At 43.5% G+C, this 57,671-nt stretch carries 56 protein-coding genes and 1 pseudogene (1 of these 57 running past the window's edge); 37 read left to right on the top strand and 20 right to left on the bottom strand.

What is annotated here, in order from left to right; genetic code table 11:
* Together IEY42_RS12505 and IEY42_RS12500 are read left to right on the top strand one after the other, a co-directional pair.
* Nucleotides 1-268 carry the 3' portion of a hypothetical protein gene (locus IEY42_RS12505; protein WP_188925540.1) on the top strand. It extends 104 nt beyond the left edge of the window, so the window shows 268 of its 372 coding nt (coding positions 105-372); its start codon lies off the left edge, out of view; the stop codon is at nucleotides 266-268.
* A gap of 5 nt (nucleotides 269-273) precedes the next feature.
* The gene (locus IEY42_RS12500; protein ID WP_188925539.1) at nucleotides 274-453 is read left to right on the top strand and encodes a DUF2970 domain-containing protein; all 180 of its coding nucleotides are present in this window, start codon (nucleotides 274-276) and stop codon (nucleotides 451-453) included.
* A gap of 280 nt (nucleotides 454-733) precedes the next feature.
* On the opposite strand, the gene IEY42_RS12495 is transcribed toward IEY42_RS12500, so the two are convergent.
* The 9 genes from IEY42_RS12495 to IEY42_RS12455 all read right to left on the bottom strand — a co-directional run bounded on the left by IEY42_RS12495 (nucleotide 734) and on the right by IEY42_RS12455 (nucleotide 9,845).
* On the bottom strand, nucleotides 734-1,570 hold the full coding sequence (locus tag IEY42_RS12495) for a Dam family site-specific DNA-(adenine-N6)-methyltransferase (protein WP_188925538.1): 837 nt from the start codon (nucleotides 1,568-1,570) through the stop codon (nucleotides 734-736).
* A gap of 130 nt (nucleotides 1,571-1,700) precedes the next feature.
* Nucleotides 1,701-3,095 (bottom strand): ATP-binding protein, encoded by a 1,395-nt coding sequence (locus tag IEY42_RS12490; protein WP_188925537.1) that lies wholly within the window; start codon nucleotides 3,093-3,095, stop codon nucleotides 1,701-1,703.
* Between the two features lie 18 nt (nucleotides 3,096-3,113).
* The gene (aroB, locus tag IEY42_RS12485; RefSeq protein ID WP_188925536.1) at nucleotides 3,114-4,190 is read right to left on the bottom strand and encodes a 3-dehydroquinate synthase; all 1,077 of its coding nucleotides are present in this window, start codon (nucleotides 4,188-4,190) and stop codon (nucleotides 3,114-3,116) included.
* Nucleotides 4,191-4,199: 9 nt separating this feature from the next.
* Nucleotides 4,200-4,715 (bottom strand): shikimate kinase AroK, encoded by a 516-nt coding sequence (gene aroK, locus IEY42_RS12480; protein ID WP_011635865.1) that lies wholly within the window; start codon nucleotides 4,713-4,715, stop codon nucleotides 4,200-4,202.
* 276 nt (nucleotides 4,716-4,991) lie between these two features.
* Nucleotides 4,992-7,040 (bottom strand): type IV pilus secretin PilQ, encoded by a 2,049-nt coding sequence (locus tag IEY42_RS12475; protein WP_188925535.1) that lies wholly within the window; start codon nucleotides 7,038-7,040, stop codon nucleotides 4,992-4,994.
* A 21-nt stretch (nucleotides 7,041-7,061) separates the two neighbouring features.
* Complete coding sequence (locus IEY42_RS12470; RefSeq protein ID WP_188925534.1) at nucleotides 7,062-7,580, bottom strand: pilus assembly protein PilP; 519 nt, start codon at nucleotides 7,578-7,580, stop codon at nucleotides 7,062-7,064.
* Nucleotides 7,580-8,197, bottom strand: coding sequence for a type IV pilus inner membrane component PilO (locus tag IEY42_RS12465; protein ID WP_188925533.1), 618 nt, complete (start codon nucleotides 8,195-8,197; stop codon nucleotides 7,580-7,582). Before IEY42_RS12465 ends, IEY42_RS12470 begins: the two co-directional genes overlap by 1 nt.
* Complete coding sequence (locus IEY42_RS12460) at nucleotides 8,194-8,778, bottom strand: PilN domain-containing protein (RefSeq protein WP_188925532.1); 585 nt, start codon at nucleotides 8,776-8,778, stop codon at nucleotides 8,194-8,196. Before IEY42_RS12460 ends, IEY42_RS12465 begins: the two co-directional genes overlap by 4 nt.
* On the bottom strand, nucleotides 8,766-9,845 hold the full coding sequence (locus tag IEY42_RS12455; protein ID WP_188925531.1) for a pilus assembly protein PilM: 1,080 nt from the start codon (nucleotides 9,843-9,845) through the stop codon (nucleotides 8,766-8,768). The genes IEY42_RS12460 and IEY42_RS12455 overlap by 13 nt, the downstream gene beginning before the upstream one ends.
* Before the next feature lie 185 nt (nucleotides 9,846-10,030).
* On the opposite strand from IEY42_RS12455, the gene IEY42_RS12450 reads away from it, so the two are divergent.
* A complete protein-coding gene (locus IEY42_RS12450) occupies nucleotides 10,031-12,625 on the top strand; it encodes a penicillin-binding protein 1A (RefSeq protein ID WP_188925530.1) in 2,595 nt (864 codons plus the stop codon).
* 73 nt (nucleotides 12,626-12,698) lie between these two features.
* Here IEY42_RS12450 and yjjG read toward each other — a convergent pair whose 3' ends face one another.
* From yjjG to IEY42_RS12435, 3 genes are read right to left on the bottom strand one after another with little or no spacing between them, the layout of a single operon-like run.
* Nucleotides 12,699-13,391 carry a pyrimidine 5'-nucleotidase gene (gene yjjG, locus IEY42_RS12445; RefSeq protein ID WP_188925529.1) on the bottom strand — a complete coding sequence of 231 codons (693 nt, stop codon included), beginning with the start codon at nucleotides 13,389-13,391 and terminating at the stop codon, nucleotides 12,699-12,701.
* A 41-nt stretch (nucleotides 13,392-13,432) separates the two neighbouring features.
* Nucleotides 13,433-14,500 (bottom strand): phosphotransferase enzyme family protein, encoded by a 1,068-nt coding sequence (locus IEY42_RS12440; RefSeq protein ID WP_188925528.1) that lies wholly within the window; start codon nucleotides 14,498-14,500, stop codon nucleotides 13,433-13,435.
* Nucleotides 14,501-14,524: 24 nt separating this feature from the next.
* Nucleotides 14,525-15,808, bottom strand: coding sequence for a DUF805 domain-containing protein (locus IEY42_RS12435; RefSeq protein WP_188925527.1), 1,284 nt, complete (start codon nucleotides 15,806-15,808; stop codon nucleotides 14,525-14,527).
* Between the two features lie 373 nt (nucleotides 15,809-16,181).
* Between IEY42_RS12435 and gmk the strand changes: the two genes are divergently transcribed.
* From gmk to IEY42_RS12285, 30 genes are all read left to right on the top strand, one after another.
* Nucleotides 16,182-16,805, top strand: a complete 624-nt coding sequence (gmk, locus tag IEY42_RS12430) for a guanylate kinase (RefSeq protein WP_188925526.1) — start codon at nucleotides 16,182-16,184, stop codon at nucleotides 16,803-16,805.
* A gap of 60 nt (nucleotides 16,806-16,865) precedes the next feature.
* Nucleotides 16,866-17,144, top strand: coding sequence for a DNA-directed RNA polymerase subunit omega (gene rpoZ / locus IEY42_RS12425; protein ID WP_160051914.1), 279 nt, complete (start codon nucleotides 16,866-16,868; stop codon nucleotides 17,142-17,144).
* A 13-nt stretch (nucleotides 17,145-17,157) separates the two neighbouring features.
* Nucleotides 17,158-19,266, top strand: a complete 2,109-nt coding sequence (gene spoT / locus IEY42_RS12420) for a bifunctional GTP diphosphokinase/guanosine-3',5'-bis pyrophosphate 3'-pyrophosphohydrolase (RefSeq protein ID WP_188925525.1) — start codon at nucleotides 17,158-17,160, stop codon at nucleotides 19,264-19,266.
* A 28-nt stretch (nucleotides 19,267-19,294) separates the two neighbouring features.
* Nucleotides 19,295-19,678, top strand: coding sequence for a deaminase RidA (gene ridA, locus IEY42_RS12415; protein ID WP_188925524.1), 384 nt, complete (start codon nucleotides 19,295-19,297; stop codon nucleotides 19,676-19,678).
* Nucleotides 19,679-19,923: 245 nt separating this feature from the next.
* On the top strand, nucleotides 19,924-21,579 hold the full coding sequence (locus IEY42_RS12410) for an AMP-binding protein (protein ID WP_188925523.1): 1,656 nt from the start codon (nucleotides 19,924-19,926) through the stop codon (nucleotides 21,577-21,579).
* A 141-nt stretch (nucleotides 21,580-21,720) separates the two neighbouring features.
* Nucleotides 21,721-22,650 carry a calcium/sodium antiporter gene (locus IEY42_RS12405; protein ID WP_188925522.1) on the top strand — a complete coding sequence of 310 codons (930 nt, stop codon included), beginning with the start codon at nucleotides 21,721-21,723 and terminating at the stop codon, nucleotides 22,648-22,650.
* A 196-nt stretch (nucleotides 22,651-22,846) separates the two neighbouring features.
* Nucleotides 22,847-23,527 carry a tetratricopeptide repeat protein gene (locus tag IEY42_RS12400; protein WP_188925521.1) on the top strand — a complete coding sequence of 227 codons (681 nt, stop codon included), beginning with the start codon at nucleotides 22,847-22,849 and terminating at the stop codon, nucleotides 23,525-23,527.
* A 64-nt stretch (nucleotides 23,528-23,591) separates the two neighbouring features.
* Nucleotides 23,592-24,683 carry a histidine kinase gene (locus tag IEY42_RS12395; protein WP_188925520.1) on the top strand — a complete coding sequence of 364 codons (1,092 nt, stop codon included), beginning with the start codon at nucleotides 23,592-23,594 and terminating at the stop codon, nucleotides 24,681-24,683.
* On the top strand, nucleotides 24,680-25,279 hold the full coding sequence (locus IEY42_RS12390; protein ID WP_188925519.1) for a response regulator transcription factor: 600 nt from the start codon (nucleotides 24,680-24,682) through the stop codon (nucleotides 25,277-25,279). Before IEY42_RS12395 ends, IEY42_RS12390 begins: the two co-directional genes overlap by 4 nt.
* Before the next feature lie 132 nt (nucleotides 25,280-25,411).
* Nucleotides 25,412-27,487, top strand: a complete 2,076-nt coding sequence (recG, locus tag IEY42_RS12385; RefSeq protein ID WP_188925518.1) for an ATP-dependent DNA helicase RecG — start codon at nucleotides 25,412-25,414, stop codon at nucleotides 27,485-27,487.
* A gap of 142 nt (nucleotides 27,488-27,629) precedes the next feature.
* Nucleotides 27,630-28,520 (top strand): DUF3014 domain-containing protein, encoded by an 891-nt coding sequence (locus IEY42_RS12380; protein WP_188925517.1) that lies wholly within the window; start codon nucleotides 27,630-27,632, stop codon nucleotides 28,518-28,520.
* Nucleotides 28,521-28,761: 241 nt separating this feature from the next.
* The gene (locus IEY42_RS12375; RefSeq protein ID WP_188925516.1) at nucleotides 28,762-29,511 is read left to right on the top strand and encodes a beta-ketoacyl synthase chain length factor; all 750 of its coding nucleotides are present in this window, start codon (nucleotides 28,762-28,764) and stop codon (nucleotides 29,509-29,511) included.
* Nucleotides 29,504-30,364, top strand: coding sequence for a lysophospholipid acyltransferase family protein (locus IEY42_RS12370; protein ID WP_188925515.1), 861 nt, complete (start codon nucleotides 29,504-29,506; stop codon nucleotides 30,362-30,364). The genes IEY42_RS12375 and IEY42_RS12370 overlap by 8 nt, the downstream gene beginning before the upstream one ends.
* Nucleotides 30,364-30,618, top strand: coding sequence for a phosphopantetheine-binding protein (locus tag IEY42_RS12365; RefSeq protein ID WP_160051926.1), 255 nt, complete (start codon nucleotides 30,364-30,366; stop codon nucleotides 30,616-30,618). Before IEY42_RS12370 ends, IEY42_RS12365 begins: the two co-directional genes overlap by 1 nt.
* An 8-nt stretch (nucleotides 30,619-30,626) precedes the next feature.
* Nucleotides 30,627-30,875, top strand: coding sequence for an acyl carrier protein (locus IEY42_RS12360; RefSeq protein WP_188925514.1), 249 nt, complete (start codon nucleotides 30,627-30,629; stop codon nucleotides 30,873-30,875).
* Entirely contained in the window at nucleotides 30,875-31,426 is a 552-nt protein-coding gene (locus tag IEY42_RS12355) for a COG4648 family protein (RefSeq protein WP_188925513.1), read from the top strand. The genes IEY42_RS12360 and IEY42_RS12355 overlap by 1 nt, the downstream gene beginning before the upstream one ends.
* A complete protein-coding gene (locus IEY42_RS12350; protein WP_188925512.1) occupies nucleotides 31,419-32,786 on the top strand; it encodes an AMP-binding protein in 1,368 nt (455 codons plus the stop codon). Before IEY42_RS12355 ends, IEY42_RS12350 begins: the two co-directional genes overlap by 8 nt.
* On the top strand, nucleotides 32,779-33,177 hold the full coding sequence (locus tag IEY42_RS12345; RefSeq protein ID WP_188925511.1) for an ApeI family dehydratase: 399 nt from the start codon (nucleotides 32,779-32,781) through the stop codon (nucleotides 33,175-33,177). The genes IEY42_RS12350 and IEY42_RS12345 overlap by 8 nt, the downstream gene beginning before the upstream one ends.
* Complete coding sequence (locus tag IEY42_RS12340; RefSeq protein ID WP_188925510.1) at nucleotides 33,174-34,964, top strand: glycosyltransferase family 2 protein; 1,791 nt, start codon at nucleotides 33,174-33,176, stop codon at nucleotides 34,962-34,964. The genes IEY42_RS12345 and IEY42_RS12340 overlap by 4 nt, the downstream gene beginning before the upstream one ends.
* A 4-nt stretch (nucleotides 34,965-34,968) precedes the next feature.
* Nucleotides 34,969-36,528 (top strand): HAL/PAL/TAL family ammonia-lyase, encoded by a 1,560-nt coding sequence (locus IEY42_RS12335; protein ID WP_188925509.1) that lies wholly within the window; start codon nucleotides 34,969-34,971, stop codon nucleotides 36,526-36,528.
* Nucleotides 36,529-36,960, top strand: coding sequence for an acyl-CoA thioesterase (locus IEY42_RS12330; protein WP_160051933.1), 432 nt, complete (start codon nucleotides 36,529-36,531; stop codon nucleotides 36,958-36,960).
* Entirely contained in the window at nucleotides 36,960-37,730 is a 771-nt protein-coding gene (locus IEY42_RS12325) for a LolA family protein (protein ID WP_188925508.1), read from the top strand. Before IEY42_RS12330 ends, IEY42_RS12325 begins: the two co-directional genes overlap by 1 nt.
* Nucleotides 37,730-40,129, top strand: coding sequence for an MMPL family transporter (locus IEY42_RS12320; RefSeq protein WP_188925507.1), 2,400 nt, complete (start codon nucleotides 37,730-37,732; stop codon nucleotides 40,127-40,129). Before IEY42_RS12325 ends, IEY42_RS12320 begins: the two co-directional genes overlap by 1 nt.
* On the top strand, nucleotides 40,130-41,392 hold the full coding sequence (locus IEY42_RS12315) for an NAD(P)/FAD-dependent oxidoreductase (protein ID WP_188925506.1): 1,263 nt from the start codon (nucleotides 40,130-40,132) through the stop codon (nucleotides 41,390-41,392).
* Nucleotides 41,385-41,981 (top strand): DUF3261 domain-containing protein, encoded by a 597-nt coding sequence (locus IEY42_RS12310; RefSeq protein ID WP_229780046.1) that lies wholly within the window; start codon nucleotides 41,385-41,387, stop codon nucleotides 41,979-41,981. The genes IEY42_RS12315 and IEY42_RS12310 overlap by 8 nt, the downstream gene beginning before the upstream one ends.
* Nucleotides 41,982-42,007: 26 nt before the next feature.
* Nucleotides 42,008-43,240: a beta-ketoacyl-[acyl-carrier-protein] synthase family protein gene (locus IEY42_RS12305; RefSeq protein WP_188925505.1), complete on the top strand. Its 1,233-nt coding sequence runs from the start codon at nucleotides 42,008-42,010 to the stop codon at nucleotides 43,238-43,240.
* Between the two features lie 4 nt (nucleotides 43,241-43,244).
* A complete protein-coding gene (locus IEY42_RS12300; protein ID WP_188925504.1) occupies nucleotides 43,245-43,742 on the top strand; it encodes a hotdog family protein in 498 nt (165 codons plus the stop codon).
* A gap of 29 nt (nucleotides 43,743-43,771) precedes the next feature.
* Nucleotides 43,772-44,497 (top strand): 3-ketoacyl-ACP reductase FabG2, encoded by a 726-nt coding sequence (locus IEY42_RS12295; protein ID WP_188925503.1) that lies wholly within the window; start codon nucleotides 43,772-43,774, stop codon nucleotides 44,495-44,497.
* Nucleotides 44,494-45,720 carry a beta-ketoacyl-ACP synthase gene (locus IEY42_RS12290; RefSeq protein ID WP_188925502.1) on the top strand — a complete coding sequence of 409 codons (1,227 nt, stop codon included), beginning with the start codon at nucleotides 44,494-44,496 and terminating at the stop codon, nucleotides 45,718-45,720. The genes IEY42_RS12295 and IEY42_RS12290 overlap by 4 nt, the downstream gene beginning before the upstream one ends.
* 30 nt (nucleotides 45,721-45,750) lie before the next feature.
* Complete coding sequence (locus IEY42_RS12285) at nucleotides 45,751-46,521, top strand: hypothetical protein (RefSeq protein ID WP_229780045.1); 771 nt, start codon at nucleotides 45,751-45,753, stop codon at nucleotides 46,519-46,521.
* A gap of 82 nt (nucleotides 46,522-46,603) precedes the next feature.
* Here the strand turns inward: IEY42_RS12285 and IEY42_RS12280 are convergent, their stop codons facing one another.
* The 4 genes from IEY42_RS12280 to IEY42_RS12265 all read right to left on the bottom strand — a co-directional run bounded on the left by IEY42_RS12280 (nucleotide 46,604) and on the right by IEY42_RS12265 (nucleotide 49,366).
* The gene (locus IEY42_RS12280; RefSeq protein ID WP_188925501.1) at nucleotides 46,604-47,197 is read right to left on the bottom strand and encodes an FMN-dependent NADH-azoreductase; all 594 of its coding nucleotides are present in this window, start codon (nucleotides 47,195-47,197) and stop codon (nucleotides 46,604-46,606) included.
* 136 nt (nucleotides 47,198-47,333) lie between these two features.
* Nucleotides 47,334-47,816 (bottom strand): thioesterase domain-containing protein, encoded by a 483-nt coding sequence (locus tag IEY42_RS12275; protein WP_229780044.1) that lies wholly within the window; start codon nucleotides 47,814-47,816, stop codon nucleotides 47,334-47,336.
* 22 nt (nucleotides 47,817-47,838) lie between these two features.
* A complete protein-coding gene (dtd, locus tag IEY42_RS12270) occupies nucleotides 47,839-48,276 on the bottom strand; it encodes a D-aminoacyl-tRNA deacylase (RefSeq protein ID WP_188925500.1) in 438 nt (145 codons plus the stop codon).
* Between the two features lie 85 nt (nucleotides 48,277-48,361).
* Nucleotides 48,362-49,366: a virulence factor BrkB family protein gene (locus IEY42_RS12265; RefSeq protein ID WP_229780043.1), complete on the bottom strand. Its 1,005-nt coding sequence runs from the start codon at nucleotides 49,364-49,366 to the stop codon at nucleotides 48,362-48,364.
* A gap of 105 nt (nucleotides 49,367-49,471) precedes the next feature.
* Between IEY42_RS12265 and IEY42_RS12260 the strand changes: the two genes are divergently transcribed.
* Together IEY42_RS12260 and IEY42_RS12255 are read left to right on the top strand one after the other, a co-directional pair.
* Entirely contained in the window at nucleotides 49,472-49,696 is a 225-nt protein-coding gene (locus tag IEY42_RS12260) for a hypothetical protein (RefSeq protein WP_160051946.1), read from the top strand.
* Nucleotides 49,697-49,757: 61 nt separating this feature from the next.
* A complete protein-coding gene (locus tag IEY42_RS12255) occupies nucleotides 49,758-50,405 on the top strand; it encodes a DUF2959 domain-containing protein (protein WP_188925499.1) in 648 nt (215 codons plus the stop codon).
* A gap of 78 nt (nucleotides 50,406-50,483) precedes the next feature.
* On the opposite strand, the gene IEY42_RS12250 is transcribed toward IEY42_RS12255, so the two are convergent.
* From IEY42_RS12250 to glnA, 4 genes are all read right to left on the bottom strand, one after another.
* Nucleotides 50,484-50,954 (bottom strand): Lrp/AsnC family transcriptional regulator, encoded by a 471-nt coding sequence (locus IEY42_RS12250; protein ID WP_188925498.1) that lies wholly within the window; start codon nucleotides 50,952-50,954, stop codon nucleotides 50,484-50,486.
* Between the two features lie 191 nt (nucleotides 50,955-51,145).
* Nucleotides 51,146-51,685: a type II secretion system protein gene (locus IEY42_RS22660; RefSeq protein WP_188925497.1), complete on the bottom strand. Its 540-nt coding sequence runs from the start codon at nucleotides 51,683-51,685 to the stop codon at nucleotides 51,146-51,148.
* Nucleotides 51,686-51,714: 29 nt separating this feature from the next.
* On the bottom strand, nucleotides 51,715-53,298 hold the full coding sequence (locus IEY42_RS12240; RefSeq protein WP_188925496.1) for a sensor domain-containing diguanylate cyclase: 1,584 nt from the start codon (nucleotides 53,296-53,298) through the stop codon (nucleotides 51,715-51,717).
* A gap of 202 nt (nucleotides 53,299-53,500) precedes the next feature.
* Nucleotides 53,501-54,910 (bottom strand): glutamate--ammonia ligase, encoded by a 1,410-nt coding sequence (gene glnA / locus IEY42_RS12235; protein ID WP_188925495.1) that lies wholly within the window; start codon nucleotides 54,908-54,910, stop codon nucleotides 53,501-53,503.
* A 575-nt stretch (nucleotides 54,911-55,485) separates the two neighbouring features.
* Between glnA and typA the strand changes: the two genes are divergently transcribed.
* The gene (typA, locus tag IEY42_RS12230) at nucleotides 55,486-57,297 is read left to right on the top strand and encodes a translational GTPase TypA (protein ID WP_188925494.1); all 1,812 of its coding nucleotides are present in this window, start codon (nucleotides 55,486-55,488) and stop codon (nucleotides 57,295-57,297) included.
* Nucleotides 57,298-57,492: 195 nt separating this feature from the next.
* A pseudogene (locus IEY42_RS12225) lies at nucleotides 57,493-57,609 on the top strand (pyrimidine/purine nucleoside phosphorylase); the annotation flags it as partial.
* Nucleotides 57,610-57,671: the final 62 nt, after the last annotated feature.

Genomic DNA, 57,671 nt, shown 5'->3' with positions numbered 1-57,671 from the left:
CCAAGCTATGATGGCCCATGAGGTCAAAACCGCTCAAACTAAAACGTGTGTTTGCGACAACAGCAAAAGCTATAACAACAGTTTGCCAAGTAGCCACCCATCTAACCGCTGTGCAGAGCAATCAAATAACGTCAGCTGGGGAAATTGGGTCACAGGTAATAGCCGCTCTAGCCAATTTCATTTTATCGATTTACTCGAATTGATCCACGGTCACAAAGATAAACCCTTGCAAGATATGCCCACCTCCAGTAGCGCTGAAAAGATATAGCCATCATGTCATTTTGGCGCGTATTCAGTAGCACGATTGCAGCCTTCTTTGGGGTACAAACTGAACAAAATCGTCAAAAAGATTTCCAATCTCAATCACCACTCCCTTTTATTATTATGGGCATTATTCTTGCCATTGGCTTAGTCATATCCTTAATATTAATTGTAAACCAAATACTTGGCTAGCCATAAAATCCCATCTCTTTTTTAAGCTTGATAACGTGTGAATGATTAATTGCTGAACGTAGGCGTTAAGGCCGAAGCTTTGGGTATGGTGGTAATCAATACAAAGCAGATAATGCAGTAGAGATGCACATAAACATGCTCGATGTGGCGGTAGAAGCGATAATACGTCTATGGCGGTGTTTATTTAGAATCAATTTTGTGAGCACACCAAGCAGGAAGTCCCTCATCGCTCAACCAATTTAATATCATGAGCAAAATGACGGACTCAGTTCAACGTACCTTAATCCTCATGACGATAGTGATGATCATACAAGGCCATAATCTCATCAACTTTGTTACGTGAACTGCCTTTTTGGCTGATATTACGTTGCACTGAAATTGTTGAAAAAGCAGCACCGCGATACAACTCTCGAGTAAGGGGAATATCGTGGTTACTGATCAATACCGGAATATCACGCTCGTGGGCAATATGTCTTGAATGACGCGCAAGTAGCGCTTGGTCATCGAGACTAAAACCTGGCCCGGCATAAGTGGTAAAACTGGCGGTAGTTGATAAAGGCGCATAAGGCGGATCGCAGTAAATCACATCACCATTTTTGGCTAAGCCAAACGCTTGCTCGTAACTGACACATTTAAACGTGGCTTGTTGCGCCTTGGTTGAAAAGTAACGAATTTCAGCTTCAGGAAAATATGGTTTTTTATACGATCCAAAAGGAACATTAAATCCACCTTTTCGATTGTAACGACATAAGCCATTAAAACCATGACGATTCATATATAAAAAATATACTGAACGAGTGAAAGGATCGCGTGATAAATTAAACTCTGCACGCACACGATAATACGCGTCCTTGTTGTTCATCTCATCGACAAACATTGCTTTAGCAGCCTTAATATAGACGTCTGGCTGCTGCTTGACAATTTCATAGAGATTAATCAAATCTTGATTAATATCACACAGTAAATATTGCTTATAGTCAGTATTCAGAAACACGGAACCGGCACCGACAAAAGGTTCAATAAGACGGTTTCCATCTGGGAGGTGCTTTGCTAGCTCATCAACGAGTTTATATTTTCCGCCTGCCCACTTTAGAAAGGCTCTATGCTTTTTTATCATGAATAGGAACTATGCCAGCAAAATTAAAGCTGATGATTGTACTCTGTTTAATGCGATTTATCATCGGCTAAAAAGAAATTATTGTTTTGGATATCGATATTTTTCACCTGAGCCTCACACCGCTAACAGGTTATTCTAGTCGCTTATATTCGGTTAAGTCTGCCCACTTTCTTACCCAGGGCGCAGCTAAACGGTATTCGGTTTGGATCTGCTTTGCTTTAGTAGAAGCTTCTGGTGCAGTATTAAAATCGCCTAGGAAAATCACAAACCGTTGTTGGTGACTCATCACATACACTTGCTTCTCTTGCGCTAGCTTAGTCAAAATAGGCGATAATGATGATTTATCATGGACACTAACAAGCTGTAAGGTAAAGCCCTTTATTTTAGCAGGGGTGTTATCTCTTTCAACAATTTGGCTAGGCTGAGATACCGCTTGAGCCTGCGCTTTTGGCAGCTCTCCTTGAAATGACAACCCATCTAAAGAAGAGTTAACCTCTATATCGGCATGATTATCTTCTGGCATAATTTCAGGTTCAACAGCTTCAACCTCTAAGGTTAACTCTGCTTCAACTTGTTGCTGTATAAGTGCATTAGCTTGTTCGTTTGCAGCTTTTTTTATTTGAGAAAACTGTCGCTGTTCAAAGTATCCGGCTAAATCTTGTTTAGCGTAATCTAACAAATACTGGTTTGCTTTTTGACGTTGTGCGGTTTGCTCTACCGTGAGTTCTTGTGTTGAAGCTGGCACATCAGTCAACGAGGTATATTGGTAAGCAAACCAGATAGTACTTAATACTATGGCAATGAAAAAGAAATATGTCGCGACTCTCACAGCAAAGGGCTTGCTTTGCGTTCCCTCCTCTGGTGCCTCTAACGCCAGGGTTAACAACTCGACAACCTCTTTAGGAGTGCCGTTTTGTTTTTCGAGTTGTTTATGAATGATTTCTCGAGGAATAAAAGGCGTTTTTTGACTACGTAATAGCAAGCTTTGATAAAGGCCATCACGCTCAGCACTCGGCAGCGGCTCAATATTAACCTGTAATAACAGTGCCCGAGTTTCATCAGTCAGATCGGCCATCAATGTTCGCCAGAAACTCGGCTCAACCGTCATGGTCACTGCTACAGATTTTCCTGCACATTGAATTTGACTTAATAAAATGCACTCAGCCCAGATATCTTTAGGCAAGTAATCAGCATCATCAATAATAATATGCAGCGGTTTCTTGAGGCTTGATTGAACTCGAAGGACAGTGTCCATCAAAGGACGTTCATCATCAAAAATCGGGGCAGAGATTAACTGGACTAATATTTTACGACGAATTTCAGCGCTATCTGCATGTTGCGGGCAAATAATCAATGCAGAATTGTAATCATCAAGCTCACTTGCCAGCGCAGCACTAAGCGTTGATTTACCTGCGCCTTTCTCACCACATAACACCAGCAGTTGTTCACTGTAGCTGGTAATATGTTGCAAACGCTGTACTAGCGCTTCTTGAGTGGGAAGTAACAATAGACCTGAAGTTGTCAAAACGTCACCACACTGTATTTACGCGCGACTGATAACCTGGTTAAGTAAGTCTTCACTTACCTCACTAAACACATCAGCATGGCCAATTTGGGTTGGTAACACTAAACGGATTTTACCGCCTAGTACTTTTTTATCTCGGCACATATGCTTTATAAAGCTATCAAAATCCATAGAGTCTGGCGCTGTTACCGGCAGGTCAAATGCTTGCATTAACAAGGTAATACGCTCAACACTAACCTCATCTAACAGCTTCATTTTGTATGCTGTTTGCGCCGCGAGTATGGTTCCAGCGGCAACAGCTTCACCGTGTAGCCAAACGCCATAGCCCATTTCAGCTTCAATAGCATGACCAAAAGTATGACCAAGGTTAAGCAATGCGCGTACACCTTGCTCAGTTTCATCTTGCTCAACTACATCAGCTTTGATTTGGCAGCACTTTGCAATGGCATAGGTTAGTGCATCGGTATCCAGCGCTTTTAACGCTTGTACATTTTGCTCAAGCCACTGAAAAAAATCACCATCCCAAATAACGCCATATTTGATCACTTCAGCCATCCCTGCAGCAAATTCAATTGCAGGTAGTGTCTGTAAACATAAGGTATCGATAATCACTGACTTAGGTTGGTAAAATGCACCAATCATGTTCTTACCCAGAGGATGATTCACTGCGGTTTTACCCCCTACAGATGAGTCAACTTGAGACAGTAAGGTTGTCGGCACTTGAATAAAATCAATACCTCGCTGATAACATGCTGCCGCAAAGCCAGTCATATCACCAACTACACCACCGCCAAGAGCAACCAGCACAGAATCTCGAGCGAAATTATGCTCAAGTAAACCGGTAAAGATCTTATCGAGGTGTTGTAAGTCTTTGTATTTTTCACCGTCAGGCAAAATAACTGTTTCAATAGATGTGCAGGCACTCATCGCCTGCTGTACCTGTTTTAGGTACAACGGAGCAATGGTGTCATTTGAAACAATTAAAGCTTTTTTATGCTGTAGATAGCGAGTAAAAATCTCACTGTCATTCATCAAATTCTGGCCAATGTAAATGGGGTAACTTCTATCACCTAATTGAACCTGAATCTGTTGCATGAATTCTACCTAAAAGCCTAGTTGCTCGATAATTTGGTTTGCGACGATCTTTGCGCTTTGTTCATCCGTCTTAACAATGACATCAGCAATCTCTTCATACAAAGGATTACGGATTTCAGCTAAGCTTTCAAGAACTTCGCGTGGATCGTCTACTTGTAACAACGGACGACGTTTATCACGCTGAGTACGCGCGACTTGTTTGTCGATAGTTGTTTCTAAGTAAACTACTATACCTCGAGCAGAAAGATAGTTGCGGATATCTTTACTCTGAACAGAACCACCACCTGTTGCGAGAACGATACCTTGCCTTTCTGAAAGATCACCGATGACTTGGGCTTCACGACGACGGAAGCCTTCTTCACCTTCGACATCAAACACCCAGGCAATATCTGCACCAGTACGTTGTTCAATCTCGTGATCTGAATCGTGGAAATCTAAATGCAGCATTTGTGCCAGATGGCGACCAATTGTGCTTTTACCTGCGCCCATAGGGCCTACCAGAAAAATATTACGTTTTTCAGCCATTTCGTATACGTCTGAATCTTATATGGAAGAATGCCTTATCGACTTAAACTCAAGCCGACCTATAATTTAACCTTGCTCTAATGAGACTTGACGGAGGATTATCTCAGCTTAGGGCTATCGCTTGCAAGTCATCGCAGCGATTTATACTGATTTAATTAATTCCCAACAGATTATGTCATGTATAAAGGGCTTAGAAAACTGAATAACTCGCAACAAAAAAGCCAGCTTTGCATGCTGGCTTTTTATGGTCAATTTTAACTTATGCCGTTGTCTAGATTACAGTTTTTCAGTTACGATTTTAGGTGTCACAAATATCAATAACTCTTGACGCTCATTGGTGTCAGATGTGTTTCTAAATAAGAAGCCCACTAAGGGAATATCACCCAAAACAGGCACTTTACTCACGTTGCTGATAAGGTTTTGTTGATAAATACCACCCAGCACAATCGTTTCACCATTATTCACTAATACCTGAGTACCAATACGCTGCGTATCAATCGCTACCGCTTCACCCGTGGCTGTTGCAACGGTTTTACCTTGTGAATCTTGAGTAATCTCAAGATCAAGGATAACGCGGTCATCTGGGGTAATTTGTGGTGTAACACGTAAAGATAACACCGCTTTCTTAAAGGTTACCGTTGTTGCACCGCTAGAAGCAGATTCTACATAAGGAATTTCAACACCCTGCTCAATGTATGCCGACTTCTGGTTTGAAGTGGTAATACGTGGGCTGGCAATAATCTCACCTTTGTTTTCTTGCTCTAATGCACTTAATTCAAAATCGAGCACTGTACCATCGGCTAACTTAGCAACATGGAAAGCAATACTGGTAGCAGACGTCGCTGATGCCGGTAAGTTTACATTTAAGCGGTCGTCTAGGCTTGGAATAGTACCACCGGCAATATCACTTGCACCTTCAAGCGTACCTGATGTGCCATCTGAGCCTTGTTGATCAGTAATACCCCAACGTACCCCTAAGTCTTCACTGACATCATCCTTTACTGTCACCATACGAGCTTCGATGAGTACCTGTTTGATTGGAATGTCGAGCACTTCAATTAAGCGATGTACGTTTTCTAAAATGTCAGCTGTATCTTTTACCAATAATGTATTGGTACGTTCATCAACGGCTACACTACCACGGTTTGATAATAACGTTGATTCTGGCGTTTTCAATAACTCGGCAATATCAAGAGCTTTTGCATAGTTTATTTGTAAGTATTCAGAATACAGAGGCGCTAATTCTTTTACTTCTTGTTTATTCTTAAGGTCATTACTTTCACGGATAGCCAGTTCTTCACTTGGCGCAACCATTAAAATATTACCTTCAATGCGCTTATCAAGACCTTTTGTTTGTAATATTAAGTCTAACGCTTGGTCCCAAGGTACATCGTCTAAACGTAAGGTAATATCACCTTCAACTGTGTCGCTAGTGACTAGGTTAAAATTATTATAATCTGCGATAATCTGTAAAACGGTACGCACTGAAATATTCTGGAAGTTTAAAGATAGTGAGCGACCATTATATTTTTTAGCTTCTTTAGCCACTGACACTCGTTCAACTTTATCTACACTGACTTTAAATACATCGCCGTCTTGACGATAGTTGTAATCATAGTTGCCATCGACATCAACCATAATTCTTGCTGTTAAGTCATCTTTGAAGGTTTCAAAACTATTAACTGGGGTCGCAAAGTCTTGTACGTCCATCACGTACAATAAATCATTACCAATGTCAGTATTATATAATTTGATTTCGAGCTTTGAACCAACTTGTTCAACGTTTGCAGCAACAGAGCGGTTATTTAAGTTAAATAATATCTCACCACCGCCGGTTTTATTGCGACGAAAATCGATACTTTTAATCCCATTCACAAACGGATTACTTACCTGGTCAGGGCCTGCTACATCATCGTTAATGGTTAAACGATAACTGTTACCAACAATTTTACCCTGGTATGGCTTAACCTGACTTAAGGCAACAACTATTTGCAAGTCGCCACCTTGTTGTTGAGCCGTTAATTGCTCTACGCCAACTTGATCAACAGGTATCACACCTTTATTTAGGTTTGAAATTGTATCGGCAAAGTTAAGCATAATCTCTGCAGGATCAGCAGACAAATCCACCACAGGTGATATCACTGCTGACTCAAATACAAATTCGACTTCTAGTTGGTGATCAACAATAGAATGATATTTTACATCCATAAGGCGATTAGCGGCGAATGCACTTGGCACAATAGCCACGAACAACACCGCGCTTATAAGCGCTTTACACAATGATGAGTTTGTTATTGCTTTTTTCATCGCGGCAGAAGATTCCATTATTCCCTCATCCTTCGCACTTTATTTTCCTGATAATTCTAAGTTGCTAGATCTTTCTGCCCAGCAACCTGAACCATCAGGGATTAATTCAATAATTTCGATAAATTGCGGCGTAACTTTTGCAATTCGGCCATGATAAAGCCCTAAATATTCACCCACACCTAAACGATATACATTAGCATCAGTTGATTCGACTAACGCCCAAATAGTACCATCTTCACTCAGTGTTCCGCGCATTCTTAAATTGTCGAGCGCATAAGTCTCTAGGCGACCTTTACGACGTTTTAAGTCTGGTTGTAAACAGTCCTTTGACGTATCGATTACTTCTTCTGTTAACTCCCTTGAAGGCGGAACAAAAGGGCTACGCATAAGTTCTGCTTGATATGCAAAATGTTCAAACTTAGGTGTTTCTTTTAAAGGCGGTATACGTGCGACATGTTGCGCCTTAGTAGTAGTAACAAATAGCTCTAAATCACTACGATCGCCAATACAACCTGTTAATAAAAACGACATAATCACAAAAAGAGGAAGTAATTTCATTATTTCTGCCCCTTATTTGTTTGTGGTGGTAACTCAGCACCTTCTTTAAAGCGATAAGTTTTAGCAAGAATATCCATTGATAAACCGCCAGCATCATTTCGCTTAATCACAAAATCGTGCAAGCTTACTATTCGTGGCAACTTGGCAACTCCGCTGACCATATTGCCTATTTTATGGTAATCGCCTTGAACAGCCATTTTTATTGGGAACTCGATATAAAAATCTCGTTCAATTTCATTGTCCCAATCTAGGCTATTAATACGCAGTCCAGCATCAGTTGCTACAAATGTTAAGTCATCTAACAAGCCTGGCATTTCATTTTCTGACGGTAACATTTTTAATAATTCAGCAAACTGTGCTTCCATCACCACCAATTGCTCACGGTAAAGTTTTAAGTTTGCAGCTAAGCGATATTTATTTTCAAAATCTTCACGTAATTGTATCTCTTTTTGCTGCTCAGCTTCCATGACATCAAGGGTATCTGAAATAAACAAATAATAACTTGCACCAATAACACATAAAGACAAAAATGCGGCAAACACAATTTTAACCAGCTTAGGCCAGCCACCGATATTATCAAAATCGATATCATTAAATTGGTCTAGGTCGAGATTCATTTTCTCGCTCCTTGGCTGGTATCGACAGCGGTTGATTGTGAATCATCACGAATTGTCACGCGCAATTTAAAGCTTTGTAATTGTCTTAACTCTTCATTTTGCGTCACAATAGACTGCATATTAGGATCATTTAAATAAGGTGATGTTTTCACTTTTCTCATCATATTGGCGACGTTGTTATTCGATTCGCTGCGCCCTTCAATCCACAAGATACTGCCCTTCTTCTCAATACTAGAAAGGTAAATTCCCGGAGGCACTATACGAACGAGTTCATCTAATACATGAGTAGGTAAATTACGTGATTGCTGTAAATTAAGAATGATTTCTGTGCGACGCTCAATGTCTTTTTTACGTTCAGTGATTTTTCTAATTTCAGCAATTTGCGTGTTTAGCAAAGCAATTTCTGAATCAAGATAAGCGTTACGTTGACGCTGATCGTCTGTCACTAACTCTAAAAAGCTTATGAAAAGATAAACTAATAATGAGGTCACTAAAAAAACAAGCGCAAGTATACCGATGTAGTCGCGTTTTTGTTTTTCTCTCGACTCTTCACGCCATGGTAAAAGGTTTATGTTCGCCATTGAGCGTAACTCCTCAACGCAAGACCACATGCCACCATATACTTACTCATAGTAGGTTGAAGTTGGCTTTTCATGGTGTCATCTGCGTGTAAACAGCCTTGGAAAGGATCGGCGACAATGGTGTGAGCACCTAACTCATTGGTGAGTAACTCTGCCATTCCCTCTAATTTAGCCGTGCCGCCGCAAAGCACGATGTAGTCAACTTTTTCACGACCACTTGCAGTACAGTAAATTTGAAGAGTACGCTTTATTTGTTGTAATAATTGAGTTTGAAACGGGGACAATACCTCAAACATATAATTTCGAGGCAGTTGATTAGTGACTTTAGCGCGTTCAGCTTCGTCATGAGGCATGCCGTAAAATGACAAAATAGACTGAGTAAACAACTCACCACCAAAAGCTTGCTCTCTTATAAAGGTGGTCTCACCTTTTTCGACAACAGAAAACGTAGTCATGTTCGCACCAATATCAACCATGGCAATTGATTTATCTTTAGCGCCTTCTGGTAACTGGCCATAAATCAATTCGGCTGAGCGGCCTAAGGCATACGCTTCAACATCAACGACTTTTACATCCAGTTCGACGGCATCCAACGCATCAACGCGAGAGTCAATGTTTTCACTGCGACATGCGCTGAGTAATACATCAACTTTAGTGGGGTCGGTGATATTTGGGCTGAGTCGCTCAAAATCGATGCTGACTTCATCTATTGAATAAGGAATGAGGTTGTCAGCTTCAATTTCAATCTGAGCCTCCATTTCTTCTTCGTTTAATGCCGCATCCATATAGATGACTTTGGTCATAACAGCCGAGCCGGAAACAGCAACAGCAGCAAACTTCACCGATTTAGGTAAAATACGCTTAACCTGTCGCAATGATTCCATTACAGCTTCAGAATCTCGAATATCATGATCGACTACGGCTCCCTTCTTAACAGGAACAGATGCATGATTTTGAATTTTATATCCATCAGCAGTCTTGCTCAACAGAATGGCTTTTATTTCATGAGACCCAATATCAATCCCAACCATCTGAGGTGCTTGCCGCTTCCACAGTTTAGAAAGCATAGTCCGTCATCACAATTCTATTATTATTTTATAAGAGATTAGCACATAATCAACTCGTTATAAGTATTTGTATAAAATGTTTCTGCATTTTACAAATACTATTTTAACTTAATCATGTTTTACTTCACCAAAAACTCTTCGGCTTATATACTAACGCCACTATTTTTGTTTTTTGGAATTATCGAGTGAAGTGGTTTAAACGTTTATTAATCGCCTTTTTTAGCCTATCACTTTTAGGTGTCGCCGCCATTGCAGCAGCATACTTTTATGTATTGCCAGACTTACCTGATGTTAATTCATTAAAAACGGTTCAATTACAAACCCCGCTTCGCATATACAGCCAAGACGGCAAACTTATCTCACAATTTGGTGAAAAACGTCGTATTCCTGTGGAATACGATGATGTGCCAGTGCAATTGATCAATGCCGTACTCGACACCGAAGATGCCCGCTTCTTTGAACACAGAGGCATAGACCCCATTGGTATTATTCGCGCAGCAACCATTTTGATCACCACAGGTAAAAAAAGCCAGGGGGCGAGTACCATTACTCAACAGGTTGCCCGAGGTTTCTTTTTATCAAATGAAAAGACCTATATTCGTAAAGTAAAAGAAATCTTTTTAGCATTAAAAATTGAAAAGGCACTTTCTAAAAAAGAAATCTTAGCGCTGTATTTAAACCGTTCGTTTCTAGGAAACCGTGCATATGGCGTCGGTGCAGCCGCGCAAGTGTATTACGGCAAAGAGTTAAATCAATTGTCGCTCCCAGAAATGGCAATGATTGCCGGTTTACCACAAGCGCCCTCTGCCGCTAACCCAATCCGCAACCAAGAACGCGCTATCGCCCGCCGTAACTGGGTATTAAGCCGCATGCTTGAAAAGCGTAACATTACACAAGCCGAGTACGAAGAAGCCATCAGCAGCCCTTCTACCGCCAAATATCATGGGGCGGAAATCGATTTGTACGCACCTTATATTTCTGAAATGGCGCGCGACTACATGATCCAAAAATACGGTGAAGAAGCTGCGTACACCAATGGCTTTAACGTTTACACCACCATTTCGTCTGATCTGCAGCTAATGGCTCAAGAATCTTTACGTGACAATGTATTTGCCTACGACCAGCGTCATGGTTATCGTGGCCCCGTGAAGGAGTTATGGACAGAGACGCCATTAACTCGCGATGAAATCATCAGCACGCTCAAACGTACTTCACCTATGCAAGGCATTATCCCTGCTGCGGTAATGAGCGTAAGCGAGCAACAAGCACAGGTGCTCGACGCTGAAGGCAAACTGATTACACTGGAATGGAAAGGCCTGAAGTGGGCTCGCAAATTTATTAGCGACAAACGTCAAGGCTTACCACCAAAACAAGCAAACGACATTCTCACCGCGGGACAACAAATTTGGATCCGCGATAACGGTCAATATTGGCAGTTGTCACAAATACCATTGGTATCAAGTGCAACCGTGTCACTCGAGCCCCATGATGGAGCAATCAGAACCTTAGTCGGTGGCTTTAGCTTTAGTCAAAGCCAGTTTAATCGTGTCACCCAGGCTAAGCGTCAATTAGGCTCTAACATTAAGCCATTCATTTATGCCGCAGCGCTTGAAAAAGACTACACCTTAGCGACATTAATTAACAATGCGCCAATTAATAAACCCGATACACGTCAGGGCACGGCATGGCGTCCTAAAAATTCACCTGATATTTATGGTGGGCCAACTCGTTTACGTGTTGGGTTAGCTCAATCGATTAACGTTATGTCGGTACGCGCTATGCGTCACGCTGGGTTAGATAACACGATTAAAGAACTGGTTAAATTTGGCTTTGACCCTAATGATCTACCACGCAATGAATCACTTGCATTAGGTTCGCCTTCGGTAACACCGTTACAAGTGGCCACGGCATTTAACGTCTTTGCTAATGGCGGTTATTTAGTTGAACCTTACTATATCGATCATGTCACTGACGGTTATGACAATATGATTGAACAAACTATCCCATTGATTGCTTGTGATAAGCCACAAGACACAACGCAGATGTTTAGCGATGTTGATGACCCATTTGCCGCCATGGCAGATGAACTGTCGCAACCCGTAATCGAGCAAAACGATTTTGTTGAGCCAAATGATGATGTTAAGAGCCAAGCAACACAACTTACCGCACAAGAAAATACTTGCAGCAACCCTGATGCGCGATTTGCTAAGCAGATTATTTCTAAGCAAACAGCATTCCTTATTACCGAAGCGCTCAAAAGTGTAATTTGGGGTGGTGGTGATTGGAGTAAAGGTACTGGCTGGAACGGCACAGCTTGGCGTGCAGCTAAACTCATTAAGCGCCATGATATAGCGGGTAAAACGGGTACAACAAACGAGTCTCGAGACACATGGTTTAGCGGCTTTAATCCAACACTCACCTCTACATTTTGGGTCGGCTTTGATGATCATGGTCGTCAATTAGGCCGCTCTAGCTGGATGGCAAACGGCGAACCAGACCAAATATCAGGGGCTGAAGCGGGTGCAAAAACGGCGGGGCCTGGTTGGAACGACTTTATGAATAAGGCGCTTGCTGGCTCGCCTGAACACCCCGTGATTCCACCACAAGGCATTGTATCTGCTCGGATTGATTTAGCGACAGGGAAATTAACCCGTAAGACAGATCATACGACAGCATTTGAATATTTTGTTGAAGGTACTGAACCTAAAGAATACGTCACTGAAACACAGCAAAGTGGTAATATCTTTATCGACAATGTTGCCGAAGACTTATTTCAATAAACTGATGTAAATAAAATAAAAAGCCATTCAGTCGAATGGCTTTTTTGTCCCTGCTGAGTGCGAATATGACGGGTTAGCTTAGCAGGAGTAATTGCTGTAACTCTGTTAAGTTACTGACTTGATAACTTGGTGAAATATCGTCACTCACCGCGGCCCCATGATGATTTAACCAACAGGTATCAATGCCGGCATTAATACCACCTATAATATCAGAATGAAGGTTATCGCCAACCATTAACACCTGGCGCTTTTCTGGCTCCCCCATCAAGCTAAAGGCATGATTAAAGATAGCCACATCAGGCTTTGCTTTACCAAGTTGTTCTGAAATCACGACCGGACTAAATGCATCTTGAAACCCCGTGCGACTTAAACGAATACTTTGCAGCTCAGTAAAGCCATTGGTAATGATCCCCAAGTTAACCTTACCGCTTAAAGAGTCAACGAGTTCACGTGCTCCCGGTAAAGGCTGACAAATATCGCCCATAGCGGCTAAAAACTGACTGTTTAAATGCTGAGGAGTAACAGATAGTTTATTGGCCCAATGGGTAAAACGCGTATGTTGTAAGTGAGCGGCATTGATTAAGCCATTTTGATAATCCACCCAAAGTGGTTTATTAATTTGTTGGTAAGCAGCAAAATCGTCGAGACTAAACTCCACGTTAAAACGCGAGAACATTAACTTTAAGCCAGAAAAAGCATCAAAATGAAATAATGTTTCATCGGCATCAAATAAAATCCATTTATATTTACTGACTAAATTAGACATTCCTAACAACCTTAAATGTTAAAACTAAGCACGGTTTTATATTAATCAAATAATTTGATTAATTGCGGCTCTTGTTTAAGTAAACTTTGATAAATAGTTAACTGATTTTTTGCTCGGTCTAGATTATGTAACGGGTATTTAATTGCAAAATAACCATCACCCTTTAAATAATCAGTTAAAAAACGCACCCCAAGCATTAACGTCATGGCTTTTATACCTAACCATAAACTTTGCTTTTCAAGTGGCGTAATTACTCCCTCAAGGGCATCAACATACGCTATCGTCGCCGTTGAAATGATTTCTGGGCGAGCATACACCTCAGCTAAATGTGTTGAATCTTCGGGCTCTGGCGAACAAAAAGCCCGGACCATATCACCAAAGTCATACATCAAATAACCCGCCATACAGGTATCTAAATCAATAATCGCCATGCTGGACATATCGCGTTTATCAAACAGCATATTGTTAATTTTAGTATCGTTATGACAAATTCGTCGTGGTAATAAGCTTTCAAACTCAGCTAGTTGAGTGAGCAATACGGTTTGCGACAATGCAAACATAGCCCATTCCTGACAAGTGTTAAGCCTTGAATAAGCATCATCATTCACCGCATCTGTTAATTGCTGAATCCGCTCAGGCAGATTTAAAAAGTTGGTAATAACATCATCAATTTTTGTTGAAGGCATATCGCTGAGTGCGGCAGCAAAATGACCAAAGGCATAAGCGGCAACTTCAGCTTGTTCAGTTTGTGTGACTAATTCAATAGTATGGCTATGCTCTAAATAATCGATAGCACGCCAAAAACCTTGCTCTTTAAGATCCACATATAAATCGCCTGCCACAGTAGCCACTGGGCTAACAACTTGTAGCAAATAGTCTTGCTGCTGGTGCTTTGCGGTTAAATGCTGGCTAATACGAGCGGCATTGCTAACCACCAGATGAGGCTGAGTAAATATCTGGGTATTTATTTGTTGTAATACGATTTTTTTAGCGCCATCGGTCACTAAAAATGTCTGGTTAATATGCCCATGACCCAAAGTGCTAATTGACGCATTAGCGCAATGAATACCAAACTGCGGTAACACAGTTTGTTTAATAAATTCAATCAATCACATGCTCCATTTGCACCAATATTATTGGCTTAGCAATGTTTCAAACTGTGGGTTTTTCATTAGCGCTGCCTGGCTGCCTTTTAAGCTAAACTTATAGCCACACAATTTAAAATCGCCCCGCAAAGCAATGTTGTTCACCATCACATATTTATCCAGCGGGGTAAACTTGGCCTCAGTGGCACCATCGGCAAGTAAATCGACAGTCATGGGTCTAAATTGACTACCATCATTAAACTCAAGCTCGGCACAGGTCTTGTCTCCAACTGCACTGGCTAGTTGCCACAGGTTTTGCGCATCACCAGTATCACCTAACCAACGTAAAATAAGCACGTCGCCTTCTAAGGCTAACCAAAAGCCATCAGGTAATTTAACCATGTGTCTGCTCATATTAACGGGTTCAATCACACCTTGGCTCATTTCTGTCTCGACATCTGAGTCTTCTGAGCTTGAAAATGCATTAATTAACGCCATCACCAGATAAATCAGCAATCCAAGCACAAAAACAGCGGCCAAAATTTTGCCAGCTAACAACAATTTTTGCTGATGCAACTTAGCCATATTAACCCAAGATTTGGCAAGTTCAGTTATCGAACCTGACTGTAATGCATCTTGATCAACATATAAGGGTTGGTTATTACGCTCACGCTTAGCGGAAAATGTACTATTGGCAGTGTCATGTTCGTCATCAGCGTCAAACTGCTGAGTGACATAGGGTTCATCATGCTTTGGGCTCTGGGTAGGCTCAACATCATTGTTAACGGCTTGATAAGCAACATTTGCTGTGTCAGCGTCATTTTGTACCGTTTGTGGCTGAGCCTCCTGATTAGCAAATGGATTCTCTGTAATAGACAGGCTAACCGCTTGACCTTGCATCACAGGGTCTTGTCGTCGATGCATCGCGCTTTGTGCGCTATTCATTACTCGATGAGGCCCATAATATCCTAGAGTATACTGAATAGGATTTTTCGCAGGTAAAAAGCTTAAATAGCCGCCACAGGCCAACCCAAATAAAAACACACTAGCTAACGCGCCAAGTGGCGCCTCAAAGTAAGCCGCGACACCAAAAATAAGTACAGGCAATAAACAAACGAGCACAAATGTAATGGTTTTATTCGCATCATGTAAGCGGCGCATTGCCGATAAACCAACAATAGGTAGCGACACAACCGTGGCGATTAAAATAATGATACTTGCAGGAAACACCAAAGCCGCAATGCTCAACAAGGCAAAAGCAGAAAATACGATGGTCATTAACCTTAAACCTGTGTCACGACCTTCGCGGCACAGCAGGGTTTTTACTAACATCAAACATTCCTATAATTGGTTTACGTTTATTTAGCTGGGTTTATTCAATACAATCCAATACTGATGGTTAAACTTAAAATTTGTGACAAATACACTCTAAGGGATGTCAATCTACCCGCAAAATTAATAACAAAAAAACACCATTGAGCACAATAGCGCAAAGCCTACAGAATTTATCTTATAAAGCCAGACCCTATGGGTGTGTTAAGCAATTATTTTATCGAAATAATGCCCTAGTACCCATATCAAATTGAGCCGTAATTAACGAGCTTAACAGCAGTTTATCTGTGAACTTATAGCGCTAGCATAACCTTACTGTTAACGAGTATAATATTAAGCTTTCTTAATAAATAACCAATGAGAAACCCAATTTATGAGCACTCGTGGAAATCTTTTTATTGTGTCAGCCCCTAGCGGCGCAGGTAAATCGTCTCTTATCTCGACACTGTTAAAAGATAAACCCAGCGATAAACAGGTTTCTGTATCGCATACCACTCGCCAACCTCGCCCGGGTGAAGTTGACGGCCAACATTATCATTTTGTTGATGTTGAGCAATTTAAAGCACTAATCGCACAAGATGCATTTATTGAATGGGCTGAAGTATTTGGTAATTATTACGGCACATCAAAAACCGTAATAGAGCAAACGCTAGCAAAAGGTATCGATGTATTTTTAGATATCGACTGGCAAGGTGGTGAGCAAGTAAAAAAACTCATGCCTTATGCTGTTGGAGTATTTATTTTACCGCCATCAAAAGCAGAGCTTGAGCGTCGATTAACTGGTCGAGGTCAAGACAGCCAACAAGTCATTGATTCGCGTATGGCACAAGCTGTATCTGAAATGTCACATTATGCACAATATGAATTTGTGATTGTAAATGATGATTTTGATACGGCTCTGACCGACTTAAATGCAATTATTCGTAGCCAAAGGCTAACCTGTGCTAGTCAGCAGTATACCCACAATGGTATGCTTATTGATCTCTTGGCAGATTAATTGTCATAGTGTACAATTTTGCGTCATTTTTTCCCATAGATAACACTGGAGTTTCAACACATGGCTCGCGTAACTGTAGAAGACGCCGTAAACAAAATCGGCAACCGTTTTGATATGATCCTGGTTGCAGCGCGTCGCGCACGCCAAATCGCCGTGCAAGGTAAAGATCCTATGGTTGAGGAGATGAACGACAAGCCAACGGTTATCGCATTGCGCGAAATCGAGCTTGGTTTAGTCACCTCAAACACATTAGATGCTGACGAACGCCAAACTGTGCGTGAACGTGAAGCAGCTGAAATCGCAGCTGTTGCAGCTATTGCAGAAGGCCGCGTAGTTTAAGGAGTAGCGCCACTTGTATCTGTTTGAAGGTCTAAAAGAGTCAGCGTCCAGCTATTTAGAGCCGGAGCAAGTCGAATTACTCAAGCAGGCCTATTTGGTTGCGCGTGATGCCCACGAAGGGCAAATGCGCACAAGTGGCGAGCCTTACATTACCCACCCCGTTGCGGTAAGCCGCATCTTGGCGGACATGCGACTCGATCACGAGTCCCTTATGGCTGCCCTGCTCCATGACACCATTGAAGACACACCCGTCACCAAAGAAGAGCTCACCGAGCTGTTTGGTATTACGGTTGCGGAATTAGTCGAAGGTGTATCTAAGCTAGACAAAATTAAGTTTCGCGACAAAAAAGAAGCCCAAGCGGAAAACTTCCGCAAAATGATGATGGCAATGACTCAAGATATTCGAGTGATCCTCATTAAATTGGCTGACCGTACTCACAATATGCGTACACTTGGGGCACTTCGCCCAGACAAGCGTCGTCGTATTGCTCGCGAAACCTTAGAAATTTATGCGCCAATTGCCAATCGATTAGGTATTCACAACATTAAAATCGAACTTGAAGACTTAGGTTTTCAAGCTTATTACCCTATGCGACATAGAGTGATACGAGAAGTTGTAAAAGCCGCACGAGGCAATCGCAAAGAGTTAATAAACAGTATTGAATCAGCAATTGAGTCTCGCCTTGAAGAAGCTGGCATTCCAGCGAAAGTTAAAGGCCGTGAAAAAAACCTTTATTCTATTTACTGTAAAATGCGCAGCAAAGAGCTTCAGTTTCAAGAAGTGATGGACATCTACGCGTTTAGAATTATTGTTGACTCCATAGACACCAGTTACCGCGTTCTCGGTGCGATGCATGGCTTATATAAACCTCGCCCGGGTCGCTTTAAAGATTATATCGCCATTCCAAAAGCCAATGGTTATCAATCTTTGCACACCTCTTTATTTGGTCCACATGCTGTGCCTGTTGAAGTGCAAATTCGCACCGAAGAAATGGATCAAATGGCAGACAAAGGGGTTGCTGCGCATTGGATGTACAAAAATAGCACCGATACAGCTAAACAAAATACGACTCAAGTTCGCGCCCACAAGTGGATGCAAAGCTTGCTTGAACTTCAGCAAAGTGCAAGTAGCTCATTTGAGTTTGTTGAAAATGTTAAAACCGAATTATTCCCAGAAGAAATCTACGTATTTACACCAGAAGGCCGCATTCTGGAGCTACCCGTTAACTCTACAGCAGTCGACTTTGCCTATGAAGTTCACACCGATGTGGGTAACTCATGCGTTGGTGCACGCGTTAATCGTCAAGCATATCCATTAAGCCAACCGCTTATTTCTGGGCAAACCGTTGAAATTATTACCGCTAAAGGTGCAAGACCCAACGCTGCATGGCTCAATTTTGTGGTTACAGGTAAGGCACGCGGTAAAATTCGCCAGGTGTTAAAGAGCCTCAAAGGTGATAACGCCATCGCACTCGGTAAGCGCTTATTAAACCATGCCTTAGGTGATACTAAGCTAGAAACCATTCCACCAGAATTGCTCGAAAAAGTGATTAAAGAAACCAAACACACTTCGCTTGACTCGTTGCTGGCCGATATTGGCTTAGGCAACGCCATGAGCATTGTGATTGCCCAACGCTTGGTTGGCGAGCAGTTTGACTCGCAAGATCACACCAAAGAAAAACCACAAATGCCAATTCGTGGTGCTGAAGGCATGTTAGTGACTTACGCTAACTGTTGTCGCCCTATCCCGGGTGATGCGGTCATCGCCCATGTCAGTCCAGGTAAAGGCCTAGTGGTTCACATGGAAAGCTGCGCCAATATTCGTGGTTATCAAGGCGAGCCAGACAAGTACATTTCAGTGCATTGGGATAACGTTGAGGGTGCTGAATACCAAGCTAATTTGCGAGTTGAAATTGTTAACCACCATGGTGCATTAGCTAAAATCACTTCTATCATTGCCTCTGCAGGTTCGAATATTCACAACCTCAGTACAGAAGAACGTGATGGCCGTGTGTATTTGATTAATTTACGTATTTCAGTTAAAGATCGTGTCCATCTAGCCAACGTTATGCGCCGGATCCGTGTGTTACCTGAAGTATTACGCACATCGCGTAACCGTTAATTACTGCTAATTATAAGAGAGTACCCAAATGGCTGAAAAGATCATTATCGCAACCGACAAAGCCCCACAAGCAATTGGCACTTATTCGCAAGCCGTTAAAGTGGGCAGTACCGTTTATCTATCTGGTCAAATTCCATTAGATCCAAAAACAATGACCATGATAAGCGATGATTTTTCAGAGCAAGTTGTGCAAGTGTTCGAAAACTTAACCGCAGTGTGTGACGCGGCTGACGGCACAATGAGTGACATCGTTAAATTAAATATCTTTTTAACTGACTTGTCTCACTTTGCTACTGTAAACGAAATTATGAGTCGTTACTTTCAACAACCTTACCCTGCTCGCGCAGCGATTGGTGTCAAAGAGCTACCTAAAGGCTCACTGGTTGAAATGGACGGCATAATGGAAATTTAACAGCCATTGTTAGAGTTTCTATAAAGGCACCTTGGGTGTCTTTTTTATTATTTGTCACTTCCATTCTATAGAGTATTTGCTCAACTCTTATTGTTTATTCAACAAATTCTGTTAACTTACCCTAGTGTGACCTTGCACGCATAGTGTGCAAATTGTTTGCGCCAATGCACAAAAATGGCCATACTAAGTTGGTGATTTACTCAACTATAAAATCCACAATAACAATAAAGAACATGGAAGCGTCGATGGAAAATTTAATTAAAACTCCCGTTGAGATGTTGTCTCATTGGGTAGAAACTCAAGGTGACAAAGTTTACCTTCGCCAGCCAATTGGCGGCAAATATGTGGATTTCACATGGCGCGAAGTCCAGCAAAAAATGCAGCAAATTGCAGGCTCACTTCGTCACTTAGGCCTAGCACCAGGCGACAAGGTTGCCGTACTGTCTAAAAACTGCGCCGAGTGGTTCATTGTCGATTTAGCCTTAATGTATGGCGGCTACATTAGCGTACCTATTTATCCCACAGCCAATGCTGAAACTATTCGATATGTGGTTGAACACAGCGGTGTTAAAGCTATTTTTAGCGGCAAACTTGATCATTGGGCAGAACAAGAGGCCGCTGTTGGGGGCGACATTCTTCGTTTAGCCATGCCGTACGACACCATGCCAGCACAATATCACTGGGAACAATTGCTAACACTGGGTCAGCCATTAGTTGATGCACCATTCCCAACCACCGACCAGGTGATGACCCTTATTTATACTTCTGGCTCGACGGGCAAACCTAAAGGTGCCATTCAAACCTTCGCCAGTTATGGCTGGGCATGTGAGGCCGTGGTACGCGATTTAAAAACCAACACCGCTGACCGTCTGTTATCTTATTTACCGCTTGCCCACATTACTGAACGTGTTGCCATTGAAGGCTCATCATATTATTCAGGCTCTACCGTTGCCTTTGTTGAAAGCCTAGATTCATTTGTCGACGACATTCAACGCTGTCGCCCGACGGTATTTTTCTCTGTACCGCGCTTATGGACAGTATTCCAGCTTAATATTATTAATAAAATTGGTGAGAAAAAACTTAAAAACTTACTCAAGCTGCCTATTATTAGCAGTATTGTTAAAATCAAAATTAAAAAAGGTTTGGGTTTAGACCAGTCTCGCTTAAACGGATCAGGTTCGGCGCCTATCCCGCCGTCATTAATACAATGGTACAACTCTGTCGGAATTGATATTTGTGAAGCATGGGGTATGACAGAAAACAGTGCATATTCGATTATCAACTATCCATTTAATCCCAATAAAATTGGCACTGTCGGTCGACCTGTTGAAGGTAGCCTTGTACGTAAAAGTGAACAAGGTGAGTTGTTAGTGAAAAGCCCTGGATTAATGCAAGGCTATTACCTACAAGAAGAAGCCACTAAAGCCGCATTTGCAGAAGATGGCTTTTTCTATACCGGTGATTTGTGTGAAATCGACGAAGATGGCTACATTGAAATTACTGGCCGAGTAAAAGACAACTTCAAAACCTCTAAAGGTAAATATGTTGCACCAGTGCCCATTGAACGTCGATTAGCTCAGGACTCACACGTAGAACTGATTTGTGTTATTGGATCCGGTTTACCGCATCCTATCGCACTGGTTCAATTGTCTGAAGGCTCTAAACTACAACCACGCGAAGAGGTCAGATCATCATTAAAAGAAACTCTAGACAGCGTTAACCCGCATTTAGAGTCACACGAACATGTTGATGCTATTGTCGTTGTTAATGAAGATTGGAACATCGAAAATGATGTGCTCACGCCAACACTTAAAATTAAACGCCACGTGCTTGAAAAAGTCTTTAGCGCTAAAGTTGAAGGTGTTCGCGGTGCCCAAATCCGCTGGGAAGATGAGCTGTAATTTGCAACAGATATTTTTAATCTGACCCGAAAAAAATACACGCTATATAGCGTGTATTTTTTTGACATATTCTGTCAATACACGCGCACAATTAGGCAGTATTAATATAGTACAGCCTAACTTTACAAGGCAGAAACAATCATGTTCATTGCGTTATCGATTATTGGCGGTTTTATCATATTAACCTTTGGCGCTGAAGCATTAGTGCGCGGTGCAAGTGCGGTTGCGCTACGTTTAGGTATTGCTCCACTTATTATTGGATTAACCATTGTCGCATTTGGTACCAGCGCCCCTGAACTCGCGGTCAGCGTAAAATCAGCACTTGCAGGTAACCCGGGTATTGCGCTGGGTAACGTGGTGGGCTCTAACATCGTTAACGTTGGGCTTATCTTAGCCATAACCGCACTTATCCGTCCGATTACCGTGCAATCACAAATGGTTAAACGCGATATTCCCATCATGATCGCGGCATCAGTTTTAGTGTGGTTCTTATTACTCGACGGCGATGTCAGTTTTATTGATGGTGCTATTTTATTTAACCTATTGCTTGGTTATTTAGGTTTTAGTTATATCAGCTCAAAAAATAATCCCGAAGCGTTAGACATTGATGCCACACCACAAAAACCACTGTTGTCAGTACTACTCATTGCAGTAGGGATTGCCATGTTAGTTGGCGGCGGAATTTTGTTTGTCGATGGCGCGGTTGATTTAGCGAAACAGTTCGGCATAAGCGAAGTGATTATCGGTTTAACGATTGTGGCTATTGGCACCAGTATGCCTGAACTGGTCACCTCGGTGATGGCCGCATTAAAAGGTCAAAGTGACATCGCGATTGGTAATGTTGTAGGCTCAAACATATTCAATGTGCTGGGCATTTTAGGTGCAACAGCATTAATCCATCCGGTGTCAGCGGCAGGGTTTAATGAGGTCGATTTTATCGCCATGTTGATTTTTGCCATTATGGTGTTGCCATTTGCCTGGAGTGGCTTACGCATTGGTCGCCGTGAAGGCAGCGTGTTACTTGCTGGATACTTGGGCTATACCAGTTATTTGGTCATGCAAGTGGTGTAGTCCACTCACTTATTACGATGACGCAAATTGAATAAATAAAATAAGGCCAACAGCAATGTTGGCCTTATTCATTAGTATTAGCAAAACAAAATGACATTTGTCACCTTATTTTGGTGACCTTTGTGCCTGATAATCAAATTGGTGTTTCTCCATACTAAGGTTATTCCCACACAGGGTGGGCAATAAGGAGATAGCCATGAAAACACTATTATTAATCACTAGCCTTAGTTTAGTCAGCCACCACAGTTTTGCTGATATCAAGGATATTGATGACGCAGCTAACACCATGAACATAAGTCAACTAGCGCAATATAGCCAAAACACCAGTGACTATGAGCAAGCCTACGCATTTTATCGATTAGCCATCACCGCTAACATTAGCGGTCAACGCAAACAGACTGCCGATTCGTTAAACCAGGCCCAAAATACCCTAGAAAACTTACTCAGTGCACAAGCAACTGCAGACTCACAAGCACTGTTAGCAGCAGTATATGGCATGCAAATCGCGTTAGATAACAACAAAGGTGCTGAGTACGGTATGAAAACTGCCACACTATTACAACAAGCCACAGAGCTAGAGCCCAACAACCCAAGAGTCAGTTTAGTCAAAGCAATCAATGCATTTTACACCCCGAGCGTATTTGGCGGCGGACTAGAAAAAGCCCAATCCTTCGCAAGCCAAGCTATTACGCTTTACGACCTACCTTGCGACACCATTTGTTGGGGGCATGCTGAAGCCTATACATGGCGAGGACTTGCCAAACAGGAGCAAGGAGATTTAACCGCTGCAATGGAAGACTGGCAAGCTGCAATAGACATAGACCCACACTACGGCTGGGCTATATTTCTCTTAAACCAACAGGCTGTAAAACAGTAATGCCTTTTGCTTTTTCTTGAGTTAACGCGCAGTTACTCTATGATTAACTGCGCTGGGAGGCACAATGACATCTTGCTTATCACCTAATAATGAAAAAAGTTACGAACAAAAAACCGCATGGGTTTATCTTATAAACTTAGGTTTTTATTTTATCCCACTGTTTTTTATGGATGGTCAATGGTTAAAAATAACCTTAGCCGTAGCCTTGTTAATCCCTTTTGTTATTGGCTACTTTTGGGCATATAACAACTCAACAGAACACGCCTACAAACCCATTTTGTTCATGTTAATCATCGCGATTGCAGCGGGGTGGTTAACCAGTGGCGCAATTTCACTTTTTAGCTTTTGTTGCTTCTTTATCGGCTTTTTCTACTCACTTAGAACCGCGATATTGAGCTTTATTGGTATTAGTGTTCTCCTATTAACCATAAACCTTTGGGTAGGTTACTCTGGCTATTATTTTACTTTTTACGGCATGGGGATCTGTTTGGGTGTTGGGGTATTTGGTGTTATTGAACGAAAGCGCCAACAAATAAAACGCCAGCAGCAGCAATCTAATGACGAAATCACTCAACTTGCCACCTCGCTGGAACGCGAACGTATTGCCCGCGACTTACATGATGTTATGGGCCATCACTTAGCTTCAATTGCATTAAAAGCGGAACTAGCAGATAAGCTTATTAGCGCAGGTAAAACCGAACAAGCACAACTGCAAATTAACCAAGTAAGCCAAATAACTCGTGACTGTTTGAGCCAAATACGTCATACCGTGACCGATTACAAACACCAGGGCATAAGCCAAACTACTCATACGCTAAGCCAAATGTTGCGAGACAAATCCATTGCGGTCACCATTGAAGGTCAATGGCCAAAATTAAATAATCTTGCGGAATCACAATTGTGTCTTATGTTAACCGAGCTGGTGAATAACACCCTTAAACACAGCAAAACTGACCACTGTAAGATGGCAATCCAAACCATAGATAACCAATTACAGCTGCAATATATTGAAAATACTTCAATAAAATCCTTAACTGAGGGTAACGGTTTAAAAGGTATTAGAGAGCGTGCGGCGTTATTGCATGCCGATGTGCAATACCAGTTTAGTCCACAGTTTATTGTCACCATCAACTTGCCACTGACAGAGCCGACATGAATATTTTATTAGCAGAAGATCAAGCAATGGTCCGCGGTGCACTCGCCGCGCTTTTGACCCTCACCGACGATGACATGCAGATTACCGAAGTAGAAGACGGCGACAGCGCCTTAAAAATGCTCAAATCACAGCATTATGATTTATTGTTAACCGACATCGAAATGCCAGGTAAATCAGGTTTAGAATTAAGCCAATGGTTGCAACAACAAGCCAGTTCAACCAAGGTGATAATCCTGACCACCTTTGGCCGAGCCGGTTATATCAAGCGAGCCTTAGAATATGGTGTCAGTGGTTTTTTATTGAAAGACGCTCCATCAGATGAACTTATCAGCACCATAAAACAAGTGATGGCTGGCAAACGGGTTATTGACCCAGAGTTAGCATTTAGTGCCATCGGTGAAATCGACCCGCTTAATGACAAAGAACGCCGAGCATTACGCCTAGCCAGTGAAGGGTTATCTACCGCAGATATTGCCGGCAAATTGTTTATCGCCGAAGGCACGGTGCGCAACTATTTATCTGAAGCCATCAATAAACTCAATGCAAGTAATCGTATTGATGCAGCGAGAATCGCCAAGCAAAAGGGCTGGCTGTAATAGCATATTGCCTTGTGGGTAAACTCTGCTAAGATAACCTAAACATCTGTATATAATTACAGTGATTGATTGGGGCTAATTGAAATCACTGTTGTTTTTACTTTTTAATTATCAATTTTAGGTGCACGCAATTTGCTACGACTGGATCAAGTTCCAATCACAGACCTTAAAGGCGTTGCCAAAAAGGTCGCAGAAAAGCTGGCTAAGCTCGGGATCAAAACAGTACAAGATGTGTTGTTTCATTTACCGCTGCGCTACGAAGACCGCACGCAAATTTATCCCATTGCCGCTCTGCCTCCAGCGAGTTATGGCACCATCGAAGGTGAAATTCAATCGACTCAAATCATGCAAGGTAAGCGCCGCATGTTAGTGTGTAATGTCCGCGACCATAGCGGCATCATGAGCCTGCGCTTTTTTAACTTTTCGATTGCGCAACGAAATGGCATGGAAAACGGTGCCATTATTCGGGCTTATGGCGAAATAAGACGCGGTAATCATCACAAAGAAATCGTTCACCCTGAATACCAAATCATTCACCCAGGTGAAACCGTCAACTTAAGTGACACTCTCACGCCGATTTACCCCACAACAGAAGGCCTAAAACAAGCCAGTTGGATACGCTTAACAGAACAAGCATTGGCCATGCTAGACCAAGGCGGATTACCTGAATTACTCCCCGCAAATTTGCAACCCAATAACATTAGCTTGCGCGATGCGCTGCATACTTTGCACCGTCCTTCGAGTTCAGTATCACCTTATGAGTTAGAGCAAGGACAACACCCAGCACAACAACGGTTGATTCAAGAAGAATTACTCGCACATAACCTTAGCATGTTGCAACTACGCCAAAGGAGTAATCAAGATGCGGCCGTTGCCATGCCAACAACGAGGCAATTATTACAGCCATTTTTGGCTCAATTACCTTTTTCGCCAACGGGTGCGCAACAGCGTGTAGTCGCTGAAATCAACCAAGATTTACAACAACCAACGCCGATGATGCGCCTTGTGCAGGGCGATGTAGGCTCAGGTAAAACCCTAGTGGCAGCACTCGCCGCATTGCAGGCTATAGAAAATGGTTATCAAGTGGCGATGATGGCGCCAACGGAGTTACTAGCAGAACAACACGCGGCTAATTTTGCCACATGGTTTGAACCTTTAGGCCTAAAAGTCGGCTGGTTAGCCGGCAAACTGAAAGGCAAAGCCAGAGCACAATCACTTGAAGACATTGCCAGCGGCGCAGCACAAATGGTGATTGGTACTCATGCCATTTTTCAACAAGCCGTTGTTTTTAACAAACTGGCGTTAATCATCATTGATGAACAACACCGTTTTGGGGTACATCAGCGTCTAGGTTTGCGTGAAAAAGGCATTAGTCAGGGGTTTCATCCACATCAACTGATCATGACCGCCACCCCAATACCGCGGACACTCGCGATGACAGCCTATGCCGATCTCGACACTTCCATCATAGATGAACTCCCACCGGGGCGAACGCCTGTTACCACTGTGGCCATTGCCGATACACGCCGGGAGCAAATCATTGAACGAGTAAGGCATGCCGCCATAAACGATAATCGTCAGGCTTATTGGGTGTGCACCTTAATTGAAGAATCTGAAGTATTAGAGTGCCAGGCTGCAGAAGACACTGCAGCAGAACTGAGTGTCGCACTGCCCGAATTAAAAATCGGTTTGGTCCATGGCCGGATGAAAAGTGCTGAAAAGCAAGCCATCATGGCACAGTTTAAATCAGGTGAATTGAACTTATTGGTGGCCACTACCGTCATAGAAGTCGGCGTTGATGTGCCTAATGCCAGTTTAATGATTATTGAAAATCCAGAGCGACTAGGGCTTGCTCAATTACATCAGCTACGAGGCCGAGTGGGGCGTGGCGCCATAGCCAGCCATTGTGTATTGCTATACAAGGCGCCACTATCGCAAACGGCAACCAAACGCTTGGGAGTGCTAAGAGACAGCAATGACGGTTTTGTTATTGCACAAAAAGACCTTGAAATCAGAGGGCCTGGTGAAGTGCTTGGCACAAAACAAACCGGTTTAGCTGACCTTAAAATTGCCGACTTAATTCGCGATCAGCACCTCATCGCCCCGACTCAAAAATTGGCAGTGCACATCAACCAGCAGGTACCACAAAATATCGACGCTATCATTGAACGATGGCTAGGAGACCGCCAACAGTATGTCCAAGCCTAAAAGCTTGAGCATAAAATGAATTTTTGTAGATGATCATCAGTTATCACTAGACAACGCTGTTGAATATTGCAAAATGGTATAATGACCATGCAGTATTTTTCGACTCCATCTAGATATCTAGCAAACACGCCAAGGAATTGAAATGCAAGTTAATGAAGAAGACAGAATCAGCCCTCAATCTGATGAAAAATCAGGTTCTAACATTGCCTTTATCGCAATCGCGGTGATCGCGCTATTAGCTGCAAGTAGTTATTTCTATTTTACCAGCGATGACAGCGAAGAATTTGACCCCGTTGTGATAACCCCTGTAGAGCTACCAGAAGCACTGCCGGCAGCACCTATTGAACAAGCTCCGATTGAAGAACCACAACAAATCGAATCGAACATCGATGATGTCGTGCCGACTGGCGAACCTGAAACAAACAACGAAACCGTTGTCGTTGAGCCATTACCCGCGCTAACAGAATCAGACGACTTTGTTGAAACCAAAACCCTAGCCATCGCTAACGGAATGAACATTGCGCCAATGATTTTGAAAAAAGACATTGCCCGTCAATTTGTGGTGTTTGTCGACAACCTAGCGCAAGGCGAGTTGGTGCGTAAGGCGAGTCCGTTAAAAGGCCCTGAAACTGCGTTTTCGGTTAGCGAAATCACCAATAAAACCTTCTTAAATCCTGACAGCTACCATCGTTACGATTTGTATGCAGACTTTGTTGCTGGCTTAAATGAGAAAGATTTAGTCACAACCTACACAGAGCTTAAACCTCTATTTGCAGAGGCTTTCGCTGAGCTAGGTTACAGCGATGTCGATTTTGATAAACGCATGCAATCCGTCTTTACTATGGTGGCAAATGCGCCGATTATCGAAGACCCGATTGAACTGTCTTATTTCAGTGTCAATTACCAATTTGCGGATCCTAATTTAGAAGCCTTACCTAACGCGCAAAAATTGCTAATTCGTATGGGACCTGAAAACACCCGCAAAATAAAAGCTGCGGTTAAAAAACTTCAGGCCAACTTTCCAACACATTAATCATTTAACTTATATTCTAAATACCTTAAATAGCGTGGCTAACCAGCCGCGCTTTTTTTATTGATGTTTTGAGTCGATATTGTTGAGTAAATAATCTAAAAAAATCGTTTTTTCTTTTGCGTGACTTCTTAAACAACCCCTGTTAGGTGTACAATTAGCGTCGTTAACGAATAGTCAGCAAATAGATGATTATTTTTTAACACTTAGATAAGGATAGCTAGGCAGTTATAGAGGCAAAGTAGTGCACTTAACATTTCAACTTCTCTCATGGGGCGCATGGTCTCCAGACTTTCAAACCATTGAAAGCTGGCAACATTGGCAACATTGGCAACATTGGCAACAGCCAAACACAAGTGTGTCTGCTAGCCAAGCAACGCCTGCCCTATCGCACATCCCAGCAATGCAACGTCGCCGCTTTAGCCGCCTCACCAAAATGATGTTAACGGCAGCGCACGAATGCCAAGTCGCGCCGCAAACTCGCAGCATTTTTTCATCACGACATGGCGAACTGACCCGTACCCTTGGGCTACTAAAAGATATCACCGAACAACAGCCGCTTTCGCCTATGGCTTTTAGCCAATCAGTACACAACACAGCCAGTGGCATTTTCGGCATCGTGACTCATAATACAGCCGCTTCAACATCCATCGCTGCAGGTGAGCAAACCCTCCCCCAAGCATTAATTGAAGCTTACGCGCAGCTGGCACAAGACCCTAGCCCATTATTGATGGTGTTTGGCGATGATCCTGTCCCCCCTGTTTACAGTGAGTTTACCCACGAAGTGGAGCTGCCCATCGCCTTAGGGTTATACCTAGCACCTGCCAATAGTGATGTGAATGCAAGAGTCACCCTAAGCGTATCCGACCGCCCAATCTCAGGCAAAAATCTAGATAACATCAGCTTTAGCCAATTAATTCACCACATCGCCACAGGTAAAAACATCCAGGGGAGTTTATGTCATTGGTATTGGTCTGTTGAGCATCATGATTAATTCGCAGCCGTCAGCCCCCTTTACCTCTCAACAAAGCTTAGCCCCAAAACTAACTGGGTTTAGGTATATCCCGCGGTGGATAGGTGGCGCAATGTGTTACATGGTGTTTGGTCTTGGCGGTTTGCTCAGTTCATTAACCATACTGCCAGTATTACGTTATTGGCCAGGGTCTAAGCAGGCCCGCACAGCGAGAGTGCAACGAACCGTGAGTTTAATGTTTAAAGGTTTTGTTGCCATGTTAACCGCAGTGGGTGTGATTAATGTCAGCACCAAAAATCTGCATTTATTACAACAAGCTCAAGGCCATATTGTGATTGCCAACCACCCAACCTTGGTGGATGTCGTGGTACTCATTAGCCTAATGCCAAATGCGGGCTGCATTGTAAAACAAAGCTTATGGCGTAATCCGTTTATTCGTGGGGTGTTATCTAGCGTGGGCTATATCCCCAATCGCAGCGCCAACCTACTGCTGCAAGATTGTAAGCAAGTGTTAAATAACGCCACAAACTTAGTGATTTTTCCTGAGGGCACCCGCACACTGGTTGGCAATGTCATCAACCCATTTGCGCGCGGGGCGGCTAATATTGCCATCCGTACTCAAAGTGATATTTTACCAGTGGTACTTCGCACTGATGTAGCAGGCTTAACCAAACAAGAGCCTTGGTACCAAATACCACGGCAAACCATCAACATGTCGGTTGAAATTGCCGATAGCGTACTGCACCATGACGATGAGATTACCCAAGGTAACGAAGCAAAAATGGCTCGGCAACTCACCCGAGATTTACAACAGTTTTATTTAAACAGCCTATCAATCCCTATTGATAGCCATACTGATAAGAAACGAAAATAATGAACTTACACAATCAAATTAAACAGCTGATCATTGACAGCTTAGACCTAGAAGATGTCACCATTGATGATATCGATACAGATGCCGCACTATTTGGTGAAGGCCTAGGTTTAGATTCTATTGATGCGCTAGAACTGGGTCTTGCTATCAAAAAAGAATTCGACGTCAAAATTGAAGCCAATTCAGACGCAACCAAAGCACACTTTTTCAGTGTGGCTAGCCTGGCTAGCTTTATTGAATCACAACGTGTTTAGGAGCCAGCATGCAAAACCGTGATCAAATTCTTGCCATGCTCAGCACCATTTTAGTGGATGAGTTTGAAATAGACCCAGCAGATATTAGCTTAGATGCATCATTGTATGAAGAGTTGGATTTAGACAGCATCGATGCCGTGGATTTAGTGATTAAGTTGCAACAACTCACCGGTAAAAAGATTCAACCAGAAGAATTTAAAACCGTGCGTACCGTTAATGATGTGGTTAACGCTGTAGAAGGATTAATGCAAAGCTAATGAGGTTATTCTTGCAGATCATTACCACGTTAGTGATTGTTGCGTACCCATTAGCAGTGTATTTTGGATTACAGTATTTACCGCCCGGCTACATCGCCTTATTGCTATGCGTGTTACTGCTTACTCGTATGATAGTCACCAAGCAACAAGTGCGTGCAATGGTATTGCCGCTCATTGTTGGGATAGGGTTAACTGGGGCCAGTTTTATTGCTAAGCGTAATGACTGGCTTCTGTATTATCCGGTGGTCATCAACCTCAGCTTATTGAGTTTATTTAGTTATTCGCTGGTGTTTGGGCCCAGTATGATTGAACGCTTAGCTCGGATAAAAGAGCCTGATTTACCAGACTCAGCAATTGAATATTTGCGCACCATAACCAAATTATGGTGTGGACTCTTTGTTGTCAATGGCGCCATAGCAGCCTACACAGCAATAGCCACAACAATTGAAATGTGGACGCTTTACAACGGACTGATAGCTTATGTGCTCATAGGCATGCTACTCAGTGGTGAATGGATTTATCGCAAGTTTTGGCTGAAAAAACATGACTAAACTTTTGCTTAACTGGTTAACCAATGGCCCTGCTGCTCAGCAGCTTATTAGCTTTGATCATCATGACATCATGACGGGTTCGTTATTTTGCGCCCATGTCACTCACTTGCACAACCAGCTCAGTCAAAGCGATGCCAAGCGCTGGTTACTGGCCGCCCAAAACAGTGATTTATTTGCCGCAGGTCTTTGCGCAGCATTACTTGCGGGTAAGCAAGTGGTACTGCCAGCCAACACTCAACGCGGCACATTAAGTCAACTTAACCATGAGTTTGACGCCATTATTGCCGACAAACCGTTATGCGAAGCTGGCGAGTTTGTTAGCCTTAAAAAAGAACTCAGCCTTCCCGCGGCAAACTGGCCGAAAGCCAACACCTTAGGTGAACTGGTTTTATTTACATCTGGCAGCAGTGGTCAGCCCAAAGCCATTACCAAAACCCTTGCGCAACTTGATGCCGAAGTCAGTATTTTAGAGCATACCTTTGCCCAGCACTTACCACATTGCTCTGTGGTATCAACGGTATCGCATCAGCACATTTATGGTTTATTGTTTAAAATTTTATGGCCGTTAGCGGCAAGTCGAGCTTTTTTAAGCGAACAAATAGACTTTCCAGAAACCCTAAGCTATTACCTCGCCATTATGCCAAACCTGTGTTTAATCAGCAGTCCGGCGCAGCTAACCCGTTTACCCGACGCCCTTGATAACCAACCACAACAGCGTACTCCAAGTTTAATTTTCAGCTCAGGTGGACCGTTAAATTTTGAATCAGCACAAGCGGTTAAACAGTGCTTTAAGCAATTACCTATTGAGGTATTTGGCAGTACCGAAACCGGCGGTATCGCTTATCGACGTCAGCACCAGCAACAACAAACCTGGCAGCCGTTTGAACGGGTAAACGTGAATGCCGATCCGCACGATGGGGCATTAATGTTGCAGTCGGTTTACTTAGACAGTCCTGACACCTGGGTAAAATGCGATGACAAAATCGAGTTGCTTGAAAATGGTCAATTTCGTTTACTGCACCGCTTAGATCGCATTGTCAAAATAGAAGAAAAGCGCTTATCACTTGCGCAATTAGAGCACTTGCTACAAAGCCATCCGTTTGTCAGTGACGCGGCAGTCACGGTATTAGAACAACCACGCATCATGCTTGGCGCGGCGGTTTGCTTAAATGAACTTGGCAGACAAACCCTTAAAGATGAAGGTAAGTTAGCGATTAATACCGCCCTAAAAAATCACTTACTGAGCCAGTTTGAGCGCATCACGTTACCTAAGCGCTGGCGCTACCCAAACACCTTGCCGCTTAATAGCCAGGGCAAACGTACTTCAGCCGATATAGCAGCTTTATTTATTCATGATTAAATCAGTATTACCGCAAATTATTCATCAACACGCCGAGGGTGAACAATGCCATTGGCGCTTGTTCATTAGTGGCGAATTGGCTTTTTTTGACGGCCACTTTCCTGAGCAGGCCGTACTGCCAGGCGTAACGCAATTAGATTGGGCCGTTAAGTTAGGCTGTAACGCGTTTGGCTATAATGCCAATGTCGCCACGCTCGAAGTGCTTAAGTTTCAGCAACTCATTTTGCCCAATACCTATGTTGATTTAGTCATCGAACATCAGGCGCACAAATCGAAACTTATTTTCAGTTACCGTGATGGCGACAAACGCTTTGCTTCTGGTCGAATAGCTCTTAATTCCAGCATTAATACAGATATGAACACCGCCATGAATACAGAGAGTGCCTCATGACATTGGCGTTAGTAATTCCCAACTACAACCACCATATCGCGATAGAAAAAACCTTAACCGATTTGGCTCAATACCAATTACCTTGTTATTTGGTCGACGACGGCAGTGACGATCAAACCCGTTATGTGCTGCAAGCGCTAGCCGATAAGTTTAGCTGGGTGACCTTAATTCAACATCCTTATAATCGCGGTAAAGGCGCGGCGGTAATGAGCGGCTTACGCCAGGCTTACCGTGATGGCTATAGCCATGCTTTACAAGTTGATGCTGATGGCCAGCATAATTTAGCCGACATCCCCTTGATGATCGCCACCAGCGAGCAACACCCTACAACCTTGATATCAGGCCAACCGCAATATGATGATTCGGTGCCCAAAGGTCGCTTATATGGCCGTTACATTACCCATTTTTGGGTGTGGGTAGAAACCCTCAGCTTTGATATTCAAGATTCTATGTGTGGTTTTAGAGTCTATCCGCTTGCGGCTACCGAACAGTTATTTAGTCAGCAGGCACTAGGCGAGCGCATGGATTTTGATATTGAAGTCATGGTTAAACTGCACTGGCAAGGTACGCCCGTGGTGCATGTGCCAACCAAAGTCATTTACCCAGAAGATGGCATTAGCCACTTCCAAGGCGTAAAAGATAATGTGCGCATTAGTTGGATGCACACCAAGCTATTTTTTGGCATGTTAACCCGCTTGCCTCGCATGATTGCTAAGCCGCATTTAGCGCCAAATAGCCCAGCGACACAAGATTCAAATCAGCCGAATCAACAACATCAGTCAACTCAAACAACAACTAAACATTGGTCAGCCATGAGCGAGCGCGGCAGCTTTTGGGGTATTCAATTTTTAGCTCAATGCTATCGCCTTGGCGGGCATTGGTTGTGCCGTGCTGTGATGTATCCGGTGATCTGTTATTTCTTCCTTACCGGAAAAACCGCTCGTGATGCGTCATTGGGCTTTTTGTATCGTGTACAACAGCAACAACCCAATCATCCACAGTTAAACCGTCCAGTAGGTTGGCGCGACAGCCTTAGGCATTTTTTTGCTTTTGGTAATGCCGCACTCGACCGAATAGATGCCTGGTGCGACAGAATTAACCTCGCCCAAGTCGACTTTAACGACCGTCATATTCTGGCAAATCAAGTGGCTACGGGACGCGGCGCAGTATTGATTGTGTCGCATTTAGGCAATATGGAACTGTGCCGCGCTATCTCCATCCACCAGCAAAAAGTCAAGGTGAATGTGATGGTGCTGACCCAGCATGCAGAGAACTTTAATAAAGTCCTACAACAACTTAACCCGCAAAGTAGCCTGAATTTAATCCATGTAAATGAACTCGACCCTAGTACTGCGATGTTATTGCAACAAAAGATTGATCAAGGTGAAATTGTGGTGATTGCAGCAGACCGTACCTCATCAAGCAGCCAGGGGCGTGTGACTTATTTACCTTTTTTAGGCCAGGAAGCCGCTTTTCCACAAGGGCCATTTATTTTGGCCAGTTTATTAGATTGCCCGGTGTATACCCTATTTTGCATTCGCCAACATGGTCGTTATCAAGTCCATGTTGAACACTTAAGCGACACGCTAAAAGGCCCTCGAGCCGGCAGAACAGCACGCTTAACCGATGCAATGACTCAATATAGCCAGCGTTTAGCCCATTTTGCGCAACTCGCGCCAATGCAATGGTTTAACTTTTTCGATTTTTGGCGCAAGGACGAGCTGGTTACCCGTAACAACCAGCCTTCACACTCAAGTGCAGCCCCATTACCCAGTCAGGACAGATAATCTCATGAGCCACACATCTTCAGCAGACACGACCGATAACACAGTGCACTTTGGTCAACAGTACCTCAGCCTAGAGCAAGTGGTTGCGGTAGCCAAAGGTGCCCAGGTAAAACTGACTGACACCACTGACTACGTTGAATACATTCAAAAAGGCGCACGCTTCATTGACAGTTTATTGCATGAAGAAGGCGTAGTGTATGGCGTCACCACCGGCTATGGCGACTCTTGCACCGTCAATGTCAGCTTAGATTTAGTCCACGAATTACCGCTGCATTTAACCCGCTTTCATGGTTGTGGCTTAGGCGACATTTTTAGCCCAATGCAATCTCGCGCCATTATGGCGTGCCGCCTCAACTCATTGGCCGTGGGTAAATCTGGCGTGAGCTATCAACTATTGCAACGTATTGAATGGCTATTAAACAACGACATCACGCCTATCATTCCTCAAGAAGGCTCAGTTGGCGCCAGTGGTGATTTAACCCCGCTGTCTTACCTTGCGGCAGTGTTAGTCGGCGAGCGCGAAGTGATGTATCAAGGTAAACGCCAAGCCACTAAAGATGTGTATTTACAACTTGGCATAGTGCCTCTGAGATTGCGCCCAAAAGAAGGCCTTGCATTGATGAACGGCACCGCCGTCATGACAGCGCTTGCGTGTTTAGCCTATGACAGATCGCAATACTTAAGCCGTTTATCGAGCCGTATAACCGCAATGGCGTCCTTAACCCTTAAAGGTAACTCCAACCATTTTGACGACATTTTGTTTGCCGCCAAACCTCACCCAGGGCAAAACCAAATTGCCAGTTGGATCCGTGAAGACTTAAACCACCATACTCATCCGCGTAATTCCGACCGCCTACAAGATCGTTACTCTATTCGCTGTGCGCCGCATATTATTGGGGTATTGCAAGATGCACTGCCGTTTATGCGCCAGTTTATTGAAACCGAACTCAACAGCGCTAACGACAACCCGATTGTGGATGGCGAAGGCGAGCACATACTTCATGGCGGCCACTTTTATGGTGGGCATATTGCCTTTGCCATGGATGCACTGAAAAACGCAGTAGCCAATATTGCCGATTTAATCGATCGCCAGATGGCACTGGTAATGGACCCGAAATTTAATAACGGTTTACCGGCTAATTTATCAGCGGCAACCGGCGAACGCCGCGCCATTAACCACGGCTTTAAAGCAGTACAAATCGGTGTGTCTGCCTGGACTGCAGAAGCGCTAAAAAACACCATGCCTGCCAGTGTGTTTTCACGCTCAACAGAGTGTCATAATCAAGATAAAGTCAGCATGGGCACCATTGCCGCACGAGATTGCATGCGCGTGCTGCAACTTACTGAACAAGTGGCAGCTGCGGCCTTGTTAGCCATGAGTCAGGGGATCCAACTGCGGGTGATACAGCAAGAGTTAGATCCGCAGTCATTAACCCCGTCGCTCGCTAAAACCCTTGAGCAAGTGAGTGAGGCTTGTGAGCTGCTCACTGAAGACCGTCCTTTAGAATCAGCACTGCGCCAAACGGTCGAAAAAATTCAACTCGGTCAATGGGAGGTGTGCTGAATGAAAGGTTTACTGCTTACCGAAATGGAAATGGTGATCCCATTTCACGATGTCGACTCCATGGGTATTACTTGGCATGGTAACTACCTGCGTTACTTTGAAGTAGTGCGTTGCCAGCTGCTCGATAAGCTCGGCTATAACTACCGCACCATGCTTGAGTCAGGCTATGCCTGGCCGATTGTCGACGTACAAATCAAATATGTTAAAAGCAGCACCTTTGATCAAAAAGTCAAAGTGATTGCCGCCATTGTTGAATGGGAAAACCGTTTACGGATTAACTATCAAATTGTCGATGCTCAAACCAATGCGCGTATTACCAAGGGCTATACCATCCAGGCTGCGGTAGAGATTGCCACCCAGGAGTTATGCTTTGTAACGCCAGAGGTGTTTCAGCAAAAAATTCGTCCGTTATTAGATGAGAGCCAAGCCTGATGCCAGTAATTAAGGCGCTGCTGATAACATTAATGTATTTGGTGCTTTGCGCCAGCACACTGGCTGCTAGCGTTAGTGCAGCTCCGACACCTATAAAGGCAGAGAACAAGCTTCAACTGACAGGGGGTCAGCTGACAGAAGCTCAATTGGCACAAATTAACCATTTGTACCAACAGCCGGCTAGCTCGTCAGCTCTTGAGACATTAGCACAGCAACTGAATTTACAAGCCGATACCCGCGGACAATTCCTGCAGCTGCGGCATTTAGCTGTGCTCAAAAAACCGTTACAAAGCCAGGGTCGGTTTATTTTCAGTCCTAGTCAGGGTTTGGTTTGGCAACAACTTAAACCCTTTAACAGCTTGATGGTGCTTAAAGATCAGCAATTAATTCAGCAAAACAGTCAGGGAAAAGTGCAACAGCTCAGCGCAGCAGCCAGCGGCAATCCCATCGCGCAGCAACTGCCGCGTTTATTGCAAGCCATCATGGCCGGCGACATAAACGCGCTCAGCGCTGACTTTAGGTTATTTATGCCCACAGAAACAACAGGCTCAGTGTGGCAACTCGGCTTACAAGCAAAAGATCCGCAAGTGCATGCCGCTATGGGTAACATTACCCTCAGTGGTGAAACTCACATTCGCTCACTCATCATGACCAGCCAACAAACGGACATCAGCGACTACACCTACATACAATTTACTAATACTGAACATGGCCCACTTAGCGACAGTGAATTTGTACTATTTAGCCTAAACAGTGAGTTAGCTCAGTAATGCCTCGCAACCCATTTAATGTATTGATCTCAGCCAAAAGCCGCTTTGCCCTATGGCTATTATTACTGCTTGCCATGTTAATTAGTGGCGCTTGGCAATGGCAGCAAGGCGCGCGGATCCAAACTGATATTTTGGCCATGTTGCCTCATTTACAACAAGACAAACTCACTGAAACAGCATTAGACACCGTCGAGCAACGACTCGCCAATCAAGTATATATTGCCATATTAGCAGAGAGCGACAATCAGGCCGTTAATGCCGCTCAGCAGTTAATGACCTCGTTACAAAGCCAGCCACAACAACCTTTTATCGCCATTAGAAGTGGCGCTGACAATCAGTTAGAAGAGTTAGCCAAAGTGTATTTTGAGCATCGCTTTAGTTTACTCACCCACCAGCAAAAACATGCGCTAGAAACAGATAACTGGCATGAGCTGTTAGCGACCGCGCAAAATCAACTGTATAGCGCCTTTAGTTTTGCTAACAGCCAACTGTTAGCGAGCGACCCGCTGTTATTGTTTCCAGCAAACTTGTTGGCACTCTCGCCTAATAGTAAACTTCGTCGCCAACAGGGTATTTTACTCACCGATACAGATAGCGGAGTTGCCGCTATCGTTATGGCCAAAGGCCGCGACAGTGCGTTTAGTCCTACGGCACAGCAACAGCAAATATTGGCTCTAGAATCTGCATTTAGTCATGTAAACCAACAGCATCCGCAAATCAGTTTTCTCAAAGCGGGCGCACTGTTTCATGCTATCGCCGCAACCGAATCAGCCAAACAAGAGATCAGTAAAATCGGCCTAATCTCACTGCTGGGCATTGTATTACTGGTGTGGTTGGCATTTCGCTCGCTAATGCCGTTAGTGGCAGCAACCCTGACCTTATCCACTGGGGTCGTGTTTGCTTTTGTCGCTACTCTTAGCTTATTTGGTGAATTGCATTTACTGACATTAGTGTTTGGCACCAGCTTAATTGGTGTGGCCATTGATTACAGCTTTCATTTTTATTGTGAAAAACAAGCACACCCTAATGACACTGCCAGTGACACCATCAAACGTATTTTCCCTGCGCTAACACTCGCATTAGCCACCAGCGCCAGTGCATTTATCGCCATTGGTTTTACGCCTTTCCCGGGGATGCAACAAGTCGCGGTATTTTGCGCTGCGGGCTTAATAGGCGCGTATCTCACCTTGTTGTTAGTATTCACGCTTTTGGGAAATCATTCACTAAAGCACACTCAAGGGCTTGGGTTTGCTCAGGCATATTTAAACGGGTTACAGCGCGTATTTACTCCAACAAAAACGTTACAAAAAGCAGTACTCATGTTGCTGCCCGTTGCTATATTAGCCATACTGTTTTTCGGATTATCGCAACTCACTAGCAACGATGATATTCGGCAATTGCAGCAAAGCCCAGAGGCGATAACCACTGAAGAAAACCAGCTGAGGCAATTACTCAGCGGCGGCACAGATAACCAATTTATTTTGGTCAGTAGCGCTAATGAACAAAACTTACTGCAAACACTTGAGCAACTAACCCCAGTATTAGATGCCGCCATCGCAGACAATGAAATCGCTCAAGCAATAAGCCTCAGTCGCTTTATGCCAAGCATGGCGCGTCAGCAGTATCACTACCTACTACAGCAACAGCTTTACCAACAACACCTAGCTGAAATCATTGAGCAAATGGACCTGGATGACAGCATAAAGGCCAGTTTAATGGCCGAGCTTAATCTGGCTGACTCAGCATGGCTCACACCTCAAACTGTGCTTAAGCACGCCAATGATGATTTAAAAGCCTTGTGGTTGGGTGATGTTGCAAGCGCTGACAATACGACACAATTTGGCGCCATTGTATTACTAGGCGGCATTCATTCTCTGCCCTCGTTAACCCTGCGACTCGCGAATCAAGATTGGCCTTTAGGGCAAGTCAGAGTGATTGATAAGGTTGGCGATATATCCAACATTATGGGCCAGTATCGCCAACTGACGTTTCAGTTGTTAATGTGGGTGTTTGCGCTTGCCAGTATTGTTTTTAGCGTTAAATATGGCATTAAACTGGCGCTTGCCATTGTTGCTGTACCGGCACTTGCCGTGTTGCTTACTCTGGCTTGTTTAGGATTAGTTGGCTCAAGCATTAGCTTATTTCATGCCCTAGCCTTTATTTTAGTGCTGGGTATTGGTATTGATTACAGCTTATTTTTTGCCGAAGCCAAACACACCAGTCATGGAGTGATGATGGCAATATTTATGTCGGCCTGCTCAACCTTATTAGCCTTTGGTTTATTGGCGCTGAGCCAAACCCATGCGATTCACTTTTTCGGCCTAACGCTTTTATTTGGCATCAGCTTTGCTTTTTTATTAGCGCCGTTTATTTCATTTTTTACAAGGAAGTCACTGTAAATGCAAAGCAATCAAACAAGCACAGTTAACAACATGGACGTCGACGTTGCCATTATTGGTGCAGGCCCGTCTGGCGCGATTGCAGCCAGTTTATTACGCCAACAAGGCCATAAGGTTGTAGTTGTTGAAAAACAGCAGTTTCCGCGTTTTTCTATCGGCGAGAGTTTACTGCCTTGTTGTATGCAGTTTATTGAACAAGCCGGTATGCTAGATGCGGTTAATCAGGCTGGCTTTCAATTTAAAAACGGCGCCGCATTTCGTCATCAAAGCCGTTACACCACATTCGACTTTACCGATAAGTTCACCCCAGGCCCGGGCACTACGTTTCAAGTTCAGCGCGGCCAATTTGATAAATTATTGGCTGACACGGCCATCAGCCAGGGGGTTGATATTCGCTTTGGTCATCAGGTTGATTCGGTCGATATTAGCAACGAACCCACACTGCAAATCACTGATGAACAAGGTCATCCTTATCAAATCAATGCCAAATTTATTGTCGATGCCAGCGGCTTTGGCCGGGTATTACCTCGGTTATTAGACCTTGAACGACCATCAAACTTGCCATCACGCAGCGCTATTTTTACCCATATAGAAGACAATATTAGCGATAGCGAATTTGACCGCAATAAAATTCTCATCAGCGTTCATCCCGAACATAAAGACATTTGGTATTGGCTCATTCCCTTTAGCAATAACCGCTGCTCTATTGGTGTAGTCGGCGAGCCCCATTTATTAGCACATTTAACTGGCAGCCTGGAGCAACAGTTGCTGGCGATTATTGCGCAGGAGCCTGATTTAAAGCGTTTACTCGCCAATGCCAAAGTAGTGCAACCCTGTGCAACGCTCCAGGGTTACTCGGCCAATGTGACCACGCTTGCCACCAACAAGTTTGCTTTATTGGGTAATGCGGGTGAGTTTCTTGACCCAGTATTTTCATCTGGGGTTACTATTGCTATGCAGTCGGCCGTCATGGCGTGCGCAAATTTGGATAAGCAACTCAAAGGTGAAACCGTCGATTGGCAAGCCGATTACGCTGAGCCGTTAATGCTTGGGGTTAATACCTTTAGAACTTATGTTCAGGCCTGGTATGACGGCCGTTTTCAGGATGTGATTTTTTATCAACAGGCAAACAGTAATGTAAAACAAATGATTTGCTCAATATTGGCAGGTTACGCATGGGACTCTAAAAACCCGTTTGTGAAAGAGTCAGAGCGTCGCCTTAATACCATCGTTGAGTTATGTCGGGAGTTAGACGTTGCTTAAGTGTAGTCGTGCTATCAAAATGATTGGCGCAGTGTTTTTGCTGTGCGCATTGGCAAGTTGCAGCCAACAATTTACCCGGCAAAGCTGTATGGCGATAAGCAGTCAGGCTCAATATTGTCTTGCGCCGACAGTGAACGCATTGAATGCCCAAAGTGATATCAGTCTAAGCCAAATGATCAGCATGAGCCATGGCACGGATAATCATGAGTTACTGACTCAATTAGAGCTCACCTCACAACGTATGACCTTAGTGGGGCTCGCGCCATTAGGCCAGGCATTGTTTACCTTGGTGTACGATGGCCACACCTTACAAAGTGAGCAAAGTCGTTTGTTAGGCGATACATTTAATGCCGAGTATTTAATGGCCATTATGCAGCTTATCTACTGGCCAACGCAGCAAGTCAATCAGCAGCTCACAGATGCTCAGTTGCTGGATACACCTTGCACAAGTGCGTTATGTAAACAGTTAGTCGATGCCGATGGCGAGCAAATCAGTATTAGCTATAGTGAGCTCAACCCGTGGCAAGCCAATATTAGCGTTACCATCAAATCAGCCGACATTTTGTTGCACATTACGCCACTCGAGTAACCAATGACACAGACTGAGCACACAATATGAATAACCGAATCGCAATCACCCATATCGGACTTTGTACGCCGTTAGGCAACTCGCCTGAAACAGTGTTGCAGCGCTTGGTTAATGGCGACACCTGTGCCATGCGATATCGTAATGATGTATTGTTTAGCGGCCCAACGATTGTCGGCTGCGTAAATGATGACAGCCTTATCGATATTCCGGCGCATTTACAGCTGTTTGCTTGTCGAAATAATCAGTTACTCCATACCGCAGCAATGCAAATTGCCGAGGCTGTGAGCGAGACAAAAGCACGATATGGCGCTGGTAGAGTTGGCATAGTTTTAGGTACCAGTACCTCGGGTATTTCCAAAGGTGAAGCCGCATTAGCCTATCAACTCGAACATGGTCACTTTCCACCAAGTTACCATTACTCACAACAAGAGCTGGGCAGCACTAGCGACTACCTCAAGCAGTTATTTGAACTCGAAGGCCCCTGCTACACTGTGTCGACGGCGTGTTCATCAAGTGCCAAAGTGTTTGCCAGCGCACAACGATTACTGCACGCAAACTTGTGTGACATGGTTATCGTGGGCGGCGTAGACAGTTTATGCCAATTAACCGTAAATGGATTTAACTCGCTAGAGTCTATTGCTAAAGCACATTGTAATCCGTTTAGCCTAAACCGCGACGGCATTAATATTGGTGAGGGCGCTGCGCTATTTACCTTAACGCGTGGTCAAAGCGACGTGATGCTAGCGGGTATAGGCGAATCTGCCGACGCCCACCATATTTCAGCGCCGCACCCTGAAGGCCTCGGCGCCATCGCAGCCATGAATAGCGCATTAGCTGCGGCAAACATTCAGCCAGAACAAATCGATTATGTTAATTTGCACGGCACCGCCACACCCAAAAATGATGCCATGGAATCACGCGCCATCACCAAAGTATTTAGCCCCGCCATACCACCGTGTAGCTCAACCAAACCCTTAACGGGCCACACCTTGGGCGCTGCAGGCGCCATTGAAGCGGCATTTTGTTATTTGCTGCTTAGCCAGCATAATCAGTTTGCGCAGTTGCCACCGCATATATGGGATGGCCAGGCTGACAATAACGACCCAAGCATACCCTTAGTGAGCGCCAACACTTTGCAACAAGCCAATTCACGGCTAGCCAATTCACAACCAGCAAAGTCACTCAACTATATTATGAGTAACTCATTTGCCTTTGGTGGCAGCAACGCCAGCGTTATTTTTTGTAAAAAGGATGCCTAGAGCCATGCCGACCCTTATTGCTGACGCCACACTATTAGCCCACGACATTAGCGAGTTTGTGCCGCATCGTGCACCAATGATTTTGATTGATAACCTCCTAGAACATCAACCTGACAGCTTACTTACGGCTATCCATATTAGCGAAGCAAGCGCTTACTTTGATAGTGCAATCAATGGCGTACCCAATTACGTCGGCATTGAATACATGGCACAAAGCATTGCAGCATTAGCAGGCGTTGAAGCCAAGTTAATGGGTGACAAAGTACGCGTCGGTTTTTTACTGGGGAGCCGTAAATTACAAATGCACACAGACCACTTTGCACTTGGGCAAACCTATCACACTAGGGTGAGCCGCCTTTATCAAGAGCCATCTGGTTTAGCGGTATTTGATTGCCAAATATCTCATCAGGGCCATGTGGTCGCCTCGGCAAACGTTAATGTGTTTCAACCACAAGATACCCAGGCATATATCAACGAAAACCAAACAAGCCCTAACTCATAATAATAAAACAGTAGATCATGGAGAGACTTGTGACTAACAGAGTATTAATTACCGGCTCAAGCCGGGGAATTGGCAAAGCCATTGCCATTAAATTAGCTGAAAATGGATTTGATATTGCACTGCATTTTCACAGCAACCATAGCGCAGCGGCAGAGGTGCAACAAACACTCAGCGCCCTTGGCGTTAATGTGAGTTTATTACAATTTGATATCGGCGATCGTCCTGCTGTAAAACAAGCCATTGAAGCCGATATTGCCGAACATGGTGCTTATTACGGGGTGATTTTAAATGCCGGCATAAACCACGATACCGCCTTTCCCGCCATGACCGAAAACGAATGGGACAGTGTTATCCACACCAATTTAGACGGTTTTTACAATGTGATACACCCCACCATCATGCCGATGGTGCAAGCCCGTAAAGGTGGACGCATTATTACCCTCGCATCGGTTTCAGGTATTGCCGGTAATCGCGGCCAAGTCAATTACAGCGCCTCTAAAGCAGGTATTATTGGTGCCACTAAAGCATTATCGCTTGAGCTAGCCAAACGAAAAATTACCGTGAATTGCATTGCTCCAGGATTAATCGAAACCGACATGGTGAGTGATTTTCCAACCGATTTAGTCAACCAAATGGTGCCAATGAAACGCATGGGCAAACCCAATGAAATTGCCGGCCTAGCAAACTTTTTATTGTCTGATGATGCCGCATACATCACCCGCCAAGTTATCTCGGTCAATGGAGGCATGATATGAAGCGCGTAGTCGTCACTGGTATGGGCGGGATTTCAGCTCTAGGCCAGGACTGGCAACAGATTAAAGCCAGTTTATTAGCCAAGCATAATTGTGTTATTCGCATGGACGAGTGGGATCGCTATCCTGACTTAAACACTCGCCTCGCGGCGCCCGTGCGTGATTTTGCATTACCATCACATTACTCGCGTAAAAAAATCCGCTCCATGGGCCGAGTGTCGCTCATGGCAACCCGCGCAAGCGAACTGGCGCTAGAAGATGCAGGGTTGTTAAATGACCCGGTATTGAGCTCAGGCCAGGTTGGAGTAGCCTATGGTTCATCAACCGGCAGTACCGACCCTATTATGGGCTTTGGTGACATGCTTAAAACCGGCGAAATGTCGGGACTGACCGCCACCAGCTATATCAAAATGATGGCCCACACTACGGCGGTAAATATCGGGGTGTTTTTTGGCTTACAAGGCCGTATTCATACAACAAGTAGCGCCTGCACCTCTGCCAGCCAGGGTATAGGTTATGCCTACGAAGCGATTAAATATGGCATGCAAACCATTATGCTCGCCGGTGGCGGTGAAGAGCTGTGCCCAACGGAAGCGGTGGTATTTGATACCTTATTTGCTACCAGCACTCAAAATGATACTCCCGAGCAAACACCACGCCCATTTGACAGTCAGCGCGATGGTTTAGTCATAGGAGAAGGAGCCTGCACGTTAATTCTCGAGGAGTTAGAACACGCTCAAGCTCGCGGGGCAACAATCTATGCAGAACTTGTTGGCTTTGGCACCAACTCTGATGGTCAACACGTGACCCAGCCAAATGCACACACCATGGAAGTCGCTATTCGTTTAGCGTTAAAAGACGCTAAGCTGTCGCCGCAAGACATTGGTTACATCAGTGCGCACGGAACTGCGACAGACCGTGGCGACATTGCCGAAACCGCTGCAACGCATGCAGTTTTTGGTGCAAACACGCCAATATCATCACTTAAAAGCTATACCGGCCACACGCTTGGCGCCTGTGGCTCACTCGAAGCCTGGACCAGTATCCAAATGATGAACGAAGGCTGGTTTGCGCCCACATTAAACCTTGATGATGTCGACTCTGAATGTGGCGAGCTAGATTATATCAAAGGCGATATTCGCCAACTTGATACCCAATACATCATGAGCAACAACTTTGCCTTTGGTGGCATCAATACTTCACTGATTTTTAAACGCTGGAATTAATAAACTACTCACATGATAAAAGGACATAGCATGAAAAAAAATGTAGCAAGTATGGCTATCAGCGGATTACTGATAACCACAGGATTATTGAGCTCGTTATTCTCCCCGCTAGTCAGTGCACAAGAACCGATAGAACAAGAACAGCAATACCAGGTGATATTTCAAGGTGACAATCACGCTCAACAAATACAGGCCATTGAAACCTTAATTATTTCAGGGCCGCAAGATGTCGCCGTATATGATGCGATAGAAGCGTCGCTTAAACAGAGTTTAACCAGCGCGAATGACAAAAAAGCTATCGATTATTCATCCTGGCTGGCAAAGGGTTTAGGCTATTCTGGTAACGAGAAGTATCGCGCTACGTTAACTCAAATCGCTGAGGGTGATTACCATAAAAAACTGCGTAAATATGCCAACGAGGGCATCAGCAACATTAGTCAGTACGCCATTTGGAATCCCATTCTGCACGCGAAAACGCATGTCGATTTATCGCCACGGTTAAATGCATACAGCAATGCCTTAACCAGTGATGACTTGATATTAATCCGCATCGCCGCTAAGCGGATCATGTATGAACGAGAATATAGCGAGGTGATGTTAACCCAGCTCAGCGAACAGCTAACCCAACCACGTCTGCTTGACGATAGCCGCTTAGCCATTGATACCTATGCCTGGTTAGCCAAAGCCTTAGCCAGTTCTGGTAACGATAAGTTTAAACCGGTCATTGAAGCAATGGCTAACAACGCAGCCAATAAAAAACTGCGCAACTATGCCAAAAAGTATTTAAAAACCTATTTTTAAGCGCTTATTACGAAGTGTTTATAAGATAAAACGCCCAAACCTGTTAAGTTTGGGCGTTATACACTAGTGAATATGATTACACTTATAAGGCAATCGCATCGATAGCCAGTTTAGCTTGGCTAATACCCGCCTCGGCTGCATCAGAGCCCATGTTCAGCGCTTCAGCGTATACAGTTTCTACCTGAGTAATACCAATAAAGCCCAGTACCGTGGTTAAATAAGGCACCACATGGTCGGTTGTGCCGCCTTTATGTGCGCCGCCGCGCGTGGTGACAATAATCGCGCGCTTACCTTCAATTAATCCCACGGGTCCTGTGTCGGTATAAGTAAACGTCACACCTGCACGAGCGATAAAATCAATCCAACTTTTTAAAGTGGTCGGAATACTAAAGTTATACATTGGCGCAGCAATCACAATGGTGTCATGGGCTTTAATTTCAGCGATTAATTCATCCGACAATGCTAAAGCAGCTTGTTGGCGCTCTGATAAATTGTCACCACCACGTAAACCAGCAGCAATCTCGCCATCTAACATAGGCACTGGGTTGCTGCCAATATCACGCATGGTCACGACTATACCTTGTTCGCTCCATTGATGATTTGCATAATCAACCAGTGCTGAAGATTGTGAGTATTTGCCTAAAATGCTCGATTTTAACATTAGTACTTTTTTCATCGGTAATTCCACCTGTCTGGTAACATTTATTCAGTGAGGTCACGATTAAGCTTGACCAATGACGCCAGTATATTTAACGATAAAAAAGAAAAATAGCGGAATTATTTAATGATTACATTCGATTTTATAGAAAGGTTTAGTTTGATGACGTTTTAGGAATGGAGACATAGTGGCCAGTAAACGCTGCACACAGTAAATCATTGCAATACAAGCCAACATCTAACATCACTTGTGCACGCTGCCCTTCGGCTAACCCTGAAATATCAGTGTTAGGCCAAATCACTTTTGCGACTGGTTCGCCAGTAATGGGCTTAATGTATTTTACGTTAGCATCTGCGATAACAATGTCACCTTGTAATGTTAACCGTTGTTGCTGTAACCACAGCATCCCCCAGCCAGTTAGGGTCATTAAGGTATAAATACTGCCGGCAAACATGGTGTTATGCAGGTTAATATTAGGGGCTAATGGCGCGGTGACCTGTAGTTCGGTACCACTAAAGCTGAGCGGCTTAACCTGCATAAACTGGCTCAAAGGAATCGTGCTATGCCATGTATTTTGCAATTGAGATAACAGTTCGCTAAAACCACTACCGATTGGCATTACATTGTCTTGTGACATTAAGACTCCTTATCACCTGCGCTTAAACTTGTAAATTAAAGGTCACAGGACCATCATTAATCAGCTCTACCTGCATATCAGCAGCAAACTGACCGGTTTCAGTCTCAATCCCTTGTTGGCGACAAAAAGCCACAAAGTCGAGATACAATTGCCTAGCTTGATCCGGCGTTGCTGCACACGAAAAACTCGGCCTTAAACCTTTTGCGGTATCTGCTGCTAAGGTAAATTGCGACACAACTAATAACTTACCGCCTACTTGCGACAAATTGAGGTTCATCTTGCCGTTGTCATCGCTAAACACCCGGTAGTTCATGACCTTGGTAGCCAGTTTAGCTAATTTTTCGGCATTGTCTTCTCTCTCAACACCTAATAACACCAGTAAACCTTGATCAATTTTACCGACCACTTCGTCATCTACCGTAACAGACGCACGCTTAACGCGTTGAATTAATGCAATCATAACAACCTAATATTATTGAATATAAAAAGGATGTTTATCTTTGTTTATTTTTTATCAATAAAGATAAACACGCCCTAAAAAACCATTAAGACTGTTCTCTTGATGAGTCGCTTACTGCTTTGTCATGTGAATGTGATGATGTAACTACAGGATCATGCACATTCATCTTTGGGGCTTCATTTGCTACGCTTGATGCTTCACCTTCGGTGAAAATTTCGGCTTTCATCTCTTCAGCTATCACCGCCAATTCTTCTAAATATTCTGGCAATGCGGCGGTAATTTCTGCCCCTAACAACACAATCATCCACGACAAATACACCCACACAAATAAAATCGGGATAACCGCTAACGCACCATATATGGCTTCATAACTCGGAAATTGTGTCACATAAAAAGCAAAGCCTTTTTTACCCGCTTCAAACAATACCGCAGCAACAACCGCCCCGAGTAGCGCATGTAAAAAATGGACTTTTTTATTGGGCACCACCATGTATAACAACAATATAGAGGCCACCGAAAACAACAATGGGATCCGCTCTACAATCCACTGCACAATGCCCGATAACTCACTGCCAGTAACCACCTCGAGCGACACCACATAAGATGTAGCAACTAGGCTGGCACCAATTAATACAGGCCCAAGGGTGAGTACCATCCAGTACATTGAAAATGACACCACATACGAGCGCTTTTCGCTAATTCGCCAAATGTTATTCAATGCTTTATCGATTGCTGATATCAGCATGATGGCGACAAAGACTAATGCAATAATACCGACAAACGTGCCTTTAGACGCGTTAGCAACAAACTCGTTGATATACACTTGTACCGTGTCACCTGCTGCAGGAATAAAGTTGTTATAAATAAATCCCTCTATCTTGCCTCTAATCCCCTGGAAGACCGGAAAAGCCGATAACATCGACATAGTCACCGCCACCATCGGCACTAACGACAACAAGGTGACATAGGCCAAATGGCCTGCACGAATATTAATTTGGTCCTCTGCTAGGCGCTGCTTAAGGTGTAGTAAAAACTGGCCAATACCAGTAAAAAACTCGACAAATGGTCTGAAATCAAACTTCTTGGGCATAATAATCCTTATTTCATAGTCCGTTAGTGGAGATAACATTTGTATTAAGCCACTAACTTCGTACAATGTTATAACATATTAGCGCTAAAAGAATGGAGCAAATTGATGTCTCAACAAGGTTCGGCGGGTAATGTCCTCGCAGCAGTAGCAAGTTTATTTTTTCCTGGCCTAGGCCAGCTTTTACAAGGACGAATTTTAGCGGCATTGTTGTTTTTCTGTATCACTGCCACGTGCTACTTCTTTTTCGTCTTAGTGATCCCCGCCATTATTGGTGGCTTGTTCCATTTATGGAGCATTATCGACGCTGCAAAATTTAAGTCAGGCAGTTAAATAATCAGATAGTTAATCTCACATAGATTGCTGTCGCCTCAAACAATAAAGAGACACATTGATGAAAAAATGGATATCACTGGCACTATTAAGTAGCAGTTTACTGTTGAGCGGTTGTCAAAGCGCCTATTACGGTGCCATGGAAAAAGTCGGCTATCACAAGCGCGACATTATGGTAGACCGGGTTCAAAACGCCAAAGAGTCACAAGAAGAAGCTCAAGAGCAATTCAGTTCAGCCCTAGAAGAAATGCAAGCATTACTGGCATTTGATGGCGGCGACTTAGAAGATGCTTATAACAAAGCCAAAGATGAATACGAGTCTGCGCAAACTGCAGCCGATGAAGTCACCAGCCGCATTGATAAAGTCGAAGATGTAGCCGACGCATTATTTAACGAATGGCAAGATGAGATCACCGAAATCAGCAAAGCTAGCTTACGCCGCAATAGCACGAATAAGCTTAACGAAACCAAACGAGCTTACTCATCGTTAGTGAAAAGTATGCGCCGTGCAGAAGCTAAAATGCCACCTATTTTAACCGCCATGAAAGATAACATGCTCTATCTAAAGCATAATCTAAATGCACAAGCGATTGGCGCGATTAAAGGTGAGTTTGCCAGCTTACAAACTGACATTTCAAGCTTGATTAAAGAAATGAATAAATCGATTGAAGAGTCGAACAAGTTTATTGCGTCTATGGAACAAGGTTAGTCGCTTTAGCTGAGTCATCAATATAACGTGATTTGAGTATTGGCCATGTCTGAGCATAGCCAATACCACTTAAGCGCACTACTCTATTGGTGACGAATCCATAGGTAATACGTTATGGCTAAATATTTGCTTTAATACCACTGTGGTTTCAATATTAGATACGTATTTTAAATTACCCAAAGATTTTTTAATAAACTGCTCGTAAGTCACTAAGTCTTTTGCGACGATTTTTAATAAATAATCGTGCGACCCCGTCACCACTGAACACTCCATTACCGCAGGCAATTGCGCCACAGTGCTTTCAAATAATGCGGTAGACTCGTCAGAATGCTCACTCAAGCGCACTGATGCGTACACGACGACACTTAACCCCACTTTTGCAGGATCTACCTGAGCACCGTAACCTACAATCACTTTATCAAGCTCAAGTTTTTTAACTCGACGCAAACAAGGCGTGTCAGACATATTAACTTTGTCGGCTAATTCAGAAACCGTCATTCGGCCTTGACGCTGTAATATTTCTAACAGCTTTAGGTCTTTCTTATCCATTAAACTGATCGCTTTTTACTGAGTGATTATTAGTATAAATATCATATTTTTGAGTGAAATCCTCTACAAATCGCACCGAAGCACAAAAAATCAAGTCAATAGACACAATATCTGTTTTGAATGGCCGCTACCAACAAAAATGCCATGACTTACCGTCATGGCATTGGTATTACCTACAGGCATTAATCGTATTAACAGTCGTCAATATCCACTACTACAAGCGGTTGCTCACCTGCTGCTGAAGGCTCTGAGTAGCGGATTTCACACTTGTTTGCATCGTAGTCGGCATCAGGGCGAATACGTAAGCCAGAACGGCCTGATGAGGTATAAGTGGTTAATTCGAATTCGCCACCAGCAGAGGTATCAGCAATATTAATCATTCTTGCAATACCTGCAGTCGCGGTATGACGAGGATAACCATAAGCGAGCGTAATCGATTGGCCTTGAACGGTAATACTGTTACCCAAACTATTGCCCGTTGTGGCTGGTGCAGTTTCATCGCAACTGGTACTAATCACACATGCTGAATACACCATGGTTTTACCGCTACTAATGGCAGCAGCAACACCTTGCATTGAACTGGCATAAGCATCACTTTTTAAACTAATAAATTTAGGCGCTGCAACCACAGCCAATATACCCAAAATAATGATCACCACCACTAACTCAATTAAGGTAAAACCGTTAGGTTTAGCCTGTGTATGGTGAGATATTTGAGCTAATCGAGTCATTATTGAATCTTAATCCTTAATACGTTTAGTTAACACGCATGCATGACTTGATCTTTGCCTGCATGCTTGGCCTGATACATGGCAACGTCAGCACGATGGATAAGGCTATCGGTATCATTATCAATACCATCATATTGAGCTATGCCAATACAGGCACTCACGTTTAACTGGTGACCATTAATTTTATAAGGCTGCTTAATTAACTCTAATACACGCTTAGCCTTAAGATTAACAATATCACACAGGTTATCGTGCTGTAAAAGTAGTACAAACTCATCGCCACCATAACGGGCAAAAATATCACCACGCTCAAGACTGGACGATACGTTTTGGCCAATATTGACCAGCAAGCTGTCACCAATACCATGCCCATAAGTATCATTAATCTGTTTAAATCCATCTAAATCGATAAATAACAGAGAAAATGGTTGTGTGGTATCAATGCGTTGCTGAATGGTATTTCTAATCGACATGCGATTAGCGAGCCCGGTTACCTGGTCATGATTAGCTAAATGTAATGCTTCTGCTTGCGCTTGAGCTAAATCAGCGGTTTTATCGATGACTCTTTGCGCCAACTCAGCCTGACTATTGATAACCTGCTTAGACATACAATGAAAACGGTCGAATAACGCGGCAAACTCTGTGATTTCAATGCGCTGCTTAGTCCAAGGTGTGAGTTGAGTTTGTTGCTCAGCTAAAGCACTTGCTTGAGCGGTAAGTGCCGCAATGGGTCGAGTAATTAACCCTGCCATCCACCAACTGAGTAATAAACAAGCGAAAAACGACAGAGTAGCAACCCCTAAAATAGTATTAATCTCAGACTCTGCTCTTGCATACAGCTCGTCCAAAGGTTGCGGGATCATCACTCCCCATCCGGTTGTCGGCACCATAGTATAAGCCGCTATCATATCTTGCTTAACCGCAGGCGAGTAGAACTCCATCACACCGGTATTACCTGCCATCATTTGTTGCACTATGCTGACTTTTGATAAGTTTTTGCTGCTGGCTTGCCACTCTTTGTTTGGATGAGCCAATATATTACCTTGGCGATCGACAATGGCTGCATGGCCTTTTTTGCCAAATTTAACTGCTGACTGTAGTAAAGTAATAAATTCTGGGGTCATCACCGCCAGCCAAATTCGTTGCTGTTGGTCTTTACGGATCATATACAAAGTTGGATTAACGCCTCCCACTATATGCACGTCAGTAAACCTAGCCGTTGATAATTGTGAAAGTTCAAAAATATTCTCATCTTGGGTTAACGAGCCGGGTTGTAATTGTGTGGGGCCAAATAACACATTAACCAGGTTACCCTGAGCATCATATTCACCGACCGATTCAACATCAATATCGTTAAATAGTTTGATAAATTCAGCAGGAATATGCTGCTTGATAACAGAATCGGTGGCGCGATTAAAAATTGACAAGGCATCAACACTATAACGGTCTAATGCTTGTGATAGATTTTTCGCCAACAATAAATGCTTGTCTTGAACCGTGCGGTATTCATTGTCTAATGCATTATGGCTGGTCCACAAAGCTAAAACACAAATGGGGATTAATGAAACCACACTCATGGCAATTAACAATAGATACCGAAACGATAATTTCATTTAATTCTCATATGTCGCACTTTGAAACAAACACCTTGGTTGAAATACGGTAACGCTGTGCATAAAAAGACAAGGCGACACATTAGACATATTTAGTTACATTTGCAACAAATACACAACTTTTACACAACAAAAAACCCCGATAATTGCTTATCGAGGTTGGTATTTTTGTCTTACTAAAAGGTCTGCATAGACCTGCTTATTATAAGCTGTAGTACATTTCGAACTCTAATGGGTGAGTTGTGCGTGATACACGCTCAGCTTCAGCTGATTTAAGTACGATGTAAGAATCAATAAAGTCTTTACTGAATACACCACCTTTAAGTAGGAAGTCGTGGTCAGCTTGTAAGTTTTCAAGTGCGTTTTCTAGTGACGTTGCAACTTGTGGGATCTCAGCCGCTTCTTCAGCAGGTAAGTCATACAAGTCTTTGTCCATTGCTTCGCCTGGGTGGATCTTGTTTTGAATACCGTCAAGACCAGCCATTAACAATGCAGCAAAACCTAAGTATGGGTTTGCATGTGGATCAGGGAAACGCGTTTCAATACGACGACCTTTAGGGCTTGGTACCACAGGGATACGAATTGAAGCACTACGGTTACGCGCAGAGTAAGCTAACATAACAGGCGCTTCAAAGTGAGGCACTAAACGCTTGTAAGAGTTAGTGCTTGGGTTAGTAAACGCGTTCAATGCACGAGCGTGCTTGATAATACCACCAATGTAGTAAAGTGCAGTTTCACTTAAACCCGCGTACTTATCACCCGCAAACAAGTTAACACCGTCTTTTGCTAAAGACTGATGAACGTGCATACCGCTACCGTTGTCGCCAACGATTGGTTTTGGCATAAATGTCGCAGTTTTGCCATAAGCATGTGCCATGTTGTGCACAACATACTTAAGAATTTGGATTTCATCCGCTTTCTTAGTAAGCGTGTTAAAACGTGTTGCGATTTCGTTTTGACCCGCTGTAGCCACTTCGTGGTGATGCGCTTCAACAACTTGGCCCATTTCTTCTAACACTAAACACATTGCTGAACGCAAGTCTTGTGAAGAGTCAACAGGTGCGACTGGGAAGTAACCACCTTTAACCATTGGACGGTGACCGGTGTTGCCTTCTTCATAACTCTTAGCAGAGTTCCATGATGCTTCTTTCGCATCAATTTTAACGAAAGTGCCTGACATATCAGTACCAAAACGTACGTCATCAAAAATGAAGAACTCTGGCTCTGGCCCAATTAATACAGTGTCAGCAATACCTGTAGACTTTAAATATTCTTCTGCTTTTTTAGCAATTGAACGTGGGTCACGGTCATAACCTGTCATTGTGCCAGGTTCTAAAATATCACAACGAATTAGTGCCGTCGTTTCTTCGGTGAAAGGATCTAATACGAAAGTAGTTGGATCAGGCATTAGCACCATGTCTGATTCATTAATGCCTTTCCAGCCATTAATTGAAGAACCGTCAAACATTTTGCCGTCTTCAAAAAAATCTTCATCTACTTGGTGAGATGGGATAGAAACGTGCTGCTCTTTACCTTTCGTATCGGTAAAGCGTAAGTCAACAAACTTAACTTCTAACTCTTCAAGTTGCTTTAAAACTGATTCAACTGACATTCTCAAGCCTCCGGTAGGGTAAAGGGTTATCCCTTAAAATAATTTGGTTATTCGCCAGACAATTCATCTGGAAAACGAATTAGCATTTATTCGATTGTCTGCAATATAGCGATAATCATGCCAACTAGCTAACCATTTGATTTTACTAATTTTGAAAATAATGCAGCCTGCACGAAATGTTATTTTGCACCAGTGCAGTGCACCACTATGTTTCAATGTGGTGCAAAAGTCCATTGTGGTGCGTCAGCAATTTAATAAAGTTTTTGCTAGTGTCACATTTCTGCATGACAAGCTTGTTACGCTAAAAAGCAGTAAAGCAAAAATAATGAATGTTACCACTTACTATAAAATGCATTTATCTGCTGAATAAAGTGCAAAAAAGCACAATACATTCTATTTAAATAAACGTTTTCAGGTGTTTTTTGGCCACAAGTGCACGAAAAATGCCATGTGTTCAAAAATAATCCTATCTACAAAAGCCGCTCTGAAGTAGAATGGCACGCTTTTTATGACGTCTATAATTATAAAGTCGTTATAAAGCCCCTTTTTTTTATTGATGGTTTAGAGGTTTATCCGTGCTAGAGAATTTACGTAACATCGCCATTATTGCCCACGTTGACCATGGTAAAACTACCTTGGTAGACAAATTGTTGGCGCAGTCAGGAACCCTTGCATCTCGTGGAGAAGCTACTGAGCGGGTTATGGATTCTAACGATCTTGAAAAAGAACGTGGGATCACCATTCTGGCAAAGAACACTGCCATCAAGTGGAATGACTACCGTATTAACATCGTAGACACCCCTGGTCACGCCGATTTCGGTGGTGAAGTAGAGCGTGTTCTATCTATGGTAGATTCAGTTTTACTATTGGTTGACGCAGTTGATGGCCCAATGCCACAAACTCGCTTCGTAACCAAAAAAGCATTTGCTCAAGGCCTAAAGCCTATTGTTGTAATCAACAAAATTGACCGTCCTGGTGCACGTCCTGATTGGGTTATTGACCAAGTATTCGACCTATTCGATAACTTAGGTGCAACTGACGAACAGTTAGATTTCCCTATCGTTTACGCTTCTGCATTAAATGGTTTCGCCACTTTAGACCCTGAAGAAACTAGCGAAGACATGACACCACTGTTCCAAACCATCGTTGAGAAAGTCTCTTTCCCTGACGCTGATGCGGATGGTGCATTCCAAATGCAAATTTCACAGTTAGATTATAACTCTTATGTGGGTGTAATCGGTGTAGGCCGTATTAAACGTGGTAGCGTTAAAACAGGTCAACAAGTGACTGTAATCGGTGCTGACGGTAAAAAACGTAACGGTAAAATGGGCCAAGTATTAGGTTACATGGGCCTAGAGCGTACTGAAGTTGAAGTCGCTAACGCGGGTGACATCGTCGCGATTACCGGTCTTGGTGAACTTAAGATTTCTGACACTATCTGTGCCGTCAATGAGGTTGAAGCATTACCAGCCTTATCTGTTGATGAGCCAACGTTAACCATGACGTTCCAAGTAAACACCTCACCATTTGCTGGTAAAGAAGGTAAGTTCGTTACTTCACGTAACATCCTTGAGCGTTTACAGCAAGAGTTAGTACACAACGTTGCATTACGTGTTGAAGAAACTGAAAGCCCTGACCGTTTCCGCGTATCAGGCCGTGGTGAATTACACTTATCAATCTTAATTGAAAACATGCGTCGTGAAGGTTACGAGTTAGCGGTATCACGTCCAGAAGTTATTCTTAAGACTATCGATGATGAGCTATGTGAACCATTTGAAACAGTTACTGTTGACGTTGAAGAAGAACATCAAGGTACTGTGATCGAAAGATTAGGTATCCGTAAAGCTGAAATGAAAGACATGCAGCTTGACGGTAAAGGTCGTGTACGTATCGACTTTATCATCCCAAGCCGTGGTTTAATCGGTTTCCAAACTGAGTTCTTAACAGCAACTTCAGGTACGGGTTTGATTTACCACTCATTTGATCATTACGGTCCACATAAAGGCGGTGACATCGGTCAACGCGCTAACGGTGTATTGATTTCAAACGCGACAGGTAAAGCGTTAACATTCGCACTATTTGGTCTACAGGACCGTGGTCGTCTGTTTATTGGCCATGCGGCCGAAGTCTATGAAGGTCAAGTCATTGGTATTCACGCTCGCTCAAACGATTTGACAGTTAACTGTCTTAAAGGTAAGCAGCTAACCAACATGCGTGCATCTGGTACTGATGAAGCGCAAGTACTGACTCCGCCAATCAACATGTCTCTTGAGCAAGCTCTTGAGTTCATCGATGATGACGAATTAGTAGAAGTAACGCCAAAGAACATTCGTGTTCGTAAGAGATTCTTAACTGAAAACGACCGTAAGCGCGCAAGCCGCGGTTAATTATTTCAGTTAAACTGCACAAGCAGTTGGATCAAATTAAGCCCAGACAATGTCTGGGCTTTTTTGTGCCTTTTTCGTTAAAACTAAACGCGTCAATAAGCCTGCTTGTAACAACATGAAAACATTTTACTAGGTGGTTTCATTAAAGGTCTGTAATACTCATCCACAATAGTTAACAATAATTTGGGAGTCGATATGAGTATGTTGCAACATGTTAGTGTGGCCAAACAAGCCAACGTATATTTTAATGGTAAAGTCACCAGCAGAAGCGTTGTCTTTGCCGATGGCACAAGACAAACACTGGGTGTAGTGGTAATCTCCCCATTTTTAACTGAGATCAAAAGTAGATATTTAGGCCACTAGTGCCAGTTTTT

Source organism: Shewanella algicola, from assembly GCF_014648035.1.
Taxonomy (GTDB): Bacteria; Pseudomonadota; Gammaproteobacteria; order Enterobacterales; family Shewanellaceae; genus Shewanella; species Shewanella algicola.
Note: the sequence above shows the minus strand (reverse complement) of the source record. Positions and strands in the feature narration are given on the sequence as shown.

Bases quoted from the DNA above. Each gene is read 5' to 3' on its own strand.
- IEY42_RS12500 (WP_188925539.1), top strand. From the start codon at position 274: ATGTCATTTTGGCGCGTATTCAGTAGCACGATTGCAGCCTTCTTTGGG.
- IEY42_RS12495 (WP_188925538.1), bottom strand. From the start codon at position 1,570: ATGATAAAAAAGCATAGAGCCTTTCTAAAGTGGGCAGGCGGAAAATAT.
- aroB (WP_188925536.1), bottom strand. From the start codon at position 4,190: ATGCAACAGATTCAGGTTCAATTAGGTGATAGAAGTTACCCCATTTAC.
- aroK (WP_011635865.1), bottom strand. From the start codon at position 4,715: ATGGCTGAAAAACGTAATATTTTTCTGGTAGGCCCTATGGGCGCAGGT.
- IEY42_RS12475 (WP_188925535.1), bottom strand. From the start codon at position 7,040: ATGGAATCTTCTGCCGCGATGAAAAAAGCAATAACAAACTCATCATTG.
- IEY42_RS12470 (WP_188925534.1), bottom strand. From the start codon at position 7,580: ATGAAATTACTTCCTCTTTTTGTGATTATGTCGTTTTTATTAACAGGT.
- IEY42_RS12465 (WP_188925533.1), bottom strand. From the start codon at position 8,197: ATGAATCTCGACCTAGACCAATTTAATGATATCGATTTTGATAATATC.
- IEY42_RS12460 (WP_188925532.1), bottom strand. From the start codon at position 8,778: ATGGCGAACATAAACCTTTTACCATGGCGTGAAGAGTCGAGAGAAAAA.
- IEY42_RS12455 (WP_188925531.1), bottom strand. From the start codon at position 9,845: ATGCTTTCTAAACTGTGGAAGCGGCAAGCACCTCAGATGGTTGGGATT.
- yjjG (WP_188925529.1), bottom strand. From the start codon at position 13,391: ATGTCTAATTTAGTCAGTAAATATAAATGGATTTTATTTGATGCCGAT.
- IEY42_RS12435 (WP_188925527.1), bottom strand. From the start codon at position 15,808: ATGTTAGTAAAAACCCTGCTGTGCCGCGAAGGTCGTGACACAGGTTTA.
- gmk (WP_188925526.1), top strand. From the start codon at position 16,182: ATGAGCACTCGTGGAAATCTTTTTATTGTGTCAGCCCCTAGCGGCGCA.
- rpoZ (WP_160051914.1), top strand. From the start codon at position 16,866: ATGGCTCGCGTAACTGTAGAAGACGCCGTAAACAAAATCGGCAACCGT.
- ridA (WP_188925524.1), top strand. From the start codon at position 19,295: ATGGCTGAAAAGATCATTATCGCAACCGACAAAGCCCCACAAGCAATT.
- IEY42_RS12410 (WP_188925523.1), top strand. From the start codon at position 19,924: ATGGAAAATTTAATTAAAACTCCCGTTGAGATGTTGTCTCATTGGGTA.
- IEY42_RS12405 (WP_188925522.1), top strand. From the start codon at position 21,721: ATGTTCATTGCGTTATCGATTATTGGCGGTTTTATCATATTAACCTTT.
- IEY42_RS12400 (WP_188925521.1), top strand. From the start codon at position 22,847: ATGAAAACACTATTATTAATCACTAGCCTTAGTTTAGTCAGCCACCAC.
- IEY42_RS12395 (WP_188925520.1), top strand. From the start codon at position 23,592: ATGACATCTTGCTTATCACCTAATAATGAAAAAAGTTACGAACAAAAA.
- IEY42_RS12390 (WP_188925519.1), top strand. From the start codon at position 24,680: ATGAATATTTTATTAGCAGAAGATCAAGCAATGGTCCGCGGTGCACTC.
- IEY42_RS12380 (WP_188925517.1), top strand. From the start codon at position 27,630: ATGCAAGTTAATGAAGAAGACAGAATCAGCCCTCAATCTGATGAAAAA.
- IEY42_RS12370 (WP_188925515.1), top strand. From the start codon at position 29,504: ATGATTAATTCGCAGCCGTCAGCCCCCTTTACCTCTCAACAAAGCTTA.
- IEY42_RS12365 (WP_160051926.1), top strand. From the start codon at position 30,364: ATGAACTTACACAATCAAATTAAACAGCTGATCATTGACAGCTTAGAC.
- IEY42_RS12360 (WP_188925514.1), top strand. From the start codon at position 30,627: ATGCAAAACCGTGATCAAATTCTTGCCATGCTCAGCACCATTTTAGTG.
- IEY42_RS12355 (WP_188925513.1), top strand. From the start codon at position 30,875: ATGAGGTTATTCTTGCAGATCATTACCACGTTAGTGATTGTTGCGTAC.
- IEY42_RS12350 (WP_188925512.1), top strand. From the start codon at position 31,419: ATGACTAAACTTTTGCTTAACTGGTTAACCAATGGCCCTGCTGCTCAG.
- IEY42_RS12345 (WP_188925511.1), top strand. From the start codon at position 32,779: ATGATTAAATCAGTATTACCGCAAATTATTCATCAACACGCCGAGGGT.
- IEY42_RS12340 (WP_188925510.1), top strand. From the start codon at position 33,174: ATGACATTGGCGTTAGTAATTCCCAACTACAACCACCATATCGCGATA.
- IEY42_RS12335 (WP_188925509.1), top strand. From the start codon at position 34,969: ATGAGCCACACATCTTCAGCAGACACGACCGATAACACAGTGCACTTT.
- IEY42_RS12330 (WP_160051933.1), top strand. From the start codon at position 36,529: ATGAAAGGTTTACTGCTTACCGAAATGGAAATGGTGATCCCATTTCAC.
- IEY42_RS12325 (WP_188925508.1), top strand. From the start codon at position 36,960: ATGCCAGTAATTAAGGCGCTGCTGATAACATTAATGTATTTGGTGCTT.
- IEY42_RS12320 (WP_188925507.1), top strand. From the start codon at position 37,730: ATGCCTCGCAACCCATTTAATGTATTGATCTCAGCCAAAAGCCGCTTT.
- IEY42_RS12315 (WP_188925506.1), top strand. From the start codon at position 40,130: ATGCAAAGCAATCAAACAAGCACAGTTAACAACATGGACGTCGACGTT.
- IEY42_RS12305 (WP_188925505.1), top strand. From the start codon at position 42,008: ATGAATAACCGAATCGCAATCACCCATATCGGACTTTGTACGCCGTTA.
- IEY42_RS12300 (WP_188925504.1), top strand. From the start codon at position 43,245: ATGCCGACCCTTATTGCTGACGCCACACTATTAGCCCACGACATTAGC.
- IEY42_RS12290 (WP_188925502.1), top strand. From the start codon at position 44,494: ATGAAGCGCGTAGTCGTCACTGGTATGGGCGGGATTTCAGCTCTAGGC.
- IEY42_RS12285 (WP_229780045.1), top strand. From the start codon at position 45,751: ATGAAAAAAAATGTAGCAAGTATGGCTATCAGCGGATTACTGATAACC.
- IEY42_RS12280 (WP_188925501.1), bottom strand. From the start codon at position 47,197: ATGAAAAAAGTACTAATGTTAAAATCGAGCATTTTAGGCAAATACTCA.
- IEY42_RS12275 (WP_229780044.1), bottom strand. From the start codon at position 47,816: ATGTCACAAGACAATGTAATGCCAATCGGTAGTGGTTTTAGCGAACTG.
- dtd (WP_188925500.1), bottom strand. From the start codon at position 48,276: ATGATTGCATTAATTCAACGCGTTAAGCGTGCGTCTGTTACGGTAGAT.
- IEY42_RS12265 (WP_229780043.1), bottom strand. From the start codon at position 49,366: ATGCCCAAGAAGTTTGATTTCAGACCATTTGTCGAGTTTTTTACTGGT.
- IEY42_RS12260 (WP_160051946.1), top strand. From the start codon at position 49,472: ATGTCTCAACAAGGTTCGGCGGGTAATGTCCTCGCAGCAGTAGCAAGT.
- IEY42_RS12255 (WP_188925499.1), top strand. From the start codon at position 49,758: ATGAAAAAATGGATATCACTGGCACTATTAAGTAGCAGTTTACTGTTG.
- IEY42_RS12250 (WP_188925498.1), bottom strand. From the start codon at position 50,954: ATGGATAAGAAAGACCTAAAGCTGTTAGAAATATTACAGCGTCAAGGC.
- IEY42_RS22660 (WP_188925497.1), bottom strand. From the start codon at position 51,685: ATGACTCGATTAGCTCAAATATCTCACCATACACAGGCTAAACCTAAC.
- IEY42_RS12240 (WP_188925496.1), bottom strand. From the start codon at position 53,298: ATGAAATTATCGTTTCGGTATCTATTGTTAATTGCCATGAGTGTGGTT.
- glnA (WP_188925495.1), bottom strand. From the start codon at position 54,910: ATGTCAGTTGAATCAGTTTTAAAGCAACTTGAAGAGTTAGAAGTTAAG.